This is a genomic window from Streptococcus sp. 263_SSPC (assembly GCF_001071995.1).
GTDB lineage: Bacteria > Bacillota > Bacilli > Lactobacillales > Aerococcaceae > Granulicatella.
In genome coordinates, this window is record NZ_JVNU01000046.1 from 1 (window position 1) to 49815 (window position 49815).

Annotated in this window: 48 protein-coding genes, 1 pseudogene and 1 riboswitch; of the genes and pseudogenes, 42 read left to right on the plus strand and 7 right to left on the minus strand. The window is 40.0% G+C overall.

What is annotated here, in order from left to right; translation table 11 throughout:
• A pseudogene (locus tag ADH02_RS06680) lies at positions 1 to 640 on the minus strand (transposase); the annotation flags it as partial.
• A 110-nt stretch (positions 641 to 750) separates the two neighbouring features.
• Complete coding sequence (locus ADH02_RS06685; RefSeq protein WP_048783591.1) at positions 751 to 1785, minus strand: hypothetical protein; 1035 nt, start codon at positions 1783 to 1785, stop codon at positions 751 to 753.
• A gap of 350 nt (positions 1786 to 2135) precedes the next feature.
• On the opposite strand from ADH02_RS06685, the gene ADH02_RS06690 reads away from it, so the two are divergent.
• Complete coding sequence (locus ADH02_RS06690) at positions 2136 to 3752, plus strand: peptide ABC transporter substrate-binding protein (RefSeq protein ID WP_048783593.1); 1617 nt, start codon at positions 2136 to 2138, stop codon at positions 3750 to 3752.
• Positions 3753 to 3881: 129 nt separating this feature from the next.
• On the opposite strand, the gene ADH02_RS06695 is transcribed toward ADH02_RS06690, so the two are convergent.
• Both ADH02_RS06695 and ADH02_RS06700 read right to left on the minus strand, forming a co-directional pair.
• On the minus strand, positions 3882 to 4445 hold the full coding sequence (locus ADH02_RS06695) for a GNAT family N-acetyltransferase (RefSeq protein WP_048783594.1): 564 nt from the start codon (positions 4443 to 4445) through the stop codon (positions 3882 to 3884).
• A complete protein-coding gene (locus tag ADH02_RS06700; RefSeq protein WP_048783596.1) occupies positions 4442 to 5290 on the minus strand; it encodes an AraC family transcriptional regulator in 849 nt (282 codons plus the stop codon). The genes ADH02_RS06695 and ADH02_RS06700 overlap by 4 nt, the downstream gene beginning before the upstream one ends.
• 266 nt (positions 5291 to 5556) lie before the next feature.
• Positions 5557 to 5654, plus strand: a riboswitch (THF riboswitch).
• A gap of 67 nt (positions 5655 to 5721) precedes the next feature.
• Between ADH02_RS06700 and ADH02_RS06705 the strand changes: the two genes are divergently transcribed.
• From ADH02_RS06705 to anmK, 14 genes are all read left to right on the plus strand, one after another.
• Complete coding sequence (locus ADH02_RS06705; protein WP_065427028.1) at positions 5722 to 6261, plus strand: folate family ECF transporter S component; 540 nt, start codon at positions 5722 to 5724, stop codon at positions 6259 to 6261.
• Positions 6262 to 6774: 513 nt separating this feature from the next.
• A complete protein-coding gene (locus ADH02_RS06710; RefSeq protein ID WP_005606505.1) occupies positions 6775 to 6954 on the plus strand; it encodes a 2-hydroxymuconate tautomerase in 180 nt (59 codons plus the stop codon).
• Positions 6955 to 7009: 55 nt separating this feature from the next.
• Positions 7010 to 7354 carry an immunity protein Imm33 domain-containing protein gene (locus tag ADH02_RS06715; RefSeq protein ID WP_048783599.1) on the plus strand — a complete coding sequence of 115 codons (345 nt, stop codon included), beginning with the start codon at positions 7010 to 7012 and terminating at the stop codon, positions 7352 to 7354.
• 587 nt (positions 7355 to 7941) lie between these two features.
• Positions 7942 to 8724, plus strand: a complete 783-nt coding sequence (locus ADH02_RS06720) for an alpha/beta fold hydrolase (RefSeq protein ID WP_048783602.1) — start codon at positions 7942 to 7944, stop codon at positions 8722 to 8724.
• A gap of 19 nt (positions 8725 to 8743) precedes the next feature.
• Entirely contained in the window at positions 8744 to 9637 is an 894-nt protein-coding gene (locus tag ADH02_RS06725) for an alpha/beta hydrolase (RefSeq protein WP_048783603.1), read from the plus strand.
• 151 nt (positions 9638 to 9788) lie between these two features.
• Positions 9789 to 10703: an N-acetylmuramic acid 6-phosphate etherase gene (gene murQ, locus ADH02_RS06730; protein WP_239681748.1), complete on the plus strand. Its 915-nt coding sequence runs from the start codon at positions 9789 to 9791 to the stop codon at positions 10701 to 10703.
• Positions 10703 to 11029: a PTS lactose/cellobiose transporter subunit IIA gene (locus ADH02_RS06735; RefSeq protein ID WP_005607782.1), complete on the plus strand. Its 327-nt coding sequence runs from the start codon at positions 10703 to 10705 to the stop codon at positions 11027 to 11029. The genes murQ (ADH02_RS06730) and ADH02_RS06735 overlap by 1 nt, the downstream gene beginning before the upstream one ends.
• Before the next feature lie 10 nt (positions 11030 to 11039).
• Positions 11040 to 11402: a hypothetical protein gene (locus ADH02_RS06740; RefSeq protein ID WP_048783605.1), complete on the plus strand. Its 363-nt coding sequence runs from the start codon at positions 11040 to 11042 to the stop codon at positions 11400 to 11402.
• Between the two features lie 19 nt (positions 11403 to 11421).
• Positions 11422 to 11730, plus strand: a complete 309-nt coding sequence (locus ADH02_RS06745; protein ID WP_048783607.1) for a PTS sugar transporter subunit IIB — start codon at positions 11422 to 11424, stop codon at positions 11728 to 11730.
• 21 nt (positions 11731 to 11751) lie between these two features.
• Positions 11752 to 13089 (plus strand): PTS sugar transporter subunit IIC, encoded by a 1338-nt coding sequence (locus tag ADH02_RS06750; protein ID WP_048783609.1) that lies wholly within the window; start codon positions 11752 to 11754, stop codon positions 13087 to 13089.
• 66 nt (positions 13090 to 13155) lie between these two features.
• A complete protein-coding gene (locus ADH02_RS06755) occupies positions 13156 to 14247 on the plus strand; it encodes a DUF871 domain-containing protein (RefSeq protein WP_048783610.1) in 1092 nt (363 codons plus the stop codon).
• 5 nt (positions 14248 to 14252) lie between these two features.
• Positions 14253 to 15698: a glycoside hydrolase family 1 protein gene (locus tag ADH02_RS06760; RefSeq protein ID WP_048783613.1), complete on the plus strand. Its 1446-nt coding sequence runs from the start codon at positions 14253 to 14255 to the stop codon at positions 15696 to 15698.
• A 41-nt stretch (positions 15699 to 15739) separates the two neighbouring features.
• Positions 15740 to 16582: a MurR/RpiR family transcriptional regulator gene (locus ADH02_RS06765; RefSeq protein WP_048783615.1), complete on the plus strand. Its 843-nt coding sequence runs from the start codon at positions 15740 to 15742 to the stop codon at positions 16580 to 16582.
• Positions 16582 to 17724, plus strand: coding sequence for an anhydro-N-acetylmuramic acid kinase AnmK (anmK, locus tag ADH02_RS06770; protein ID WP_048783616.1), 1143 nt, complete (start codon positions 16582 to 16584; stop codon positions 17722 to 17724). Before ADH02_RS06765 ends, anmK begins: the two co-directional genes overlap by 1 nt.
• A 46-nt stretch (positions 17725 to 17770) precedes the next feature.
• Here anmK and ADH02_RS06775 read toward each other — a convergent pair whose 3' ends face one another.
• Positions 17771 to 18622: an N-acetylglucosamine kinase gene (locus ADH02_RS06775; protein ID WP_048783618.1), complete on the minus strand. Its 852-nt coding sequence runs from the start codon at positions 18620 to 18622 to the stop codon at positions 17771 to 17773.
• Positions 18623 to 18754: 132 nt separating this feature from the next.
• Positions 18755 to 19558, minus strand: a complete 804-nt coding sequence (locus tag ADH02_RS06780) for a MurR/RpiR family transcriptional regulator (RefSeq protein WP_048783619.1) — start codon at positions 19556 to 19558, stop codon at positions 18755 to 18757.
• A 142-nt stretch (positions 19559 to 19700) separates the two neighbouring features.
• Here ADH02_RS06780 and murQ (ADH02_RS06785) point away from each other — a divergent pair, with 142 nt between their 5' ends.
• From murQ (ADH02_RS06785) to ADH02_RS06850, 14 genes are all read left to right on the plus strand, one after another.
• Entirely contained in the window at positions 19701 to 20606 is a 906-nt protein-coding gene (gene murQ, locus ADH02_RS06785) for an N-acetylmuramic acid 6-phosphate etherase (RefSeq protein ID WP_048783621.1), read from the plus strand.
• Positions 20607 to 20610: 4 nt separating this feature from the next.
• Entirely contained in the window at positions 20611 to 22038 is a 1428-nt protein-coding gene (locus ADH02_RS06790; protein ID WP_048783623.1) for a PTS transporter subunit EIIC, read from the plus strand.
• Positions 22025 to 23056: a MupG family TIM beta-alpha barrel fold protein gene (locus ADH02_RS06795; protein ID WP_239681749.1), complete on the plus strand. Its 1032-nt coding sequence runs from the start codon at positions 22025 to 22027 to the stop codon at positions 23054 to 23056. The genes ADH02_RS06790 and ADH02_RS06795 overlap by 14 nt, the downstream gene beginning before the upstream one ends.
• 129 nt (positions 23057 to 23185) lie before the next feature.
• The gene (locus ADH02_RS06800; RefSeq protein ID WP_048783626.1) at positions 23186 to 24106 is read left to right on the plus strand and encodes a peptidase U32 family protein; all 921 of its coding nucleotides are present in this window, start codon (positions 23186 to 23188) and stop codon (positions 24104 to 24106) included.
• 11 nt (positions 24107 to 24117) lie between these two features.
• Complete coding sequence (locus ADH02_RS06805; RefSeq protein WP_048783627.1) at positions 24118 to 25359, plus strand: peptidase U32 family protein; 1242 nt, start codon at positions 24118 to 24120, stop codon at positions 25357 to 25359.
• Positions 25360 to 25390: 31 nt separating this feature from the next.
• Positions 25391 to 25720 carry a zinc ribbon domain-containing protein YjdM gene (locus ADH02_RS06810; protein WP_048783628.1) on the plus strand — a complete coding sequence of 110 codons (330 nt, stop codon included), beginning with the start codon at positions 25391 to 25393 and terminating at the stop codon, positions 25718 to 25720.
• A 534-nt stretch (positions 25721 to 26254) separates the two neighbouring features.
• Positions 26255 to 27181 (plus strand): FAD:protein FMN transferase, encoded by a 927-nt coding sequence (locus tag ADH02_RS06815; RefSeq protein WP_048783657.1) that lies wholly within the window; start codon positions 26255 to 26257, stop codon positions 27179 to 27181.
• Positions 27174 to 27788 carry an NADPH-dependent FMN reductase gene (locus ADH02_RS06820; RefSeq protein WP_048783629.1) on the plus strand — a complete coding sequence of 205 codons (615 nt, stop codon included), beginning with the start codon at positions 27174 to 27176 and terminating at the stop codon, positions 27786 to 27788. The genes ADH02_RS06815 and ADH02_RS06820 overlap by 8 nt, the downstream gene beginning before the upstream one ends.
• 16 nt (positions 27789 to 27804) lie before the next feature.
• Positions 27805 to 29010 (plus strand): NAD(P)H-dependent oxidoreductase, encoded by a 1206-nt coding sequence (locus ADH02_RS06825; protein WP_048783630.1) that lies wholly within the window; start codon positions 27805 to 27807, stop codon positions 29008 to 29010.
• A gap of 201 nt (positions 29011 to 29211) precedes the next feature.
• Entirely contained in the window at positions 29212 to 31077 is a 1866-nt protein-coding gene (locus ADH02_RS06830) for an acyltransferase family protein (protein ID WP_204372760.1), read from the plus strand.
• Between the two features lie 157 nt (positions 31078 to 31234).
• A complete protein-coding gene (locus ADH02_RS06835; protein WP_048783632.1) occupies positions 31235 to 31588 on the plus strand; it encodes a GntR family transcriptional regulator in 354 nt (117 codons plus the stop codon).
• Positions 31589 to 31603: 15 nt separating this feature from the next.
• Positions 31604 to 32293, plus strand: coding sequence for an ATP-binding cassette domain-containing protein (locus ADH02_RS06840; RefSeq protein ID WP_048783633.1), 690 nt, complete (start codon positions 31604 to 31606; stop codon positions 32291 to 32293).
• The gene (locus tag ADH02_RS06845) at positions 32290 to 33093 is read left to right on the plus strand and encodes a hypothetical protein (RefSeq protein WP_048783634.1); all 804 of its coding nucleotides are present in this window, start codon (positions 32290 to 32292) and stop codon (positions 33091 to 33093) included. Before ADH02_RS06840 ends, ADH02_RS06845 begins: the two co-directional genes overlap by 4 nt.
• A gap of 12 nt (positions 33094 to 33105) precedes the next feature.
• Positions 33106 to 34296 (plus strand): hypothetical protein, encoded by a 1191-nt coding sequence (locus ADH02_RS06850; protein WP_048783635.1) that lies wholly within the window; start codon positions 33106 to 33108, stop codon positions 34294 to 34296.
• 46 nt (positions 34297 to 34342) lie between these two features.
• Here the strand turns inward: ADH02_RS06850 and ADH02_RS06855 are convergent, their stop codons facing one another.
• On the minus strand, positions 34343 to 34852 hold the full coding sequence (locus tag ADH02_RS06855) for an FUSC family protein (RefSeq protein WP_239681750.1): 510 nt from the start codon (positions 34850 to 34852) through the stop codon (positions 34343 to 34345).
• 114 nt (positions 34853 to 34966) lie between these two features.
• Between ADH02_RS06855 and ADH02_RS06860 the strand changes: the two genes are divergently transcribed.
• The 13 genes from ADH02_RS06860 to ADH02_RS06920 all read left to right on the plus strand — a co-directional run.
• A complete protein-coding gene (locus ADH02_RS06860) occupies positions 34967 to 35530 on the plus strand; it encodes a helix-turn-helix domain-containing protein (RefSeq protein ID WP_065427029.1) in 564 nt (187 codons plus the stop codon).
• Between the two features lie 106 nt (positions 35531 to 35636).
• Positions 35637 to 36311 (plus strand): glycoside hydrolase family 73 protein, encoded by a 675-nt coding sequence (locus ADH02_RS06865; protein WP_048783637.1) that lies wholly within the window; start codon positions 35637 to 35639, stop codon positions 36309 to 36311.
• A 33-nt stretch (positions 36312 to 36344) separates the two neighbouring features.
• Positions 36345 to 37469 (plus strand): ATP-grasp domain-containing protein, encoded by a 1125-nt coding sequence (locus ADH02_RS06870; RefSeq protein ID WP_048783638.1) that lies wholly within the window; start codon positions 36345 to 36347, stop codon positions 37467 to 37469.
• Positions 37470 to 37490: 21 nt separating this feature from the next.
• Positions 37491 to 39866: a DNA helicase PcrA gene (pcrA, locus tag ADH02_RS06875; RefSeq protein WP_048783639.1), complete on the plus strand. Its 2376-nt coding sequence runs from the start codon at positions 37491 to 37493 to the stop codon at positions 39864 to 39866.
• A gap of 3 nt (positions 39867 to 39869) precedes the next feature.
• A complete protein-coding gene (gene ligA, locus ADH02_RS06880) occupies positions 39870 to 41876 on the plus strand; it encodes an NAD-dependent DNA ligase LigA (protein ID WP_152903907.1) in 2007 nt (668 codons plus the stop codon).
• Between the two features lie 12 nt (positions 41877 to 41888).
• Complete coding sequence (locus tag ADH02_RS06885) at positions 41889 to 43016, plus strand: CamS family sex pheromone protein (protein ID WP_048783642.1); 1128 nt, start codon at positions 41889 to 41891, stop codon at positions 43014 to 43016.
• A gap of 65 nt (positions 43017 to 43081) precedes the next feature.
• The gene (gene gatC, locus ADH02_RS06890) at positions 43082 to 43390 is read left to right on the plus strand and encodes an Asp-tRNA(Asn)/Glu-tRNA(Gln) amidotransferase subunit GatC (protein WP_048783644.1); all 309 of its coding nucleotides are present in this window, start codon (positions 43082 to 43084) and stop codon (positions 43388 to 43390) included.
• Positions 43387 to 44844: an Asp-tRNA(Asn)/Glu-tRNA(Gln) amidotransferase subunit GatA gene (gatA, locus tag ADH02_RS06895; RefSeq protein ID WP_048783646.1), complete on the plus strand. Its 1458-nt coding sequence runs from the start codon at positions 43387 to 43389 to the stop codon at positions 44842 to 44844. The genes gatC and gatA overlap by 4 nt, the downstream gene beginning before the upstream one ends.
• 14 nt (positions 44845 to 44858) lie before the next feature.
• A complete protein-coding gene (gene gatB / locus ADH02_RS06900; RefSeq protein ID WP_048783649.1) occupies positions 44859 to 46289 on the plus strand; it encodes an Asp-tRNA(Asn)/Glu-tRNA(Gln) amidotransferase subunit GatB in 1431 nt (476 codons plus the stop codon).
• 369 nt (positions 46290 to 46658) lie between these two features.
• Positions 46659 to 47078, plus strand: a complete 420-nt coding sequence (locus ADH02_RS06905; RefSeq protein ID WP_048783650.1) for a DUF1934 domain-containing protein — start codon at positions 46659 to 46661, stop codon at positions 47076 to 47078.
• 77 nt (positions 47079 to 47155) lie between these two features.
• Positions 47156 to 47770, plus strand: a complete 615-nt coding sequence (rpoE, locus tag ADH02_RS06910) for a DNA-directed RNA polymerase subunit delta (protein ID WP_048783652.1) — start codon at positions 47156 to 47158, stop codon at positions 47768 to 47770.
• Positions 47771 to 47896: 126 nt separating this feature from the next.
• Positions 47897 to 48358 carry a GtrA family protein gene (locus ADH02_RS06915; protein WP_048783654.1) on the plus strand — a complete coding sequence of 154 codons (462 nt, stop codon included), beginning with the start codon at positions 47897 to 47899 and terminating at the stop codon, positions 48356 to 48358.
• A partial coding sequence (locus ADH02_RS06920; RefSeq protein ID WP_048783655.1) for a Cna B-type domain-containing protein occupies positions 48348 to 49815 on the plus strand: 1468 nt, incomplete at its 3' end. The genes ADH02_RS06915 and ADH02_RS06920, both read left to right, overlap by 11 nt.

The following is a 49815-nucleotide window of genomic DNA, read 5'->3' on the forward strand; positions in this document are numbered from 1 at the left end:
GTTTCTATTTCGTTTTTTACGGCCTGATTCTTATCTTCTAGGTTTAGCTGCTTTAAGTGATAGTAGTAAGTTGAACGAGCAAGTTTAATAATCTTTAGAAGAATATCTAAAGGAAACTCTGACACTAACTCTCTGACAATCTGCGTCTTTCTTCTTTCTCTTTTTCCTCCTTCAAGCGGAGTTCTCTCAACTTTTTTAGAATGGCATTCTCCGCTCTTAAATACTCATTTTCAGCCTGAAGGCGTTCTAGTTCTGTCATCTCTTCTGGTTTTTTCTTTGGCTTACGTCCCATTTCAGGTACTCTCCCTCTTGTTTTCTCAACAATAGTATACTTATTTTTCTTGTATTGTGCGAGCCAGTTATAAAGCATCGCACAACCTGGAAGACCGTATTCAAGAGAGACTCTTTCTATACTCAAACCTTCATGTAAGACTTTATCAATCATTTCTTGTTTTATTTCTGGAGGATAATAAATTTTCTTCCCTCTTTTTACTATCTCTAAACCATAACGATCAATCAATTTAATCATATAGACAAGATTTCTCGCATTTATACCGAACGTATCTGCAAGTCGTGCGTAGCTAACTCCTTGTTTTCTGAGTTCATAAATTTGAGCTTTATCCTCATAAGTTAATTTCATAAAAAAGCACCCCGAAAGTTAGATTTTCTGTCTAACTTTTGGGGTGCACTACACATGTCCATATATGGTATTTTTTTTGCTAAAAAAAATAAGGAATCCTACCGGACTCCTTATCTCTTACTTTCTTTTTTAGCCTCAATCTCAATAGCTGGGAAATCTTGACGCAATTTGTCAAAGAATGGCTGTAGATGTGCATCGGTCTCTTCGCCGATATTTTTAATTTGAATCTTTGTACTTCGAATCACGGCTTCTGGATCACTTGTTGCGAACACAAGGTACGACTTCATGAATCTGCCGCCTTCTTCAGGGTAAAATGTTTTTTCAAAGTGGTGTACGCCCTTCGTTTTGTTTAGATCATAAATTTCTAAGCCTTTTACAGTGGAGCAGAAGAAGTTTTTATAGATGTACACACCTAATTTATCATCGATATAATCGACTTTATTCAATAATGTAGATAAACGTTTGCCTTTCAACTCTGGATGACTCGCCACTAACGCTTCGGTGTTCTCATATCCTGCAAATAGACTGTTGTAGTACGTCGCAAATTTATGAAGTTTTTCAGCTGAATACACGAGTGCTAGCCCTGGGATGAAGAGGATAAGGGAGAGAATTAGGAAGAGTTTTTGTGTATCCTTTCCAGGTTTGATCGATACATAGTTTTGATAACGACGTGAAATTGGGAACTTGATGTATTTTTTCATCGCATCTTCGGTATGAGATCTATAATCCATCACTTTCTTATCGTGGAATTCTGGCTCAACAAAAGTACCCGCAACTTTTTCAGGATGATCTCTTAAGGTGTTTTTCTTATCAATTAATTGTTGTGCAGTGTCTTTATCTAGTTCCAAGCCGATGTACTGTGTCGTTTCGTTTCCATGAGAATCTTTTTCTAAATAAGAGACGATATACAGTGACCATTTACCAAAGTCCGAGTATTGAACAGGTTGCTTATCAATACCAGTGACCTTTACGATGGAATCTTCATTTTTTACGATATCATTGAGGTTAAAATATTTATTTTGTAGTTGTAATAATGGAACGTTTAGTCTTGTTAATGCAAAAACAAGGCAAAGCATAGCCGCCACGATTAAGGCCACCCCGGGATAAAAACGTTTATTATAACCACGAACGGGATTTTTGTGCATATGGAAAACTCCTTTTTCTTGTTAGTTCTATGGTAATGGAGATGGGTGGGAAAGGCAAGGGAGGAGTTGGTGTTGAGTACTCGAGTTAAAAGTCAAAACTGTAAAGAATGTATATGGCAATGTTTTATGGTATTTATACTTTTATGCAAATTGTAATGCCCACACCCAAATCCTTCGCACTGTGAAGGATTTTGCAGAACGTTTCACGTTCCTTCCGGCGTTCGAGTCCAACGTTCCATTTCTGGGCGCGATGTCTCACATCCTAGGCATTAAATTTTGGTGGTTAGGTTATCCATGCTATGATGGACCTATCGCAAAGGCGATGGATTAACCAATAAAGGAGAATTGTTATGAAAAAATCAACCAAATTATTAATGACGACACTACTTATTTCGTTAGGTTTGGCTGCATGTGGTGGCAATTCAACATCGACATCAAGTAATCAACAAAGTTTAACGATTACAACATTTGGAGAATTAGCAACATTAGATAGCGCGGACTACGATGATGTACCGAGCTCAGATATGTTAGGGCAAATTTTTGAAGGATTATATCGTGTCACTAAAGACAATAAAGTTGAATTAGGAATGGCAGCAGAAGAGCCAACTGTGAGTGCGGACGGCCTTGTATATACGTTTAAATTACGTGATGCAAAATGGTCTGACGGAACTCCTGTAACAGCAGGCGACTTCGTGTACACTTACCGTAAATTAGTAGACCCTAAAGAAGGACACGTGGCGCAATCGGCTGATGTGTTCAAAAACGCGAAGAAAATTCGTTCAGGCGAATTATCGACAGAAGAATTAGGGGTTAAAGCGATTGATGATAAAACATTAGAAATCACGCTTGAAAATCCTGCTCCATATTTACCAAAATTATTAACAGGGTCACGTTTCTTACCACAATCTGAAAAAGTGGCGAAAGAAAAAGGCGAAGGATACGGTTCTTCAGCAGATTCAATCGTGACAAACGGACCGTTCAAATTAGAAGGATGGACAGGTTCTGAACTTTCTTGGAAACTTGTGAAGAACGACGGTTACTGGGATGCAGCAAACGTTCAATTACAAAACGTTACTGTGAATGTATCGAAAGAAGTAGCGACTTCTGTTCAATTATTTGACGGAAAACAAGTCCAATACACAACAATCAGCGAACAATTCGTCGATCAATATAAAACGCAACCAACGTATCACGCTATTCCAAAAGCAACAATGGGGTACATGAATTTCAACGTAGAACGCAAAATCACAGGAAACAAACACTTCCGTCGTGCGATTGCGATGGCTTACGATAAAGCGGCTCTTGTAAACAACGTGTTAAAAGACGGCTCAATCGTTTCAAATGGTCTTGTTCCAAAGGGATTTGCTGAAAACCCAGAAACGGGGAAAGATTATGTGGAAGACCGTGGCGACTTACTCACCTACAATGTCGAAGAAGCGCAAAAAGAATTAGCTCTTGCTAAACAAGAATTAGGGATGGACACAATCGAAGTGACCTTATTAACGTCAGATGCAGGTAGTGCGAAAGTGGTTGGCGAATATTTACAAGCGCAAATCCAAAAGAACTTACCAGGCGTGACATTGAACATTAAATCAGTGCCATTGAAAAACCGTCTTGAATTACAACGTGCAGATGATTTCGACTTCTTCTTCGGAACATGGGCACCTGACTATCAAGATCCAGTAAACTTCTTAGAACAATACGTAACAGGTGGAGGAATCAACTTCGGGAACTACTCAAGCGAAGCCTACGATAAAGCAGTTGCTGAAGTGAAAACAACATACGCAACGAAGCCAGCAGAACGTTACAAACAAATGATTGCGGCTGAAAAAATCGTGATGGATGATGTGGCTATCGCTCCAATCTACCAAGCAAGCCAAAGCTACTTACTTGCTGAAAACGTAGACGGATTCGAAGTACTTCCATTCGGACGTACAATCAACCTCCGTCAAGCCTCTGTAAAATAATCATAGAAGCAAAAATAAGAGACTCGAAATTTCGAGTCTCTTTTTCGTTTTGTAAAAAAGCAAAATGTAACATATAAGTTACATTTTAACAATTCTCTCTTTGAACGATTTTGTCCAAAGTGGGATTTTTTATAAAGTTTTCGTCATATGGTAATACGGATGACCGCTTAAGATGCGTTCACTCTCAGGCGTGTAGCCTAGTTTTTCGTATAATTGATAGGCCTTCGTATTGTCCTTCTCGCAGTTGAGGGCGATTTTTGTGGCCCCTTGTTGGCGTGCTAAGTTTTCTACTTCGACCAATAATTTACGGCCGATTCCAAGACGACGATATTCGGGATAGACCGCTAATATATCGATGTACCATTCACCAGGCATCGTTTCCTTATCCTCGTAGAGCGGAATTTGATGCGGGGTATTGTAATCCTCGTACAATCGGTGGAACGGGTCGTCAATCGCGTCTTCTAAGTGTCCGTGGTAGCCAAAGATGGCCCCTGCGATTTTTCCTTCATGAATATAGACGAGGGTGTTCTTAAGTCCGTAGCGAAACTGATCGTCGAGCATGGCTTCTTCTAGCATCGCGTAGAGCATTTCCGGGCTCGTATGTTCCAAGATTGGCAGTTCCATATCTTGCATAATCAGTTCAATCAGAGGGATGATTTGTCGTCGTTCATCTCGCTTAGGTTGTCGAATCATTTCTGAACTCCTTGATATTGTTCCCGATAATCGGTTGGCGAAATCCCTGTACTCTTACGGAATTGTTTTGAAAAATACGTTGGAGTGGTAAATCCAACAATATCCGCCACTTGAGAAATCGAGTAATTCGTTGTTCGTAGTAAAATCTTGCTTTCTTTAATCCGGATGGCAATCAAATATTCCATCGGAGACATGCCGATTTCTTTCTTAAAGCTGTGTGAAATATAGAAACGGCTCAAGTGCGTCATCGAAGCGAGGTCTTCTAGCTGTATACTTTCGTGATAGTACGTTTCTAAGTAGTGCTTGATAAACGAAATATCCTTTGTCGCCTTGCTTTGTTTGCCGACTTCAAGATCGAAGTGTTGGTGACGTAAGATTTTGATTAATAAGATTTCTAATAAGTTATGACACACTAATTCGTAGCTCATCGATTGGGAAGTGGCCTCTTGTACCATCGCATTCAAATAACGCAAGATGTCTTTTTGCTCATCTCGCAAGTTGAAGAATGAAAATGGATGTCCACCTTCCGAGACGGGCGTTAAGTTTGAGAAGGAGAGCCCATTAATTCCTAGCACAATATATTCCAGCGGTTCATCTGGAGAGGATAATTCTGTATGTTCTACTTGCGGATTGATAATGACAAAGTCGTTTGGTTTTACAGGAAAACGTTGGCCTTGAATATTAAACTCGCCTTTTCCGTCTACAACGTAAAATAATTCCGTAAAAGGGTGCGTATGGAGCGTACTATGCCAGTCGCTGTCATATTTAGATTTTGTGATAGATTCCAATTGAAACGATAAGCTCTTAATATCGGATTCCATCATTAAATAACGTTCATTGCTCATTGTCTAACCTTTCTATTTGTAAAGAGAGTTAATAATATTATACACGTTGGGGAAAACGGTATCAATCTTAAACATTATATAAATTTTAAGTGAAATATTTAATAAAAGTTATGAAAATAATTGGAAGCAAGTTTTCATTCAGGTTTGGACGGTTTAAACGAAGAAAAATCATGTTTGCTTGACGCAACAAGAAAGGACAGGTATTCTAACCAAGAGTAAGAAAGGAGATTCATGGAAAGTAGGAACTAAATTTTCTAGAACCTAAAATCAGAGTAGACTTTATTGCGTTAAGTGCCCGGCGGATGGAATGTTGCCACTGGGACGAAAATGGAAACATTGCGGTAATTTAGTCGCATTCGCTGCATTTAAACAACACTAGAAATAGAAGTAGTTAAATGGAGCAACTCTTTACAAGTAAAGGAGATGCTAATATGGAAAATACAAAGAAATACAATCGAAAAAGAACACTGGATATTACAGTGATGGCGATGGTCGTAGCCATTCGTCTTGTCATGGAAATGCTGCCGACAATTAAATTCGGCCTCTACGTACAAATCGGATTTGGGTTTATCGGAGCAGCCATCGCAGGGGTGATGCTTGGACCGTGGCGTGCAGCACTTGTGGGAATTCTAGTCGATATCCTCGGAAACTTCTTCCGCGGAGAGAGTGGACAATTCTTCATCGGATACACCTTCACAGCTCTTGTCGGAGGACTCATCTACGGATACTTCTTATATAAGAGACCACTCAGATGGGAACAAATCGGACTCGCAGTATTACTCGTCACCATCTTCTGTAACCTCGGCTTGAATTCAATCTGGGTGTATATGATGACAGGGAAAGCCTTCGCAGCCTTCATGCCACTGCGAATCCTGAAAAATATGATCTCGCTCCCATTGAATACCGTCATCCTAACCGTGCTCTTTTCAAACAAAACCATGAAAACCTTAATAGAAAAATACAGGGTGTGAGGCTTCGCGCTCAGAAATGGAACGTTGGACCCGAACGACGCAAAGGAGTCGGTACGAGTCGTGCGTACGTTTGGGGAAACGCACGCCATTTCTGCGAAGCCGAACCCGACTAAAAACAGGATGTGAGGCAGAAAGACAGAAGCCAAGAATGATTTCACAGTGTGAAGTCATTCTGCTTTTATTGAATTCCAAATCTTTCACACTGTGAATGATTTCTCGCAAAGTTTATTAGACATTCTTGAATCATGAGTGATGAAAAGAATGTCAATAAACCACTGCGTCGAAGCGGTTGCGTATAAATATGGCGATGCACCCGAGCGCAAGTGACTTATGCGGCTATTCTAGGAAGCAAAACTTCACAGTGCGAAGTTTTGCAGTCCTGTGAGCCCGAGTTCAACTCCACAGGGTGTGAGTCCTTTTCAGCACCCCACCTAGCATTCCTACCCATTTAGGAGTAAAATAAAACCAAAGAACAACTATATAAACTAGTTAGAATCGAAGGGAGGCACAACCATGCCATTTATTCATGTTGAAATGATCGAAGGAAGAAGCCGTGAACAAAAAGAAGCCCTTGTCAAAGAAGTGACAGAAGTGGTTTCTAAACACACTGGTGCGCCAACAGAACACATTCACATCATTATTCAAGAAATTAAAGCAGAAAACCTTGGCCAAAACGGCAAATTAAGAGGTTAATTAACTTGTTTTTTTACATCAATGTTGTTAATCCCTAATTGAATGGAGGAGTACAATGATTAATAATAGTGATTTTGGTGGTTTTATTGTTTCGAATAATATTCTTGAGGGCAAGCCAATTCGATATACTTTTCGTGATCAATCTATAACCCCACCATTGAATGGATGGAATCTTTTATCCATTGAAGATGATGAAGAATATCTTTCAGATGCAGCCAATTTCAAAGTTCTAGGAGCTGATTCCATTTATGAGATTGCTCCAGTGATGCTAGAGATTTTCGAAGCGCCATATGGGACAGATTTATGTTGGCTATATGAAGAGGGTGTTCATGTGGGCTTTTACGATTTAGTCCAAGAGAGAGAAACTACGATAGAAGAAATTTTATCTTCAGCAAAATAAGCATCAATTAAAAGGTTCTTTATCAAATAGTGTTGATGAAGAGTTTTAGACAGGGATTAAGCAACTAATTGTTGCTTAATCTGATATGCTCCCTCTAAAGTAGATACTAAAAGGTAAACTACTTTAGAGGGGCATTTTTAAGTTGGCCAAAAAACCTACCACAATATAATTGTTTTTATATAGTGTGTCTTTTCGTGAGTTGCGTAGTGAATATGTTTAAGAACGGCACCAGCAAGATTTAATATGTATTTTTTGAATTATAAAACACATGGGCCTTCTGCATTTGAAGACCGAGATGGATTTAACGCTTATACAAATGAATTTAAAGAAAAGGTAGTTTAAGAGTTTTTAGAATCTAAAACGTATTTAATAGCCATCGCAAGAAAATACAAAATTCCTTGTGCAAAAACTGTATGAAATTGGATTATTAAGTGTACTAATGGGGAGGTCGCGAAGTGCTACTATCCTAATCCAGAGATATACACTATGAAATCTAGAAAAACTTTTGTTGAAAAGAATCATGATGTGTTTTTTGAACGCCTGGGGTACAATAGTAAAAGAAATGGTAGTGGAAAGGGAGCTTTTTGATGAGATTTCATGAAATTGGAGATAATCATAATCCTCATATTGTATTGATTCATGGTGGAGGGAATTCATGGTGGAATTATTTGCGACAAGCGCGTCTTCTATCAAATAAATACCATGTGATTTTACCAGTTTTAGATGGACACGGAGAAGAGTTCCAAAAGGAGTATGTATCCACGGAGCAATCTGCACAGGAAATTCTAGAGTATATAAAAGACCGATGTGATGGACATGTATTTGCTCTAGGTGGTGTCTCTCTTGGTGGACAAATTGTTATGGAGCTACTTTCGATAGATGCTCATATAGCTGACAAAGCCATTATTGACGGAAGTCTATGTATACCACAGCCTAAACTAGCGAAAATTAGCATCGCCTTTGTAAAATGTTTTGGGAAGTTGATGTTCGGTAAGTCTGCATGTAAAATGCAATTAAAACTCATGAGAAAGATGTATCCTAAGATGGCTTATCCGGAAGAATTAGAAAACTACTATTTGGAAGATATGCCACGGTTACCGATGAAAACATTAATAACGATTTATAACACCTATATGGCCAGTTATCAATTGAAACCAGCGATTTCAGATAGGTCAGCAGAGGTTCTCTATATTTATGGAGAAAAGGAAATGAAGTGCGTGAAGGAATCGGCAAAACTATTTCAACAAATGCATCCCAATTGTACTTTGTATGAAGCAAAGGGATATAATCATGGATATTTGTCTACTTATCTTCCCGTGGAGTGGATGGAATTAGTAACACCATTTTTAGAAAGAAACGAGAAACGTTAACAGGAAAGGAGGTTTAGCGATGTCACTTACCAGTCATATTGTCCGTACGTTATTTGCGATTGGGGACTTAAAACGAGACTTGGGTTGGGCTCCACCGACGAATGTAAAGACTGTTGAAAATATATCTTACGGATCCTGTGACAAGTGGCATTTGCTGGATCTCTATCGTTCAAAAGATGCGGAAGTCAAATTGCCAGTACTTCTGAATATCCACGGTGGTGCTTGGGTATATGGAGATAAGAAAGTATACGCTCCGTATTGTATGTATTTAGCGACTCAAGGATTTGCGGTAGTGAATGCTAGCTACCGACTTGCGCCGAAGCACACTTTCCCAGCACCTTTAGAAGATGTCGGGGCTATGGTGGAGTGGGTTGTAGACCATGCAGAAGATTATGGTTTGGATCTTTCTAACCTGTTCTTTGTGGGGGATTCTGCAGGAGCGCATTTAGCGACGGCGTATACGGCTGTTCAGTTGAACGAAGCTTATGCGAACAGTTTCCCTGGGATTAAAGTAGATGCAAAATTCGTTCCAAAAGGCTTGCTGTTAAACTGTGGCGTATTTGATATGGAAGCCGAATGGAAGAAACAAGGGCGCGCGTTGACGCCATTTTTAACGGATTTACTTGGAGCAAAACCAACTGTTGAAGCAGTGAAGCAAATGAGCCCGGCGCAGTATATAACTTCAAACTTTCCGCCTGTTCATCTAACAACGAGTAATGGAGACTTCTTACGAAAGCATTCGTATCACCTGAAGGAAGTGTTGGAGAAGAAGGGCGTGGAAGTTGTCTTTAAGGAATATGGAGAGAAAAAGAAACCACAAGGACATGTCTTCCATTTGAATCTGAAAAATAAAGTGGGGCAAGAGTGCAACGCGGACCAACTGCAGTTTGTAAAAGAAACGATGAAAAAATAAAACTCGAAGCAAATTTGCTTCGAGTTTTTGTGTTCATTGAGATTGATTAACACAAAATAATGAAATTATTTTTTAAAAATGTGAAATAAATATTAAAACCCTATTTCAATGATAGCGCTTTTATGATAAACTAATGTCAGAAGGAAGTGGGATGATGATAGATTTAATTAAGTTAGATACTGAAAAAAATAATCACCGAACCATAGATATCGATGCTGTATCAACGGAAGAGATCCTACGAAAAATTAATAATGAGGATAAGACGGTTGCTTCAATCGTTGAAGAGAGTATAGGGGACATCTCAAACCTAGTTGAGCAGATTGTAACTCGAATGAAAGTCGGTGGACGTCTGTTTTATATTGGTGCTGGAACGTCGGGAAGATTAGGAGTATTAGATGCTGCTGAATGCCCGCCAACATACGGAGTCGATAAAGGACTAGTTGTTGGGGTTATGGCTGGTGGAGATAACGCTATGTTTACCGCTCAGGAAGGGGCAGAAGACTCACTCGAACTTGCGGCGAAAGACTTGGCCTATTATCACCTGTCTGAAAAAGATACTGTCATCGGTTTAGCCGCTAGTGGTAGAACTCCTTATGTACTGGGTGGATTACGATATGCACGACAAGTTGGTGCATTGACCGGAACCATTTCTTGTGTGAAAAATGCAGAAATTTCAGAAGTTGCGGATTATCCAATTGAGGCAGTGACTGGTGCAGAGGCGATTATGGGATCGACTCGAATGAAAGCAGGAACAGCCCAAAAGTTAATACTAAATATGATTTCAACGAGTGTCATGATTAAACTTGGAAAAGTTTATCAGAATTATATGGTGGATGTGAAACCAACAAACAAAAAATTAGTGGTTCGATCCAAAAATATGATTCGTACATTGACAGGAGTCGATGAGGAAAGAGCAGAGCAACTTTATGAAGCAAGTGGCCATAATGTAAAGAAAGCACTTGTTATGGAAATCATGAACGTGGATAAAGAGACTGCTGAAGGAGCTCTTATAAATGGAGATGGACATATTAAACGCGCCATCCAATATTTAGGAGGTGATGTTTAATGCAAGATATGGAATTAATTATTTTCGAAATTATTAGTAACGGAGGAAATGCCAAAGCTTTAGTATATGAAGCGATGGAGGAATCTGAAAAAGGTAATTTTGAAGAGGCTAGAAAATTACTTGAAGAGGCAGATACATTTTTAAATAAAGCCCATCAAGTACAAACAGACTTAATTCAAAAAGAAGCTGCAGGTGAAAGAAATGAAGTTACTGTACTTTTTGTACATGCTCAAGATCACCTGATGACTTCGATAGAAGTAAGAACTCTAGCAGAAAATGTAATTCGAATGAACGAAAGACTTTGGAAGTTAGAGCATAAAGAGTAAGGAGAAAACGATGGCTAAATTTAGAAAATGGACTGTTAAGAACACGGACCAGAAAAAGCAATATAAAACAGCGATGGGAACCACAGATTATGATATTCCGATGTTTGGTTATAAAAGTGTATTGCTTATTATTGCCGCAATGGTAGTGTCAATGTTTGTGATTCCAGCAATTTGTGATTTGATTCATATCGATTTTAAATGGCCTTTTGTGATTATTGGAGGTTTTATCGCAGGTTTTTCAGTTTCATTTTCTCAATACTTTGTAAACTCTAAAAAAGGAATTACTAAAGCCTTTTGGTGGGTTGGTGGTATTTGGAGTATTGTCATCGGAATTATTTATTATTTTATCGTAATGACTGGAGTAATTTTATAAGAGACTGGAGGTGAAAGGTATGAAAATTTTATTAGTTTGTTCAGGAGGAATGTCAAGCGCAATTGTTGCCAAAGCATTACAAGAAGCAGGAACTAAGGAAGGGTTAGATATTCAGGTGGACGAATGTGGAACACAAGCTTTTGCTGAGAAAGTAAAAGAGGATTATCAAATTTCTCTTGTAGCTCCTCAGATTCGTCATCGTTATGATGTGTTAAAAGCTAGTGCAGATGAAGCAGGCGTTCCATGCTTACTCATTAAGCCACAAGGATACACTCCATTAGGAGGACCAAAATTGCTTCAACAAATCAAAGAAGAATTAAAAATTTAATAAGGAAAGTGGGGATATTTTATGTTTGATAAAATCACTGAATTTATGGATACAAAGCTGTCGACACCGATGGCAAAATTAGCAGAACAACGCCATTTAAGAGCGATTCGTGATGGTATTATTGCAACTTTACCAATTATTGTCGTTGCGTCAATGTTTTTAGTAATTGCCTTTCTTCCAAACTCAATGCCAAAAGAATGGGGAATTACTCAATTTATTCAAGCAAACCAAGCTAAAATCTTATTACCTTACCGTGTGTCAATGTACATCATGACACTTTATGCGGTATTTGGAATTGGTTTCTCTCTAGCATCTTCTTATGATCTAGATGGTTTATCAGGTGGGATCTTAGCAGAATTAGCATACTTACTAACTATCATTCCTAAAGCAATTCCAGCTGCTTCTGCAGAAGTAAAAGCTTTAGCGGATACTAGCGAACCTTTGAAAAACTACTTAGCTTCATTGCCTTCAGGTTTTGTACTCCCTATGAGTAATCTGGGGTCCGCGGGGATGTTTATTGGGATCTTATCTGCGTTCGTTGCGGTTGAAGTTTATCGCTTCACTCAAAAGAGCGGATTCAAGATTTCAATGCCACCACAAGTGCCAGCATCAGTTGCGCGTTCTTTTGAAGCTTTAACACCAACAGTAATCGTATTATTATTCGTTTCAACAATTACAATGTTCATCGGTATTGATGTTCATAAGATTGTAGGTAGTATCGTTGCTCCATTAGTACAAGCGACAGATTCAATCTTCTCTGTTATTGTAGTAATCTTCTTATCACAATTCTTCTGGTCATTTGGTATCCACGGTTGGTCAATTGTCGGATCTCTTGCACGACCATTATGGTTAGTATTGTTAGAAGAAAATACTACTGCATTTGGGAACGGTTCTGCAATCCCTAATATTGCAGCTGAACCATTCTATCAATGGTTTGTAATGATTGGTGGTTCTGGGGCTACTATCGGATTAGCTATCTTACTAATCTGGCGTTCAAAATCTGCATATGGTAAATCTCTCGGTAAGACAGCATTTATTCCAGCAGTATGTAACATCAATGAACCTTTAATTTTCGGTACACCGATTGTATTAAATCCACAATTAATCATTCCGTTTATTTTAGCACCATTAGCAAATGGGGTAGTAACTTGGATTGCAATGTCTACAGGCTTAGTAAACAAAGTGGTTGCAAGTGCGCCTTGGACACTTCCTGGACCAATTGGAGCATTCCTAGCTACAGGTAGTGACTGGAGAGCCATTGTATTAAACGTAGTATTAATTTTATTATCAATTTTAATTTACTATCCATTCTTTGCAATGTACGACAAATCATTACTAGCTCAAGAGCAAGAGCAATAAGAATGAAGTTCTAAGCCCTGTTCTAGTAACAGGGCTTTTCTGTATAAAAGAGTAAGGAGAAAATGAATGAGACGATTAGGTATATCAATTTATCCTGAAAAAAGCACTCTAGCTGAAATTAAAAGTTATCTAAAAAAAACAAGTGAGTTCGGCTTTTCTAGAATTTTTTCGTGTTTATTATCTGTGAATAAACCAGCAGAAGAAATTAAAAAAGAATTTACTGAGATTAATGAATATGCACACTCGCTTGGATTTGAAGTTATTGTAGACGTTTCGCCTCGAGTGTTTGGGGAACTGAATATTTCGTATAAAGATTTATCTTTCTTTAAAGAAATTGGAGCGGATGGAATTCGTCTAGATGCAGGTTTTTCAGGGTTAGAAGAGTCAATTATGACGTATAATCCTCAAGGGTTAATTATTGAAATCAACATGAGTAATAACGTGCATACATTAGATACGATTATGGATTACAGACCAAATAAATATAAATTGTATGGCTGCCATAATTTTTACCCACACCGCTATTCAGGTTTGAACTTAGAATTCTATAAAGAATGTACGAGACGATTTAATCAGTATGGATTAAAAACTGCAGCATTTGTTACTTGTGGCGATAAAAATGCATTTGGACCTTGGCCAACAACAGAGGGCTTGCCAACTTTAGAACTTCATCGTGAATTACCATTAGATGTACAAATTAAACACCATATTGCGATGGAATTAGTGGATGATATTCTGATTTCTAACTGCTATCCAACGGACGAAGAATTAAAATCTTTACAAGGACTTGATTTAGATTTGGTAACTTTTGATGTTGAACTCGTGGAGGGAATTCCGGAAATTGAAAAGAAAATTGTGTTAGAGGAATTCCACTTTAATAGAGGAGATCAGAATGACTACTTTATTCGTTCAACACAGAGTCGTGTGAAGTATAAAGGGCATCGTTTTGAAGTGTTTAACGCTACAGATAAGATCCGTCGAGGGGATATTATCATCGAAAGTAGTGAATACGGTCATTATGCTGGAGAATTGCAAATTGCCTTGAAGGATATGAAAAATTCAGGCAAGACAAATGTTGTCGGAAAAGTAGTGGATATTGAACACTTTATTTTAGACGAATTAAAACCATGGCAAAAATTTAAATTTAGATTAGGATAAACATAATGGATAAAAAGCAAAGAATATTATGGGGCGGAGCTACCGCTTCTAGCCAATATGAAGGTGGTTTCACAGACTCGAAAGGGTTAGATACGCAAGATTGCCGTGCGTATTTACCACGAACTTCGAACGCAACAGAAGAAACACGATTATTAACGAAAGAAAAAATTGAAGAAGCTAAACGCTTGGATAGCGGCAAGTATTATCCGTTCAGAAACGGGACAAAAGGTTTTGAACATTTGGAAGAAGATATTGAATACCTAGATGAGTTAGGGTTAGATTTATATCGGTTTTCTATTAGTTGGGCAAGACTTTTTCCAAATGGAGTAGAAGAAGTACCTTCTCCAGAAGGGGTCGCTTATTATGATCGAGTTTTTAATCTCTTAACAGAAAAGAAAATTAAAATCTTTTTGACTCTCAATCATTATGCAATGCCGATTTATTTGGTAGAGCAGTACGGTGGGTGGAAAGGAAGAGAATGTATCGAGCATTTCATGCGTTTTGCTACCTTTGTTTTTGAAAGATGGGGGAACTTAGTCGAATATTGGTTGCCATTTAACGAGATTAACGCAGGGTACTTTAGCCCATTCAATGGTGTTGGTTTGTTGAAAGGTGAAAATGGGTTTGATTTATCTGATGTATTCCAAGCTTTACACCATCAGTTTGTTGCAAGTGCAAAAACGATTAAGTTAGCTAGAGAAATGAAACTCCCCGGTCGTTTTGGATCTATGATTGCTTGTTTCTGTTATTATCCGTTAACTAGTAGACCGGAAGATAATTTAAAACTAGTTTTTGAAGAGCAAATGAACCAATGGTACTGCATGGATATTTTGTCTAAAGGAGAGTATCCATATTATGCAGAAACCTTCTTTGAAAACAAAAATATTGTTCTAAACATTACGGATGAGGACAAGAAACTATTAAAAGAGAATACTTGCGACTTTGTTTCAATTTCTTTCTATACATCATCTGTAATTACTGTGGAAGAAGCAGATAAAACAGCTGGGAATTTGGTAGTTTCTACTAAGAATCCTTATTTGAAAGCCAGTGAATGGGGATGGCAAATTGATCCGGTTGGGCTAAGAACTTCATTACATAAAGTGTACGAACGATATGGGAAGCCGGTAATCGTATCAGAAAATGGATTAGGCGCACGTGATGTACTGACTGAAAATGGAGAAGTTCATGATGAGTATAGAATTGACTATATGAAGAGTTATTATGAGCAAGCCCAATTGGCGCTAGAAGATGGAGTTCCACTTGAAGCTTATATTGCTTGGGGAATCATTGACATTGTATCTGCTGGAAGTTGTGAAATGGATAAACGCTATGGTGTTATCTACGTAGATGCAGATAATCTAGGTAATGGAAGTTATAAGCGATATAAGAAAGATAGTTTCTATTGGTATAAAGACTTCATTCAAAAGTATAAAGAACAAAATAACGGTTAAAGAAATGATGTTTTATTTAATGGTTGAAGAGAGTGTGTTATATGAGTGTGCTGTATAAAATAAAAAGCTCGATCGATGCTTTTACGGAAACAGAACGTAATATAGCTGAATTTATTTTTGAAAATAAACAAATAGTGTTAGATTCTAATGCTAAAGAATTGGGGGAGCTGACAAAAACATCAGCATCAGCTTGGGTTCGATTTTCAAAGAAAATGGGGTATAAAGGTTTACCAGCGTTTAAAGTAGAATTAGCAAAAGAAAAAGATAGTTTAGATGAAGGTGATATTGAGACCTTTTTAAACTCAAGCGATTCCTTGATGATGTTACTTCAAAAAACAGAAAATATGTTAACTCAGAATATCAAAGAAACCTTTGCCTTACTTGATTATCATGCTTTAGAGAAAGCAATTGAATCGATTAATGAAGCAAAAACAGTTTATTTATTAGGAGTTGGCGGAAGCAGTATTGTTTGTTTAGATTTCTATCATAAAATGACACGTATCCATCAAGAAATCATATACGATCGTGATTTGCATACATTAATGGCACGTGTAGCACAGCTAGAGAAAGGCGATGTTGTTATTGTCATTAGTTATAGTGGCGAGACAGAATCCGTAAATTCGATTGCCAAAGTTGCAAAAAAACTTGGAGCTAAAGTTGTAGGAGTTACAAAGTATAACTTAAAATCGACTTTATCAACATTGTCAGATATCCGATTGTTTGTTCCAGTGGAAGAAAAAGAAATTCGTCTAGGTTCTATCACTTCTCGGAATAGTTTATTAACGATTACCGATTTACTGTATTACGGAATTGCGAAGAAAGATTTTAATATTACAAAAGACTTGCTTGTTAGAACACGACAATTCATTAAGGAGGTTCAATAATGCTGGCAGTAGGGTTAATGTCTGGAACATCTTTAGATGGTGTGGATACGGTCCTTTGTGAAATTACTGGGTACGATGAATCCACACAAGTAAAACAATTAAACTTTATTACGGTAGATATTCCGGAAAGTTTACGAACAAAAATTAGAAAATGCTGTAGCAGAGAATTAATTCCTGTGGATCTGATCTGTTCTTTGAATTTTGAATTAGGCTATCTTTTCGCGGATGCAGTAAAACGTATTTGCAAAGAGTCCAATGTTCAATTAGAAGATTTGTCGTTTATCGCAAGTCATGGACAGACTATTTTCCATATTCCGAAAGCTTATGATGATTATGTCCCAAGTACATTACAAATTGGAGAAGCGGCAATCATTGCGAATGAATGTAAAACAGATGTGATTTCAAACTTCCGCGTGATGGATATGGCGGTAGGTGGGGAAGGAGCACCTTTAGTTCCTTATAGTGAGACTTTACTATATGGTGAAGATCATCAAGCAGTGGCGCTGCAGAATATCGGAGGTATTGGAAATGTGACTGTTCTTCCTAAAAAGGGAGATGAGAAAAAAGTCATTGCTTTTGATACGGGTCCAGGGAATATGATGATTGATGAAGCTGTTCGAACTTTCTATGGAGAGAAATATGATAAGGATGGATTTTATGCTCGACAAGGAAAGATGATACCGCAACTGGCAGAAGAACTAAAAGAGCATCCTTACTTTAAGATGGATCTTCCGAAAACCACGGGTAGAGAAATGTTTGGAGAACATTTTACAAGAGGGCTTCTTGAAAAGTATCGCTCTAATGATGCGAACGACATTATTCATACGTTAACGTGGTTTACGGCCTATTCGATTGCATATCATTATAAGAAACATTTGATTGGTGCATATGATTTGAAGAAGTGCATTGTTGGTGGCGGAGGTGCCTATAATTCTTATCTACTTGAGCTCATCCAAAAAGAGATGCCAGAAGTTCAAGTGATTACACAAGAAGAACATGGTTTTTCTTCTGAAGCAAAAGAAGCATTGGCATTCGTGATTTTAGGGAATCAAACGTACCATAGAAGACCATCTAATGTTCCTTCTGCCACTGGCGCAAAGAAGAGTGTCATATTAGGTCAAATTACCTATCCAACTTTATAAAAAAACAAAAATGCCTATTGTGAATTTTCACAATAGGCATTTGTTTTTATAAATAAAAGACACTTTCCGTTGCCGATTTAGAGGGAATAATATTTAAACGTTTTTGAGAAGACTCAATTGCAGAAATACAACTATTCAGTACTGTGGAATTTTTCTTAGCGACACTTCCTTCAAAAGCGACAGGAATGATAGTTTCATTGTTACAAGATAATAGTGTTCTTGCGATATCTTTTCCAGCTTGTTGAGCGAGAGTGTGTAAAAAGTAATTGGCGTCATATGTGCTGCAAAAGCTAGCAAGTTTTGCAACTTCTGTTTTTGGTTCTGAATAGACCGTTTGTACAATGGTGCTTCTGTCAGGGAAGAGTTCTTTCAGCATTGGAACTAATTCACAGAAATCTAAAGGAGATTCAGCATAATCTAGATAATCAACATATGTTTTTAAGATCTGTTTTCCAATCCAGTAGCCGCTACCTTCATCACCTAGAATGTGCCCCCAACCACCTTTCTGAATAAATTCTCCGTCTTTTCTTGAGAGAAGCGAAGACCCTGTTCCTGCGATGAATAGATTCCCATCGTTATTTTTGAATGTAGCAATATGACTCATTTTTAGGTCAGAATCAACTACGAAACGACATAAGATTTTTTTACTAAAAGCATCGGTCAATTTTTCGACAACTGTCCCTGCTCCTGCCATACCAATAGAAATACAGTTGATATCTGAATATTGGAGATTGTTATTTGAGAGTAAGTGCTCAATAACTTGTACTACATTTGATACTGCAAGCTCGAAGTTTACAATCGGATTTCCCATCTCTCCAATATATTCATCAACGATTTCATGATCTTTGTATAAAACTCCTTTTGTCTTTGTGCCTCCGCCATCAATTCCGATTCTCATAGTAAAACTCCTTTCATACATATTATTGATTAAGATAAATAGTTTCAGTTTGGATTGTCCCCTAAAAAGCTATAGAAAAACCACCCATAAAAGGGTGGAGCTCTAAGTTACAGAGAAATAGTGACTTTAATATTATTTTCTCAATTCATGCGTCAACTTGTAGCTGCTTTCTAGAATGTCGTTTTCACGACTTTCGTCTTTTTGAAGAAGACCCAAGTAGAGTAAGTCGACTAAGAAGAGTGAGTCGTTACGGCTGGTAATGGCTGCAGAACGAATCGATTTTTCATGGCGAGGAACTTTGAGACAATACGTGCTAAGAGCATCTAGATTGTTGTTTCCTTGTGCGGTAATGGATACCGTTGGAATCCCTCGTTTTTTAGCGATATCAAACGCTGCAGTGACTTCTCTTGTGTTTGCAGAGTAGCTGACCCCAATCACTAAGTCTTTTTCGGTAGCGTTACTCAAACTAGCTAATTGAATATGAGAGTCAGTGTGGTAGACGATATTTTTACCGATACGGCTAAGTTTAAAGTAAATGTCACTACAGACCATCCCTGAAGCGCCAACCCCAAAAGTGTAGATTTTACGCGCGTTCTTAAGTAAGTCAATGACGCGGTCAAGTGTGTCGTCGTCGATTAGTTCAATCGTCATTTCATAAGAACGCGTAACCGTCTTAATTAATTTGGATTGAATCGTTTTAATGGAGTCATCCTTGTCGATTTGTTCATCGATGGATTGTGAATTTTGTTGCGCCAAATTCACCTTGAAGCGAGAATAAGAACGGAACCCAATTTTTTTAATATATTTACTAATAGAAGAAGACGAAACCCCAATTTCATCTGCTAATACATGAATGCTCGAAGAAAGCACAACATCAGAGTGTTTGGCGATAAATTCTTCAATTTTTTTATCTGTTGCTGTTAAAAACTTTTTCATAGAATCCCTACCTTTTTCGAGAAATATTGTTTCCGATTTCATTATACTGTATTGAAATAAAATTTACAACGCTGTATAATAGTTTTATGAAAAACGATTTCATTATGAATTTTAGTGGAATTTTTAAGAGGAGGTGGAGAAAATGGATGACATTTCAAAATTAATGACAGAGCAAGTCAATGACAGAAGTAAGGATATCGAAACACAGTCAATTGGTGAGATTTTACGTTATATGAATGACGAAAACAGGAAAATCACTGATGCGATTGAACAGTGCATTCCAGAAATTGAAAAAGTTACAGCAGGTGTTGTACAAGCATTCGAGAAAGGAGGCCGATTGATCTATCTGGGCGCGGGGACTTCTGGTCGACTTGGTGTTCTGGACGCAAGCGAATGCCCACCAACATTCGGTGTATCACCCGAGATGGTAGTGGGAATCATTGCAGGTGGAGATTACGCTCTTCGAAACGCTATAGAAGGCGCCGAAGACGATGAAACCTTAGCCGAAGCACAGTTGAGAGACTTGGATCTTGTCAAAGAGGATGTAGTCATCGGAATTAGCGCGAGTGGACGCACTCCTTATGTCGCAGCAGGACTTGCCTATGCGAATACGGTTGGATGTTTCACAGGTGCGATTTCCAATTCTCCGAACGCTTTAATCTCTCAAGTCGCTTTAGTTGGTATCGAAGCGATTACTGGCCCAGAAGTGGTTACAGGCTCTACTCGAATGAAAGCAGGGACGGCACAAAAAATCATTCTCAATATGATAACGACGACTGCGATGATTCAAGTAGGAAAAATCTTCAAAGGATATATGGTCGATGTTCAACCGACAAATATGAAGTTGAAACAACGAGCAACCAATATTCTTGCAAAGATTACCGATCTTTCTCCAGAAGACGCAAGACGTGTTCTTGAGGACAATGATTTTGATTTAAAAGTCGCTATTATCTCTCAAATACATCATATTTCGGCAAAAGAGGCAGAAAAACTGCTTCAAGAAAATCAAATGAATATTGTAAAGGCAATGAAAAATAAGGAGGCTTAATAAAATGGATGCAAAGAAAGTAGCAAGTGAAATTTTAAGTAAAGTCGGGCAAAAAGAAAATGTAGTCAGTAACGCAACATGTATGACTCGCTTACGTCTGACAGTAGCAGATACATCTAAAGTGGATGTGGCTGGATTAAAAGATGTGGATTCAGTTTTAGGGGTTGTCGAACGTGAACAAGGAGTTCAAATCGTTTTAGGACCTGGTAAAGTGACTGAAGTTGGTCGCGAATTTGCGGAATTAACAGGAATTGAATTAGGTAGCGTGGATGAAGTCGACGCAGCTGATTTAGCAAAACAAAACAAAAAAGAAAATAAAGCAAAACATAGAGGCCCTGTTCAACGCTTCTTGGAACATATCGCTAACATTTTCGTGCCATTATTACCAGGGATTATCGCAGCTGGTTTAATTAACGGTATTTCAAACGTTATTAACGTAACAACACAAAACGCATATAACTTCGAATGGTGGTACCAAGCCATTCGTACAATGGGTTGGGGTCTATTCACCTTCTTACCTTTATATGTAGGATACAATGCCGCTCGTGAGTTCAAAGGAACACCTATTCTTGGGGCAATCGCTGGAAGTATGTCACTTGGTGTTACAACAATGCCACTTCTATTAAAAACAGACGCTGGTCAAGTGTTGATGCCATTTACTGGTAAAGCCTTCAACCCAGGTGCTGGTGGTTTATTAGCTGCATTAATGATGGGGATTGTAGTAGCTTACTTAGAACGCGCTGTTGACAAAGTGATTCCAACAATGTTGAAAACATTCTTGACTCCATTATTAACATTAATCATTGGCGCATTCTTATCAGTATTAATCATCCAACCTGCTGGCGCTGCGTTAACTCAAGGTATTTACACAGTATTAAACTTCGTATATGAACAATTAGGAATCTTTGGTGGTTACATTTTAGCGGCTGGATTCTTACCAATCGTATCTGTTGGTTTACACCAAGCCTTAACTCCAATCCACGTGCTATTAAACGATCCAAACGGACCAAGTCAAGGTATCAACTACCTATTGCCAATCTTAATGATGGCCGGTGGTGGACAAGTGGGTGCAGGTTTAGCATTATACTTGAAGACTAAGAACAAAAAATTAAAACAATTAACAAGAGACTCATTACCAGTTGGTATCTTAGGTATCGGGGAACCAATGATGTACGCTGTAACACTTCCTTTAGGTAAACCATTCTTAACAGCCTGCTTAGGATCTGGTGTCGGCGGTATGTTAGCAGTTCTATTCCACTTAGGTACTGTATCTCAAGGGGTTTCTGGGTTATTCGGTGCTTTAATTATGGTACCAGGAACTCAAGTACTCTTCTTAACTGCAATGGTTGGAGCTTACATCGGTGGATTTGTTATCACATGGTTCTTCGGTGTAGATGAAGATCGTATTAACGAAGTATATGGAAACAAATAGAGCAAACATTTCTTTTGGGCGCTCCATCTATATCAATCTTGGTGAACAAGTCGTTACACAAGTATTAGAAGAAATGAAAGCCGCGCGTCAAACCGTGGCTTTTACTTCTTTTCAGTTGCCAGAACATCCGCTTGAAATTTCGGATATGACACGTCTTGTGGAGCTTGCTCGCTCATATGAGGTAGATTTAATTCCAGACATCGCTCATAAAGATCTTACCAAAGAAAATATTTCGGTCTTGAAAAATGCAGGGCTATCGTACTTACGTCTGGACGAGTTTGGGGATGAAGCGTTTATCGAACGTTGCGGCAAGGCGTTTACGCTTGTTGTGAATGCGTCGACGTTTACAAATTGTGAATATCAATTATTGGAACGACTCGGATTTTCTAAAAAGATTATTGCCTGTCATAACTATTATCCAAAAGTGTATTCAGGAATTTCACTTGAGAAATTCACGACGATTAATCAAAAATTGCATGCGCTTGGTGTAAAAGTACTGGCGTTTATTCCAGGAGATGAGCCTTTAAGAGGACCGCTTCATGAAGGGTTGCCAACAGTTGAAACGCATCGTACGTTAGATACGCGATTGGCAATTTGCGAACTCATTAAGGCGCACACCGATATGATTTTAGTGGGAGATACGTTTATTAACGTCGCTACGCAAAAAGTCATGAAGGAATTCCAAGAAGGGTTCGTGTCGTTGAAGGCAGAAGCTCCTATCGAATTAACCGGTAAAGTGCTTCGTGACCGTATCGATGCCAGTGATTTTGTATACCGCGTACTCGGTACTCGTGGCTGGGCCTTACTTGGCGGAGAGATTTCTACAACAACCCGCACCGTTGGAGAAATCAATCAAGCAAATAGCCAGTACGGTCGTTACCAAGGTGAAATCGAAATTGCTAAAGTTGACTTGCCTTCGGACGTTCGACAAAACGTTATCGGGCACTTACTTCCATCTGAGATTGCCGTATTTACCGCTTTGCCAGAAGGATTTGGTATTCAATTAGAAGTCGAATAACAAACAACAATCCATCCTACGATTTCGGTAGGGTGGATTGTTTATTTTTCTATACAACATTAGAAAAATGAGCCGTTTTATGATACTCTAGATGAGTATAAATTTAATAGAAACAAAGGGGGCCTTTGGATGATAGAGCTGATTGCAACAGTTGAATCCATCCAACAAGCAAAAGACTTGCTTGAAGCGGGCGTGGACACGATTTATTTTGGGGAAGACCAATTTGGACTTCGCCTTCCTATGTCGTTTACACGTGAGGAACAAAAAGAATTAACGGAATTGGCGCACCAATATGGAAAGAAAGCAAGCGTTGCTGTTAACGCGATTTTCCATAATGAAGGAATTGCGCTTGTACCTGAGTATTTGAAATTTTTAAAAGAAATCGGTGTCGATAACATCGCGGTAGGAGATCCAGGTGTCGTTCAAATTATGAAGAACCCTGAGTACTCAATTCCTTACCGTTATGATGCTGCGGTTTTAGTAACAAGTAGTCGTCAAATCAACTTCTGGGGAAAACGTGGTGCCGTTGGTGCGGTGATTGCGCGTGAAATTCCTCGTGAAGAGATGAAAATCTTGGCAGCAGGTGTAGAAATTCCAATCGAAGTTTTAGTGTACGGAGCAACTTGTATCCATCATTCAAAACGCCCACTGTTAAATAACTACTTTAACTATATTGAGAAAAAAGAATCTGTTGAAAAACGCCGCGGTTTATTCGTGTCAGAACCTGCCGATGAAGATTCTCACTATTCAATCTACGAAGACATTAACGGAACGCATATTTTCGCGAATAACGACGTGTCTCTTGCGCCATATTTGTTAGAATTAGCAGAAATGGGCATTCCACAATGGAAATTAGACGGAGTTCTTGCTCCAGGTCAAGATTTCGTGGAAGTAGCGAAATTATTCGTGAATGCTCGTAATGAAATCGAAGCAGGTACATGGACTCCTGAGAAGAGTGCAAGCCTTGAATTACAAGTGCGTGCACACCATCCAAAAGTTCGTGGCCTTGAAGCAGGATTTTACTTATTAAATCCAGAAGATGTGAAATAGGAGAGAGTCAAATGGGAAGAAAGATATTGAAAAAACCTGAAGTACTTGCTCCAGCGGGTACTCTTGAAAAACTAAAAACAGCTATTTTATACGGAGCTGACGCGGTTTTCCTTGGTGGGGAAGCGTATGGACTTCGTAGCCGTGCAGGAAACTTCGACTTTGCAGAAATGAAAGAAGCGGTTGATTTTGCCCATGCACATAACGCAAAAGTATATATTGCCGCTAACATGGTGACTCACGAAGGTGACGAAAAAGGGGCGGGAGATTTCTTCCGTACGGTTCGTGACATCGGTATCGATGCAGCCATCATCAGTGACATGGCCTTAATGGATATTTGTGCGTCAGAAGCGCCAGGATTACCAATCCATTTATCAACACAATCTTCAGCAGCCAACTACGAAACGCTAAACTTCTGGAAAGACGAAGGATTAGAACGTGTCGTATTAGCGCGTGAAGTATCAATGGACGAAATTAAAGAAATGCAAGAAAAAGTAGATGTAGAAATCGAAGCCTTTATCCATGGAGCAATGTGTATTTCTTATTCAGGACGTTGCGTACTATCAAACCATATGGTGCATCGTGATGCGAACCGTGGTGGATGTGCTCAGTCTTGTCGTTGGAAATACGGTCTATTCGATATGCCGTTTGCCGGCGAAAAGAACATGGTCGGCGCGGGCGAAGAAGGCATCGAAGAGAAATTCTCAATGAGTGCCGTTGACTTATCGATGATTCAACACTTACCTGACTTAATCGAAGCAGGTGTAGATAGCTTGAAGATTGAAGGTCGTATGAAATCAATTCACTACGTTTCAACGGTTTCTAACGTTTACCGTGCAGCGGTTGATTCATACTGCGAAGATCCAGATAACTATGTATGTAAACAAGAATGGATTGACGAGTTATGGAAAGCAGCACAACGTGAATTAGCGACTGGTTTCTACTACCAAGTTCCAACCGAAGAAGAGCAATTATTTGGCCCACGTCGTCAAATTCCTCAATATGCTTTCGTTGGACAAGTACTTGAATATGATCCAGAAACGCAAATGGCAACAGTGCAACAACGTAATAACTTCAAAGTAGGAGACCATATCGAGTTCTACGGACCTGGAATGCGTCACCACGAAGAAGAACTAACACAATTATGGGATGAAAATGGCGAAGAAATCGAAGCAGCTCCTCACGCAATGATGATCTGCAAGATGAAAGTAACTGAGCCAGTGAAACCTTTAGATATGATTCGTAAACGTCGTTAAGACGAATTTTTAAAAGAAAAAAGGAATGAAAATGACATTACCAAACTGTCCTAAATGTGGTTCAGAATACACATACGAAGATGGCGTATTATTAGTATGCCCAGAATGTGCGTATGAATGGGAACCAGGTTCAGAAGTTGAAGAAGGTCCAGTAGCCATCGATGCTAACGGAAATAAATTACAAGATGGCGATACTGTAACAGTTATCAAAGACTTGAAAGTAAAAGGCGCACCAAAAGATATTAAGCAAGGTACACGCGTGAAGAATATTCGCATCGTGGAAGGCGATCATAATATCGATTGTAAGATAGATGGATTCGGCGCAATGAAACTTAAATCTGAGTTTGTTAAAAAGATTTAATTGAGGTCCCGTAGGGACTTTCAAAAAGCTCCCCCCTAGAATTTTTATAGTTGTTATAATAGCGATACCGGATTGAGCCAAGGTCTCAATCCTACCAAGCTTCAAACTGACTCTACGGGTTTCACCCTAGAGTCAGTAATTCACATTGGTTATGAACCCGCTATTATAACTACTATAAATCTAGGGGAGCTTTTTTTCGTCCCTCGACTCGGTGATCTTTACCCAACTCAGTGATAAGTTTTATTGTTTCTCATGAAGAGCAGATTCGGCTAAGAGTACATTTGTAGAAAATTTCCAAAGGGAGTCTGTAATTAAAATTTAATAAATAAGGATTATATGCATAAGAATAGTTTTCTTATGCATATTTTATTAGGGAAATAGACCTGCGTTCTTGAAATTTAATTTCCATTGTGTTACATTCAAAACAAGGAGTAGAAAACGCTTTTGTATAGGCGTTTCTGTGCTTTTTTTCACATATTTCAACTAGGAGAAGTGGCAGTTTTGGAACAGTATCATACAGGTACCATTCGATTGATGGGAACCGTCATCGAATTGAAAATTGCGCATCCAGAAGGCGAGCGATTAGTGGCTGAAGTTTTCGAGCAATTGAAGCGATATGAGCATCGTTTTAGCGCGAATGACCCAACTTCAGAGCTGATGGCCGTGAATTTGGCAGCAGGGAAACATGCAGTTAGTGTTCATCCAGAGATTTTTCATTTGGTGAAATTGGGACTGGAGAATAGTTTAGCTGCGGGGAGTCGGATGAATATCTTGATTGGCCCGGTTGTTCAAACATGGCGCGTAGGCTTTAGTGATGCACGAGTACCAACGGATGAAGAAATTAAAGCCAAACTGCAACTGACCGATGCAACGAAAGTCGAACTGGATGAAGCCAGTCAGACGATTTTTCTGTTGGAAGAAGGAATGCGAATCGACCTTGGTTGTATTGCCAAAGGGTATATTGCCGACTTGGTGATAGAGCAGCTAAAAGAGCAAGGAGTGACTTCTGCGCTCATTAACCTTGGTGGGAATATTCTTACACTAGGACCAGCTGTTCATCATGAAGATGGGAATTGGTGGATTGGTATTCAAAACCCGAAACTCCTTCGTGGAGAAAATGTGGCGCTTCTTCCGATCCAAGATGAGTCGATTGTCACATCAGGTGTCTACGAGAGGGTGCTAGAAGTGGATGGAAAGAAATACCATCATATTTTGGACCCACATACTGGATATCCAGCTGAAACAGACGTTGCCAGTCTAACGATTGTTTCCAAACAGTCCGTCGATTGTGAGATATGGACGACCAGACTCTTTGGAAAGAAAGCACATGAAATCTTATTCGAAGTGGAACAACACCCTAACATCGAAGCCGTTATGATTTTAGACGATGATCGTATTTTCTACACTTCAGGACTCGCTTCAAAGATTCAATTACTCGAAAGGAAGTACTCAAATGGTTAAATTAATCGGTTTAGTCGGAACAAACTCTAAAAAATCAACAAACCGTCAACTATTACAATACATTCAAAAACATTTTTCAGAACAGGCGGAGATTGAACTAGTCGAAATTAAAGACTTACCAATGTTCAACAAACCAACTCCAAAAGTTGTGCCACAAGAAGCACAAGCAATTGCAGAGAAAATCGCTGCAGCAGATGGAGTTATCATTAGCACACCAGAATATGATCACTCATGCCCAGCTGTATTAATGAACGCTTTAGCATGGTTATCTTATGGTATCTACCCATTATTAAACAAACCTGTCATGATTACAGGAGCATCTTACGGAACATTAGGTTCTTCACGTGCACAAAGTCAATTACGTCAAATCTTAGACGCACCAGAAATTAAAGCACGCGTTTTACCAAGTGATGAATTCTTATTAGGTCACGCCTTACAAGCATTCGACGAAGAAGGTAACTTAAAAGATGCAGCAACTGTTGAAAAATTAGAAAAGATTTTCGCAGATTACTTATTATTCATTGAAATTACAGGACAATTAGTTCGTGCAAACGAAGCTCGTGAAAAAGAAGCGAAAAACTTCTCATGGGACAGTTCTAAAAAATAAGGAGTGACAGTAGAAAATGAAAATTATTGGTATCGTAGGATCAAATGCGGAATTTTCGCATAACCGTTTATTATTACAATTTATCGAAAAGAAATTCAGTGACTTATTCGAGTTTGAAATCTTAGAAATTAAAGATATTCCAATGTTCAACCAAGACGAAGATCAATCTAAGAGTTTCCCAGTACAATACATGTACAACAAATTAATTCGTGCAGATGGTGTGATTATCGCTACACCTGAACACAACCACACAATCACAGCTGCGTTGAAGAGCACATTAGAATGGATGTCATTCAACTTACACCCATTCGAAAACAAACCTGTCATGATTATGGGAGCTTCTCACTATGATCAAGGAACTTCACGTGCGCAAGTGCATTTACGTAAAATCTTGGACGCTCCAGGGGTAAATGCATATGTATTGCCAGGGAACGAATTCTTATTAGGAAAAGCAAAAGAAGCATTTGACGAAGAAGGAAACATTAAGAGCGAAGGAACTGTAGCGTTCTTACGTTCATGCTTAGAAAACTTCGTGAAATATGTGGAGGTTGTAAAAGTGTTACGCAAACCATTACCAACACCGCCAGAAGATTTAGACTGCACAAACCCAATTGCTACAACAGTTCAAGGCGTAGATCCAGATGATCCAGAATGGGTTGAAAAAGCAAGTGAAATCGTTGGTGCAGCTCAAGGAAACGACTATGTTCGCTTAGACCACGGTTTATTAACGGTTGACCAAATCGATATGTTCTTAAAAGCATTACCATTTGAAGTAACATATGCCGATGACAACAACCAATTCTTGTACTATAACTTCAACAAACCAGCAAACAAAATGTTGGCTCCACGTGTGCCAGCTCAATCTGGTAACCGTTTAGGAACAGTTCACCCACCACGTACATTCAAAAATGTGGAATACCTCATTGCGAACTTACGTGCAGGTAACGTGGATTACTTCCGTACAATCGTTCCAAACACTCCACCAGAAATCATCAACGTACACAACTACCAAGCAATGTACTATCCTGATGGTTCTTACGCTGGAATCAACGAAATCGTATTTGACTTCAAACCATGGTTAGATTGGTACTTACAAACAACTGGCCAACGTTTAGTAAGCGCAAATGGTGCTGCACCAGCAGCTGACGCAACAAGTGGCGCTTCAAACAACGGACATGCAGCTCCAGCAGCAGATGCTACAAGCGGTGCTTCAGAACACTAAAATTTAAAGCGAGAAAGCTAGGCAGTTTTGCCTAGCTTTTTTGTGCTTTCATAGACAGTTTCATGCTATGTACACGCTTAGGAAACAACTGGAAATTATTTTTTAAAATTAACAAAAATGTAATGTTCCTAGTATCCAAGGGTAGTGGTTTTGAGCTATAATAAATAGGAGTTTAAGGAATGGAGAAAAACAGTGGGGACTATGAATTATCAAACAACACCTTCTCAAGCACCGACCCACCCACACCCTCCCAAGCAAAAAGAGAAAAAACGGAGTGCGGCATTCGATGGCTTGAAAGGTTTTTTTATACTAGCAATTATTACGTATTATTATTTTCAACATTTATTACCGGGCGGATTTTTAGCCGTTAATGGATTCTTAGTGGTCGGGGGTTACTTAACGTTCCGGAATAATATCAAAACATTCGCGGAAGATTATAAAGAGCGTTTCCCAGTGAGAAGCTTGAAGAGAATGTTCTTCCCGATGCTCTTTATGATTGTCGTGACAGTCGCGTTTTTATTCGTGGCGGCACCGCAATTACTATCCAATATCCGAGGCATGGCGCTTTCGGCATTATTCTTCGTGAATAATGATTATCAAATTTTCTCTCAACAATCATACTTCGTGCAATCGGCGAATCCAAGTCCGTTTGTGCATCTCTGGTATGTATCCCTTTATGTGCAATTATTAATCGTAGGGTATTTGCTTCGAAAACTGATGAAGAAATTGAATTTCCTCAGAATGCAGGAGTTCGCGTTACTCGCATTCTTAACGCTCGCGTCTGCAGCGGGTATGGCGGCACTCTATTGGTTTGAACAAGATCCGTCTCACGTATACTACTTAGTATCAACGCGTCTGTTCTCGTTCACATTTGGAGCGCTCTTGAGTTACATTCATGAAGGAAAATTACTACTTCCTGAGCGCGAGACAGGTTCTGTGGTTCCAAATGCATTGAGCCTCCTTTGCTTAGGAGCTTTAGGATGGATGTTTACGACTTTCAACGGAACGCAAGCAGAAGTGTATTATATGATGATGTTTATTTCATCGTTTGTGATGATGCTTCTTCTCTCTTATACGATTCGCGAGGGTGTGGGGGTTCATTACCTCTTCAGCTTCAAAGGATTTACGTTTTTCGGAAAGAGAAGTTTCTCATACTACTTATGGTTCTATCCGATTCATCTAATCGCGCCAACGTTCTTACGCGAAATTGATGAACAATGGTTATCTGTAGCAATTCAATTTGCATTGATTTTCGTGATGGCGGAAATCACGTATCAACTCTTTGAGCGAGACCGCTTCGTTCTTCCAATTGGACAAGCGCATAGTCCGTATAATTTAACGGCTTATGGAAAATCGAATCTTCCAAAAAGCATGAAGCAGTTTGGACTCGTGTTCTCACTCATGTATGTCATCTGTATCGGGCTTGCGGGTCTTGGATTTGCGCAAGAGAAGAATCAAAACTCAGCCGTGCAAGAGGTTGAAGAGAAGATTCGTCAAAACCAAGCGCTCTTACAAGAGACGACGGCAGAACCGACAACTGAAGGCACGACGACGATTAGCAATGAAGCGAAAGCCAACACGGAGCAGCAAGTGAAGCAAACGCCGATTACCTTCGTCGGAGATTCAGTGTTATTAGCGTCTGCAAACAAACTTCGCGAAGTTTTCCCGAACATTTATGTAGACGGTGAAGTAGGACGTCAGTTGTATTTCAGCACACCAATCGTTCAGAAGCTGGCGCAACAAGGCAAGCTCTCTCAAACTGTTGTATTCGTCCTCGGTTCAAACGGAGCTTTCTCTGCAGCGCAAATCGATTCTCTGATTCAAGCAACGGGGAACCGTGAAATCTTCTTAGTCACAGCTGGTTATGAAATTAAATGGGCTAAAGAAGTGAATGAGCAGTTAAAAGCAGCTGCAGAACGTTATCCAAATGTTCATTTAATCGACTGGGGAACTTACGCCAAAGGGCATACAAAACAATGGCTCTTTGAAGACGAAATCCATCCAAACGATACAGGGGCAGCAGAATTAGCGAACCTCATCTTGCAAGAAATGGTAAAATTACAATAATCGTTGAGACGACTCGATTTTGAGTCGTCTTTTTTATTTTTAAAAATATTTTTGAAAACGCTATTGACATTCAGGTGTATTAAGCGCATAATACAGTTAAAGATAAGTGTATTAACTGGTTAATACACTGATTGGGAATCAAAGAAAGGAGTTACTAATGATCGTATTTGATAAAAGAAGTCCGGTCTACGAGCAAATTATCGCCTATTTCAAAGCGGAAATTGCCTCCCACAGAATGGAAGCAGGCCAAGAGATGCCGAGTCGGCGTGAATTTGCGCAAACCATGCAAGTGAATCCCAATACGGTCCAACGTGCCTTTCATGAATTGGAGGTCATGGGGTTGATTACGACTGGTAATAATGTCATGAGTCGTGTGACAGAAGATGTAGAACGGATTGAGCAACTAAAAGATGAAATGTTAGATGAGGCGATTGGAAACTTTACAGAAGCGATTAAGCCTCTCAACTTAACTGCAGAAGATGTGATCGAACATCTCAAAAAACAATTGTAAGGAAGGAGCGGTACTATGTTAACGGTTCAAAACTTAAGCAAGAGATTTGGAAAGAAACAAGTGTTGAATGACATCTCATTTAACGCGAAAAAAGGGGAAGTGACGGCTCTTATTGGTGTCAACGGAATTGGGAAGACAACGATTATGAACTGCATTGCAGGACTACTGCCATTTGATAAAGGGAAAGTTGTTATCGATGATATGCCAGCTCGTAAAGTGTTTGCGGAAAAGGTGAGCTACATTACAGATAGCTCGATTATTTCTCCAGACCAAACGGTGGACGAGGCGATTGATTTTATGCGCACGTTCTATCCAAACTGGAATCGTCAAAAGGAAAGACATTTATTAGACTTCTTCCGTTTGAATTTAAAAGATGAAGTACGATCACTCTCGAAAGGGAATGTTGCTAAACTGAACTTGCTTCTAGGGATGGGGCTGGACACAGACTACATCTTGATGGACGAACCATTTTCAGGAATCGACGTCTTTACCCGTGAAGAAATCGCACGTGTGTTTACAAGCGACCTACTCGATGGACGTGGCGTATTGATTACAACGCATGAAATTAATGATATTGAGTATATCGTCGATAAAGCAGTGCTTTTAAACGATGGACGTGTAGTGAAGGAATTCTACCCAGAACAAGTGCGTGAAGAAGAGGGTAAATCAATTGTCGATGTGATGAGGGAGGTATACTTACCATGAAGAAAGTCATCAATTTAACGCTTTATAATATCGGCCAAGCAAAAGGATTCATCCTCGTGGTGGCCTTACTTCAAATCTTATTGCAACTAGGGTTGAAGGTGAAGACACTTGCGACGACTGGGTTACTAACCGGACAATTGCGCATTGTGAGTCCTGATATCGTGAAACAAGTCGTTTTGGACCAACTCGCAATTGGACTTCCAGTGTTCTTTGCTGGGACAGCGATTTTGGTTTACTCAGCAGTGATTTGGTCGAGAGAATGGAGCAGCAAAGGCTCATTTATTTATCGCCTACTCATGCTTCCAGGATCCCGTTTTGGAATCTACTGGGCTAAATTATTAACGATGCTTGTGATTACGTTCTTCTTACAAGCCGTTCAAGTAGTTGGGGTGTTCTTAAATTACTACCTCACAAGCTTCTTTATTCCAGAGTTTGCACAATATCACATCACACCGTGGTCGCTTGTGACGAACTCAATGGCAATGCCACTTCTAGTGCCACAATATGCGGTGCAGTTTCTTCTCATTTTGACGATGGGGATAGCCCTCATCGTGACGGTCTTCCAACTCGCGATTCTCGTCGTTGGGGTTGAGAAGAAGGGGTACGTTCGTAAGGTAACTTCGGTCGTTCTTTACGTTTTAGTCGTTGTTGTGACATTCACAGCTATCATGCGCACGCAATTTGTCGTTCGTTTAATTGGAAATGAAGCGATGGTCTTCTTAATCGGTAGCATGCTCATTTGGATTGTTCTAAATATGCTACTCAGCGATTATTTATTAAATCATAAGGTTAGTGTGTAAGGAGGGGTTATCATGAAATCAAGTAAATTTGCAACAGCAGTATTTGCCTTTAGTGGACTTGTTTTTCTAGCAACAGCTGGTCACGCAGCGTATCAAGAATTGAAGCCTGCTCCGGTATCGATTCAATTAACCGATGAGGAGAAAAAATTAGTCGACGGAGCAACCTTTGAAATGTCGTATTCTACAGATGATTTAACATCGTCTAAGGGTGCAGAGTATGCACTTTTAGATGGAGACGTAAAACGTGTTGGATTTTCCGAGAATGCCTACGACTTCCAAACGAAAAAGAGATTGGCAGACTTTTCTTTTACAGACCGTCCAAATTATGACAATCTGGTGGCGTTTAAGGGGTATGACCTTCTATACGGTTTGAGCCATAGCTTTGAAAGCACAACAGATCCAAAAGTGAATTTTAGTATCATTAACAAAGAGACGAAGAAGGTCACAACTGTTTCGGTTCCGATTACGAAAGAAGTACGCGGGGACGATAGTCATTTCATCACGGATGTCACTTTCTATAGAAAAGGCAATACGGTGTATGGAGTGGTGCCTATGCCTGAGTATGAAAATAGAGGTTCGAAAGCACCAACCTATTTCTTGGTAACATTCTCTGTGAACTTAGAAACGGGAGCAACAACACCTGCCAAACGCGTGAAATTACCAGAGGAATACGCTTCGATTGCATGGGGAGAAGCCAAGAGCTCTCGCATGTATGACCCACAAGTGCTGCTGTTTAAGAGTATGTATTCAAGAGATGAAAAATTCCGCTTAATGACTTTTGATGCTGAGACGGAGAAGTTTACAGAAATCACACCTGAACAGGGCATGAGTGCGGTACAATCGATTCTATACACAGTGGGAGACAAAGCCTATATTGCATTGGCAGATGAGGTGCCTGCATTCACTGGGTCGGATACGTATGTGAAGGCAAGTGAACGCAAAAATAACGAGACAAAATACTATGTTCTTAATGCAGGGGCGAAGAAACTAGAAGAAGCCTTTACAACAGAAACAGATGTCTATGCGCCACAAGTGTACTTGAATAAAGGGAATCTTGTGATGATCACACTTGTCGATGGCAAACCAACGCTACGTGTGCAATCAATGGAAACAAAAGACGTCCTTCTTTCTAAGACGATTGATGTGAAGGATGATGTGTTCTTTATCGATACACGTATGTACGGCATGATGCGTATGAAATAAAAAAACAGTACGAAAAAAGAGTTCTACCCCGTTGGTAGAACTCTTTTTATGATGCTTGTTTTTCTTCTTTTAAATGCGGATTTGGCAGTAAGTGGTTTACTCCAATCGCAATGAGTGCTCCGATAATTGTATCGAGAATTCGTTGAATCGCGTAGGCGGTATTTTGGCCTGCCTCTATATTGAAGAAGATGACAAGGAAAGTGGCGCATGAGTTAATCACACCGGTCTTGTTGAATCGATTACAGAATAAAATAATCATTACGATACCAGCAGGTGCCAGTAGTAAATCGGTATATTCTGGAAATGGGAGAACGGCTCTTACGTAGAATAAGATGATAGCCACGACCCCGCCGGTTGTATTTCCGATACAACGAGACAGTGCGAATTTAAACGTTTGCTGATGGTCGATGCGCAAACTGAAAATAGCAGACAAGGCTGCTAGCATTGGTGAACCACGATGTAAGATTCTAAAGAGAACCACGCAAATAAACACAGACACGGCTGTTTTAAAAGTACGAAGTCCGATATGGAATGGATTATTTGACGATTGTGGCACGCTCTCACCTCTGCTTTTTTAGATATCGCTATTATAATATATGTGTTTAAAAAATGGTAGAGTTATTGAATAATGCACCTAATAGGTGTATAATGTGTCCGAGAGGTGATGAAGATGCATGAAGCATTTGTATTAATTGTAGTGAACGCTGTTAGAGAACGTTATGTCTCAGAAAAGGCATTTTATACAGAAGAATTAGGGATTAGTGGTCAAAGTTGGACGAGATGGAAAAACGGGGAACGCGGATTGAAGGCAGAAAATCTGCAAAAAATCGCACGTCTGTTTACGGATTACGAGTGGATGCTCGCGAATAAAGTCGCCCGAAATGCCGATGTGCTTCCAGAAGTCGCTTCAGACCCAGTCGCTGAATATTTACGATTGAAGGTGGCGATTGCGAGTCGCTGGATTCGTCAAGAAAATGTTCGCGTGGATTGGAAGACAGCTGCTGTCAGCAAGGGCAAATTCAAAGAAAATGTCACGATTTTACGTGTGGCTACGACATATGGTCACTGGAGTTACCAAGACATTATCGAGATCCGCGTGGTAGGAATTACCCATAAACAAATCGGTACGAAAAAACAAGCACTTCTTGAATGGATGCATGATGAAAAAGCACAACAAAAGTATTTAGAATATAGCAAAAATGCATTTGTTCCTGAATCTAATTTAGAGAAATAGAAGTTTGCAAAATGGATGCGATACTCTCTTTGAAAACAAGGGGGTATCCATTTTTTTATAGGCCATTTTATGATAAAATTGAAAAGATAAAGAAAGTGGTGAAACTGTGGCGAAAAGAAAGAAAAGAAAAAATAAATTCGTCTTTCATCTTGTCGAGTGGTTCAAGTCATTATCGAAATTGACGGGACTTCTCATCGTAGCTGTAGCAAGCGTTCTTTTGGCCGGGACCATCACATGGTTATCTGAACATAAATCCGAGCCACAGGAAATACATGTGACACAAGATGAATTTTTAAAAGTGCTCATCCCAGCGGCGCAACAGGCGTATAAAGACTACGGCGTGTTGCCAAGCGTGAGTTTAGCGCAAGCGATTCTTGAATCGAACTGGGGAGAGAGTTTATTAGCAAGTAAATATTATAATTTATACGGCGTGAAAGGGTCAGCGTCTGAACCAAATGTCGTATTAGAAACAGCAGAATTCGTGAACAATACATGGATCACGATTAACGGACGATTTCGCGTCTATGAAAGCTGGGCAGATTCAGTTGAGGCCCATGCCCAATTATTAGCGTACGGCGTGGACTGGAATCCAACGCTTTATCACAAAGTGCTTGGGGCTAGAAACTACAAGCAAGCGGCACAGGCCTTGCAAGATGCAGGATATGCGACCGACCCGACGTATGCGCAAAAGCTTATTCAAATGATTGAAGAGCATGAATTATATAAATACGATCGATTACCAACAGAAGAAACAACCGTGTCCGTACGAAAGAGTTCGTAACGGTCAAACGGATTAGTAAAGGAGAGGATATTAATGAGTCAGTTATTACCAGGAGCCATCATCGGAATTATCGGTGGAGATGAGCAAGCCGCATCCATCGCTCGCGAATCAAGAAAAATGGGGTATGTTGTGTACTGCTACCACCAATCAAACGAGGCGGCTATTTCGATGGCTGAATATGAAATCGTCTCTTCTTACAAAGACCGTGAGGCGTTATTAGATTTCGCAGAAAAAGTAGACACGGTTTTATTATTAACAAACTTAGTGCCAGTTGATGTGTTATACGAAATCAGCAGCAAAACTCGCTATTATCAATCGTTTGAACTAGCAGAGATTTCGCAAAATCGTACGGTTGAAAAACTATTTTTAGAAACACACGCGATTAACCTAGCGCCATATAGCTTGGTGACAACGGTCGGAGAATTACCTTCGATTGTCCAAAGCATCGGACTTCCAGCATTCTTAGAAAGCAATCTTGTAAAGAATCGCGTAGAAGAAAAGTTAGAGCTCTACGATGAAGATTTCGAAGAGCGCGTTCTTGAAAAATTGGAAGAAGGTCCATGTATGTTAACGGCATTCGTACCAGCGCAACGTCATTTTACAGTGACCGTTGTACGTGACTACGAAGACCGCGTGACAGTCCTTCCGATTTCAGAAGATGTCTACATCACGGGTAAATTAAAATACAGTATCGTTTCTCGTCGACTAAATCCAGAATGGGTGCAAGAATTAAAACGTATCGCCTTCAAGATTATGGATAACTTATCTGGAACAACGATTCTTTCGATTCAAGTGAAGATGGGAAATAACGGTATTTTCTACGTGGATGGTGTCAACCAATTGCCGCTTGTGCAACAACAATTCAGCAGCGCCTTCTTAGGACATAGCTTGTCTGAAATTCTTGTGCGCGTGGCAACAGGATTACCAATCGAATACAAAGAAATCAAAGAAGAAATGATCATCGTGCCAATTTACGAATCGATGATGGAAAAAGCAAGTTTATTAACGTTATTGAAACCACAATGGGACTTCGAGTTCTTCCAATTAACACCAAAACGCCCAACTGACGTGCTTGGTGTGATTCGACTTCGCGGAGCTTCTAGTGTGGATTTACTCAGAGAAATTGAAGTGACAGACTTATTTTTCAATGTACAATAACCTTTACGAAAGGACAGAGTTGTGAAAAATTCGAGTGATTTAATTAAGGGAATGAACCCTCGCCAAAAAGAAGCGGTCATGCATACGCAAGGGCCACTTTTAGTGATGGCCGGTGCGGGGAGTGGGAAGACGCGTGTGTTAACCCACCGTATGGCCTATATTTTGGCAGAAGAAGCGGTACAACCGTGGAATATTTTAGCGATTACGTTTACGAATAAAGCGGCTAATGAGATGAAAGAGCGTGTGGCTGCGCTTGTTGGAGAACAGGCACAAGATATGTGGGTATCAACCTTCCACTCGATGTGCGTGCGTATCCTTCGTCGCGACTGTGAGCGTATCGGTTTAGCCAAGTCGTTTACGATTATCGATTCAGGCGACCAACTTTCTGCGATGAAACGAATTATGCAAAAGTTGAATATCGATACGGATCGCTACGAACCACGTGGAGCTTTAGCAACCATCAGCAATGCGAAAAATAATTTCGAAGATGCTGAAACATTTGCGAAGAACCATTTGGACTATGTGAGCCAAATTTATGCGAAATGTTATAAAGAATATCAAGCAGAAATGCGTAAAAATATGACGGTAGACTTCGATGACCTTATCATGTTGACCGTGAAATTATTCCAAGAACATCAAGATGTGTTGGATTATTACCAACAAAAATTCCACTATATCCACGTGGATGAGTATCAAGATACCAACCACGCGCAATACTTATTGGTGAAGCTCCTTGCAGATAAATTCAAAAACATCTGCGTTGTAGGGGATGCCGACCAAAGTATTTACGGATGGCGTGGAGCCGATATGGAAAATATCTTGTCATTTGAACAAGATTATCCGGATGCCAAAGTGGTCCTTCTCGAGCAAAACTACCGTTCGACAAAGACCATCTTAAAAGCAGCCAACCAAGTGATTGAAAACAATGTGAATCGTAAGCCGAAAGAATTGTGGACCGACAATGAAGCCGGTGAGAAAATCACGTATTACTGTGGACAGTCGGGATATGATGAATCTCGTTATGTCATCAGCACAATTCAAAAAATGGTGAACTTTGACGGGTATGACTATAGCGATTTTGCGGTACTTTACAGAAGTAACGCGCAGTCTCGTACTCTTGAAGAAGATTTACTAAAGGCGAATATGCCATTCAAGATGGTCGGAGGCCAACGCTTCTATGAGCGCATGGAAATCAAAGACCTTCTTGCTTACTTACGACTCTTAGTGAACCCAACGGATGACTTTAGTTTCAGACGTGTGGTCAATGCGCCAAAACGCGGTATCGGAGATAAGAGTATTGAAAAGCTTGCTCTCTTTGCCGAAATGCATAGTTTCTCGCTACTTGAAGCAGCCGGAAGTCCATTGAACGGCATTTCTGGGAAAGCAGGTAAGGGGTTAGCCGATTTTGCACAACTCATCGCCGACTTAACGAAGATGCAAGAGTTCGTCACACTAACCGATTTGATTGAAGAAGTGATGACAAAATCAGGGTATATCACAGCCCTTGAACAAGCGCGTACGATGGAAGCAGATGCGCGTATCGATAATATGCGCGAGTTCCTATCGGTAGCCAAAGAGTTCGAAGAACAACGACTCGATAGAGAGGCCGAAGAATCTCCGCTCGTCCAATTCTTAACAGACTTGTCACTAGTGACGGATATGGAAAGCGAAGAAGAAACGAGCGCTTCTCAAATCGCATTAATGACCTTGCATGCGGCAAAAGGGCTTGAGTTCCCCGTTGTGTTCCTTGTCGGAATGGAAGACGGGATTTTCCCATCAGGACGATCACTCCAAGAAGATGGCGAAGAAGAGGAACGTCGCTTGGCATATGTAGGAATTACCCGTGCCGAGAAGAAACTCTTTATGACCCGTGCGTACTCACGACTTCTTTACGGGAAGACACAAAACTATCGTGAGTCACGATTCATGCAAGAAATTGATGACAGCCTATTAGAAAAAGAAGGCGTAACGGTGAGTGATTCGTATTTCTCAAGCAGTTTCTATACGAACGATTCAAAATCTTCTTATGGAACGCGTAGCCAAACGTCGTCTTATGGCACACGTAGCACCTCTCAGTCTACGTCATCAACAGGTAGCGGAGGATTATTTGACCGCTATCGCTCAAGTAGCCAATCGTCTAGTGGCGGTGGTTATTTTCAAAAGAAACAAACGACACCAGCGCGTATTCAACGTGCAGACAAGCCGCAACAAGCAAGTTCATCTTCAGCAGATGGCTGGACTGTGGGCATGAAAGTGTCGCATAAAAAATGGGGAACAGGAACCGTTGTCCGTATTACTGGTGAAGGAGACCGTCAAGAGTTAGATGTGGCCTTTGCAGGAATGGGCATTAAACGACTCCTTGCAAGTTTTGCCCCGATCGAAAAAATCGAAGAATAGAGGATGGAGATGAGTACAACGATTCAACAAAGAATTGAAGAACTAAAAGAACAATTAAATCGTTGGAGTCATGAGTATTATGTGGAGGATAAGCCTACCGCAACCGATGCGGAGTACGACAAGGCCTATCATGAACTAGTGGCGCTTGAAGTTGAACATCCGGAATTCGTGACAGCTGATTCACCTACGCAACGTGTGGGTGGAGAAGTGCTCGACCAATTCCAGAAGGTAACGCACACGAACCCAATGCTCAGCCTTTCAAATGCTTTCTCAAAAGAAGACTTGGAAGAATTCGATGCGCGTCTTCGTAAATTAACGAACCGTGTGATTGAATATGTATGTGAATTGAAAATCGACGGACTCTCTATCGCGTTGACGTATCAAAACGGTCAGCTTGTACTTGGAGCGACTCGTGGCGACGGAACGACAGGAGAAGACGTAACGGGGAATGTCCGTACGATTAAATCTGTGCCGCTTTCTCTAAAAGAACCTTGGAATATTGAAGTTCGCGGGGAATGTTATATGCCGAAGAAATCTTTCGTGGCATTAAACGAGTCGCGTGAAGAAGAAGGACTCGAAGTCTTTGCCAACCCAAGAAATGCGGCGGCGGGAAGTCTTCGTCAGCTGGATCCAAAAATTGCAGCGAAGCGAAACTTATCGGTCTTTCTTTACAGCAGTCCAAGTGTGGAAGAATTAAACGTTTCTACCCAAGAAGAGCTGTTAGAAAAAATGGCAGAGATTGGCTTTGTCACAAATCCAGAGCGCTTAAAATGCCAAACGATTGATGAAGTATGGAATTACATCGAGACGATTGCTTCAAAACGTCCAGACTTACCGTATGAAATTGACGGTATGGTGATTAAGGTGAATGATTTTGCGGCTCAAGAAGAAATTGGATTTACGGTGAAAGCTCCACGTTGGGCGATTGCGTACAAGTTCCCAGCTGAAGAAGCACAAACCGTTGTCCGCGATATCGAGTGGACGGTTGGACGTACAGGGGTGGTGACACCGACTGCGGTGATGGATCCTGTTCAACTAGCAGGAACGACGGTGCGCCGTGCGAGCTTGCATAATATCGACTTGATTAAAGAGCGCGACATTCGCTTGGAAGATACGGTTGTGATTCATAAAGCTGGAGACATTATCCCAGAAGTTACACGCGTGATTTTGGAGAAACGTCCAGAAACGAGCAAGCCTTACGAGTTTCCAACGACTTGTCCGGTCTGTCATGAAAAATTAGAACATTTGGAAGAAGAGGTAGCGATTCGCTGCTTGAATCCAAAATGTCCTGCTCAATTGACAGAAGGGTTAAGCCACTTTGTTTCTCGTAACGCGATGAATATGAGTGGGATTGGGCCACGTGTCATCAAGCAACTTTTTGAAGAAGGGCTTGTCATGGATGTGGCAGATTTATATAAATTAACACTAGACCAGTTACTTGCTTTAGACAAGGTGCAACAAAAGAGCGCAGAAAATATCCTTGAAGCCATCGAGAAGAGTAAAGAAAACTCATTCGAGCGCCTCTTAACAGGGCTTGGGATCCGTCATGTTGGAACCAAGGCGGCGAAAGAATTAGCGCAACATTTTAAAACGATGACGGCTCTGCAAGAAGCGAGCATTGAACAATTGTTGGAAATTGATGGTTTAGGTGATATTATTGCTTATAGTGTAAAAACTTATTTTGAACAACCATCTGTTCAAGAATTAATTCAAGAATTGCAAGATAGTGGCGTGAATATGACCTATCTTGGAGTGACAAAAGACGACTCAGCTGCCTCAGGACACGTCCTCAGCGGCAAGACAGTTGTATTAACAGGGACTTTAGAACAATTAACAAGACAAGATGCAAAAGAACAACTCGAATCGCTCGGTGCGAAAGTGACCGGTTCCGTTTCTAAGAAAACGGACGTGGTGATTGCGGGTCATTCTGCCGGAAGTAAATTAACGAAGGCCAATGACCTCGGAATCGAAGTGTGGAGTGAGCAACAATTTCTCGATTCTCTTGCATAGAAAGGATGTCACATGAGAAAGAAATTACGATTGGGATTACTTGGATTAGCCAGTGTTATTTCGCTAGCTGCCTGTGCGGATGTTACAAGAGCGAATCAACAAGGCTCGAATTCTAGTAAAGATTCCAATACAAAAGTAGTACAATCAACAACAAATCAATTATCAAACAATTTTTACCGCGCGCTTATCACAAATGGTAAATACGAAGTGAGCCAAAACCGCGGTGCGACATTAAGTTTAAATACAGGGTTCAACTTAAAGAACTTCGAAACAGGCTTGATTGACCTCTCGAGAAGCGTGTTCCCTACGAACCAATACTTCTTCAGAGAAGGCCAAATCATCGACGCGGAAACAACCGCAAAATGGATTGCACGTAAGAGTGATAAAAATCCAGACGGGTTAAACCCTGCTGATAACGGAGATACGTCTCCAACAGGTCGTGCGCCAATTTATTTAGCGCAAATCCTCGAACAAGACTACATGATTCAAACAGAAAACAACTTTGAATTAGGTGGAATTAGCATCGGGATTGCCATGAATAGTGTGGATTACTACACGAACGACGGTAAAGATGCTGAAACAGAAATTTCAAATGAAGCGATGATCGAACAAGCCAAAGCCATCGCTAACACAATTCTGACAAGACTTCGTCAAAATGATGCATTGAAGGCTGTGCCAATCGTGTTCGGAGTGTTCCGTCAAACGTCTAAAGATGACATCGGCGGTGGGGTATATGTTCTTGAAGCGACTTCAGTAGAAGGAACAGAGATTACAAACTGGTCAAACGTGAATCAAAAAGTAGTCGTGCTTCCATTAGTGAACGAATCTGCGACAGAAGAGTCAACAGCGTTTGAAAACTTCAGAACAGAAGTGCAAAACTTCTTCCCGAACCTCTCAGGGGTAACGGCTCGTGTGATGTATCAAGATAATGTAGCTAAGAAGATGGTCGTGAATATCATAACGCAATTCTATGGCGAATCAGAAATTATCGCTTTAGCACAGCACGTAACGGACGTTGCAAACAAATACCTACCGAAAACAACACCGGTAGAAGTTCGAATTAGTTCAATTAATGGAATGGAAGCATTCTTACTGCAAGATATGTCACAAGGAGTCTTCACATACCATATCTTTGATTAACGTTGACGGAGGCCTAGAAGCCTTTTACAATAGTAAAGTAATGATTTTGAAAGCGAGGGAAAAACATGGCCATTGAGGAAAAAGAAGTTAGACACGTTGCCAAACTTGCAAAGCTAACTTTTGCCGATAATGAAATCCTTCATTTTACAGAACAAATGAGCGATATCATTGATATGGTGGAACAATTAAACGAAGTAGATACAACGGGTGTGCCTGTCACAACTCACGGATATCCATTAGTAAATGTGATGCGTGAAGACGTTGCTGAAAAAGGAACAGACCGCGACTTGTTAATGCGTAATGTGAAAACATGCGAAGATGGATTTATTCAAGTGCCTGCAATTATGGGCGAAAACGAGGAGGGTGAAGCATGAGTATTATTGGAAATAAAACATTAGTTGAGCTTCACGAAGGTCTTCGTAATAAAGAATTCACTTCTGTGGAATTAACAAAAGAAACATTCGAGCGTATCCATGCTTTAGAACCTAAAGTAGAAGCGTTCGTGACATTAAACGAAGAAGAAGCGTTAAAACAAGCAGCCGCTGCTGACGAAAAAGGCTACGGCGAAGAAGCGTCTCTTCAAGGTCTTCCAATCGGGATTAAAGACAATATCGTCACTCGCGACCTTTTAACAACTGCTTCAAGCCGTATGTTAGAAGACTTCAACCCAATTTACGACGCGCACGTTATGGAATTATTAAAAGCTGAAGGTGCGGTTAACGTTGGTAAATTAAATATGGACGAATTTGCCATGGGTGGTTCAACGGAAACTTCTTACTTCAAGAAAACAAAAAATCCTTGGGACTTAACAAAAGTGCCTGGTGGATCTTCAGGTGGTTCTGCCGCAGCAGTTGCTTCTGGTGAAGTACTTGCGTCTCTAGGTTCAGACACAGGTGGTTCTATCCGCCAACCTGCAAGTTTCACAGGGATTGTTGGGATGAAACCAACATATGGTCGTATTTCTCGTTACGGTTTGATTGCCTTTGCGTCAAGCTTAGACCAAATCGGACCATTTACACGTACCGTTCAAGATAACGCCTTAGTATTAAGTGCGATTTCTGGATATGACCACCGCGATTCAACAAGTGTGCCACAAGAAGTGCCAGCCTACCATAAAGGATTAACAGGCGACATCAAAGGCATGCGTATCGCGTTGCCAAAAGAATATTTTGCGGAAGGTGTGGACCCTGAAGTTCAAGCAGCTGTATTAAAAGCGGCTGACCAATACCGCGAAATGGGGGCTATCGTAGAAGAAGTGAGCCTACCTCACTCTAAATACGGTATTCCAGCGTACTATATTATCGCTTCATCTGAAGCCTCTTCTAACTTACAACGTTTTGACGGAATCCGTTACGGTCACCGTTCTACAGACGCAGAAACATTAGAAGATTTATACGTGAAGAGCCGTTCTGAAGGGTTCGGAATGGAAGTAAAACGTCGTATCATGCTTGGAACATTCAGCTTAAGTTCTGGTTACTACGATGCTTACTTCAAGAAAGCTGGACAAGTACGTACATTAATCAAACAAGACTTTGCAAAAGTATTTGAAAACTATGATTTAATCTTAGGACCTGTAACAACTTCTGCAGCATTCGGATTAGGCGCACACAGTGACGACCCAATCGCAATGTACATGGCAGACTTATTAACAGTTCCTGTGAACTTAGCTGGATTACCAGCGATTTCAGTTCCTGCCGGCTTCACAAACGAAGGCTTACCAGTCGGAATTCAATTAATCGGAAATTACTTCCAAGAAAAAACGATTTACCAAGCAGCGTATGCATTTGAACAAGCAAATGATTACTACTTACGCCGCCCACAATTATAAGGAGGAACAATCACATGAACTTTGAAACAATTATTGGTTTAGAGTGCCACGTTGAATTAAAAACTGATTCAAAAATGTTCTCTCCATCACCAGCGCATTTCGGTGCGGAACCAAATACAAATACAAACGTGATCGACTGGGGATATCCAGGGGTACTTCCTGTCGTGAATAAACGCGCGTTAGAATTCGGGATGCGTGCAGCTCTTGCGTTGAACTGTACGATTTCTCAAGATACAAAATTCGACCGTAAAAACTATTTCTACCCTGATAATCCAAAAGCGTACCAAATCTCTCAATTCGATTACCCAATCGGTCATGATGGCTGGATTGATATCGAAGTAGAAGGACAAACAAAACGTATTCGTATTGAACGTGTCCACTTAGAAGAAGATGCGGGTAAAAATACGCACGGAACAGACGGATTCTCATATGTGGACTTAAACCGTCAAGGAACTCCACTGATTGAGATCGTATCAGAAGCAGATATGCGTTCTCCTGAAGAAGCCTATGCGTACCTTGAAGCACTTCGTCAAATCATCATGTTTACGGGTGTTTCTGACGTGAAGATGGAAGAAGGTTCAATGCGTTGTGACGCGAACATTTCAATTCGTCCTTATGGTCAAGAAAAATTCGGTACAAAAACAGAGTTGAAAAACTTAAACTCATTTAACAACGTACGTAAAGGGTTAGCGTTCGAAGAAGTTCGTCAAGCGAACGTTCTACGTAATGGAGGAGAAATCCTACAAGAAACACGTCGTTTTGATGATGCGACTGGTCAAACGATTTTAATGCGTGTTAAAGAAGGTTCAAGTGACTACCGTTACTTCCCAGAACCAGACCTACCAAACTTCCATATTTCAAATGAATGGATTGAAGAAGTTCGTGCGTCAATTCCTGAAATGCCAAGCAAACGTCGTGAACGTTACGTGAGCGAATTTGGCTTACCAGAATATGATGCAATGGTATTAACATTAACAAAAGAAATGTCTGATTTCTTCGATGCAACAGTTGCGGCTGGTGCAGATCCTAAACAAGCGTCAAACTGGTTAATGGGTGACATTTCAGCGCACATGAACAGCAAGAAATTAGAATTGAAAGACTTGAAGTTAACGCCAGAAAGCTTAGCAGAAATGATTCAATTAATCGCAGACGGAACAATCAGTTCGAAATTAGCGAAGAAAGTCTTCTTGTTATTAGCAGAAGAAGGCGGAACTGCAAAAGGCGTTGTTGAAAAACACGGTATGGTTCAATTGAGTGATCCTGCTCAGTTATTACCGATTATTCAAGATGTGTTGGAGAACAATGCACAGTCTATTGAAGACTTCAAGAATGGTAAAGACCGTGCTGTTGGATTTTTAGTTGGGCAAATTATGAAGCAAACGAAAGGGAAAGCAAACCCTGGCGTTGTAAACCAACTATTACAACAAGAGTTAACGAAATACTAAAAGATATATATTTAATGGCTACGAATTTTTTCGGCTTCTTTTTGGGGTTTCGAATCCTTTCGGATTGCTGTTATAAAAACTGTTATGAGGTACCGGTTCGAGCCTAGGGTCTCTCACCTTTAAAGCCTCAAAGAGGGCGTAGGGAAAAATTTCCTTACGCCCTCTAATTCGCATTTAATACGAATTCCCATAACTGTTTTTATAACATCCGAAAGGTTCTCCCTTCCAAAAAGTTCCGAAAATTCTCCGCCATCAAAAGTATTTTTGAATTTAGAATCCTTTTTGGAATAGGGGGTTGCAATGCAGAGTTTGCTTGCCTGCTAAAAATCCAGAAAGGGAGAAGGAAAGTAAACGAGAGGGGGATGGAATGTGAAGTTAACGATTGAAACGGTATTAAGTCAAGGCGGGGAAACGATGAAGCAGCGCATGCTTGCGGATGCGACGCGTCTTCGTAAGGGTTCTGGTTTTGTGCTTAGTTATGTAGAGGATGAAACAAATACGCGTGTGAAAGTAGAAGTCGATACAACAGGAGAAGTGCCGCATGTGACACTTCATCGTCAAGGCGATGCGCGTAGTAAGATGGAGTTTAATCAAACAAAGGCGACGAAAGGAATCTATGAATTAGGTGCTGGTCGTCAAATGCATTTTGATATTCAGACAAAACAACTACACGTGGAAGAAGCAGAGGAGACGGTGCTAGTAGTTTTAGAATATCAGTTATTCCAACAAAGACAGCTGATTACAAGCTCGCTTGTGACGTTTCATTTACAAACAGGGGAAAATGCATAAAAAATCTCTCTAAAGTAGCACAATATGAAGAATCTGTGCTATACTGTTTAAGATGAACCGGAAAGGAAGTGTAACCATTGGAATTAAAGAAACTCGATGGCATTAATAAAAACGAATTATCAATGGTCGAAGTAGCGCATGCTATTTTAGAAGCTAAGAATGAAGTTTTAGATTTCAACCAATTATTAGTAGAAATTCAAGAATACATGGAATTAAGTGACGAAGCGTTAGAATCACGTATGGCTCGCTTCTATACAGACTTAAATATCGACGGAAGCTTTATCTCGCTTGGAGATAACCGTTGGGGATTACGCGCTTGGTATCCAATCGATTCTATCGATGAAGAAATTGCGACATCTATGGAAGACGAAGAAGTGAAGAAACCTCGTAAGAAACGTAAGAAAGTCAACGCGTTCGGTAGCGATGATCTTATCGATTACAACGATGATGATCCAGAAGATGAAGAGCTTATTGATGACGAAGATCTTGATAGCGATGACCTAGACGACGATATCGATGTTGAGCTTGATGACGACGTAGATGAAGAAGATGAAATTGATGCTTACCGTTCTGACTTGAACGAACTAGGTGCTGATGAAGACTTAGTAGACGAAGCAAGTGTCGAAGAAGACTTAATTATCATCGACGACGAAGATTTAGACAAAGATTTCGACGAAGAAGAGGAAGACTAAGAGTAGTCTTCGGAAATAATCAGAAAAAATAAGGGCACAACTTATGAATTTTTTGTTCGTAAGTTGTGCTTTTTGTGAAGATAGGTGTATAATGTACCCGAACAAGGTAAATTTGGAGGAAATAATTTGAAAAATAAACTGCTTAAAATTTTTGATAAGACGTTCTTAAAATTTATCGTCGTTGGAATTATAAATACATTGTTCGGAACGGCTATTATGTTTTTCTGCTTTAATATGCTGCAGATGGATTATTGGGTCTCTTCAGCGATGAACTACTTATGTGGAGGAATCCTTAGTTACTTCCTTAACAAAAAGTACACATTTGAGGTGAAGGAAACTAGTTCAAAAGCCATTATCCGATTCGCTATTAATTTGACCGTATGTTATTTATTAGCGTACGGGGTTGCGAAACCTATAGCCTTGTATCTTTTCCAAGGAGCAGGAGAAAAATTACAAGGAAATATCGCACTCGTGATTGGAATGGGCTTGTACGTACTATTAAATTACGTGGGGCAACGTTTTTGGGCGTTCAAACAAGATGAGGCTACAGAGCCAGAAAAGGGAATGGAGGAAAAAAATGAAATCTAGTTTTAAGAAGACAGTGGCATTCGTTGCGATGATTGCATGGGCTATTTTAGGACTTACTTTGATGCAACCTGTTAACGCGGCAACAGTAACACCAACTGTTTCAAACTTAAAAGCAACAACAAGCGGTCAAAAGGTAACATTTTCTTTCGACTGGGATTTAACAGGTAAAGCTGTTAAAGAAGGAGATACTTTCACAATCGATGCTCCAGAAGGTGTCAACATCACTGAAATCGCAACACAATCACTACAAGCAAACGGTGCTGAAGTGGCGACGATTTCGATGACAAACAAAAAGATTACTTTTACTTTCAAAAAAGCAATCGAATCAATGAACCACAACGTTAAAGGTGCTTTCTCATACAAAGCAGAATGGGATAGCACACCAGGAAATCCTGGAAACAAAACGGCAACTTCAAAAGTAGGTTCTGAATCAGTCGTGATCACACGTCCTGATGGCCCTGGCGTATTTGAATCTGTTTTAAATAAATACAACCTTACTGGTGACTATGTATCTAAAGAATTCAAATTAGATGCATCTGAAAACTACGCATGGATGAAAGTTGGAGATGACTACTATCTTACAAAATGGTTTATCCGTATCAATGGCGATGGTAAAAAACAAGCTATCACAAACCCAGTGGTAACAGACCGCATTCAAGCTCCAGCGGTAGATTACTCTAAAATCACTTTTGCTCCAGCTGCGAACCATGCAGCAAGTGAATTCTTTGTGGGAACTTACTTAAAACCATCATTCACATTAAGGAAAGGTGGACAAGTAGTTGCTTCAGGTTGGGATTTCTGGAAACACGTTAAATTTGATGCAGACGGAAATGGATTCACTGTGAATTTATCAGACGTAAGTGATGTGTTCAAAACAGCTACAGACGATGAATTAATCATTGAATACCAAACATTAATTCCTAAGACAACAATTCGCGTGGACAACAACGCAACATTGAAATCTGACGAAATCACAACTCCACAAGAAGATCCAGCATTCTGGAATAACACAGAATTGAAATTCTGGGTGAGCGGTGACACAACAGTTACAGTTCAAAAAGAATGGGTTGGCGATAGCGAAGCAGACCGCAAAGATATCACAGTTCAATTATTCGCTAATGGTGAAAAATTAGACGGTATGACAAAAACTTTAACAAAAGGTTCAGACTGGAAAGCAGAATTCACGAACTTACCTGGTATTAAAGACGGTAAGAAAATTGAGTACTCAGTAGAAGAAGTAAACACTCCTGATGGATATACTTCAAAAGTTGAGAAAATTGATGATTCAAACGTAATCAAAGTTGTGAATACTTCAAACAAACCAACTACAACTACTACTGAAGCGACTACAACAACTGAATCTACTACAGAATCAACAACTGCAGCTACAACAACAACAGAAGCTACGACAGTTTCAACAACTGCGGCTACAACAACAACAGAAGCAACAACAGCTT

Bases quoted from the DNA above. Each gene is read 5' to 3' on its own strand.
- ADH02_RS06700 (WP_048783596.1), bottom strand. From the start codon at position 5,290: ATGAGCAATGAACGTTATTTAATGATGGAATCCGATATTAAGAGCTTA.
- anmK (WP_048783616.1), top strand. From the start codon at position 16,582: ATGCTGGCAGTAGGGTTAATGTCTGGAACATCTTTAGATGGTGTGGAT.
- murQ (WP_048783621.1), top strand. From the start codon at position 19,701: ATGGATGACATTTCAAAATTAATGACAGAGCAAGTCAATGACAGAAGT.
- ADH02_RS06820 (WP_048783629.1), top strand. From the start codon at position 27,174: ATGGTTAAATTAATCGGTTTAGTCGGAACAAACTCTAAAAAATCAACA.
- ADH02_RS06835 (WP_048783632.1), top strand. From the start codon at position 31,235: ATGATCGTATTTGATAAAAGAAGTCCGGTCTACGAGCAAATTATCGCC.
- ADH02_RS06725 (WP_048783603.1), top strand. From the start codon at position 8,744: ATGTCACTTACCAGTCATATTGTCCGTACGTTATTTGCGATTGGGGAC.
- gatB (WP_048783649.1), top strand. From the start codon at position 44,859: ATGAACTTTGAAACAATTATTGGTTTAGAGTGCCACGTTGAATTAAAA.
- ADH02_RS06825 (WP_048783630.1), top strand. From the start codon at position 27,805: ATGAAAATTATTGGTATCGTAGGATCAAATGCGGAATTTTCGCATAAC.
- gatC (WP_048783644.1), top strand. From the start codon at position 43,082: ATGGCCATTGAGGAAAAAGAAGTTAGACACGTTGCCAAACTTGCAAAG.
- ligA (WP_152903907.1), top strand. From the start codon at position 39,870: ATGGAGATGAGTACAACGATTCAACAAAGAATTGAAGAACTAAAAGAA.
- gatA (WP_048783646.1), top strand. From the start codon at position 43,387: ATGAGTATTATTGGAAATAAAACATTAGTTGAGCTTCACGAAGGTCTT.
- ADH02_RS06720 (WP_048783602.1), top strand. From the start codon at position 7,942: ATGAGATTTCATGAAATTGGAGATAATCATAATCCTCATATTGTATTG.
- ADH02_RS06860 (WP_065427029.1), top strand. From the start codon at position 34,967: ATGCATGAAGCATTTGTATTAATTGTAGTGAACGCTGTTAGAGAACGT.
- ADH02_RS06695 (WP_048783594.1), bottom strand. From the start codon at position 4,445: ATGATTCGACAACCTAAGCGAGATGAACGACGACAAATCATCCCTCTG.
- ADH02_RS06750 (WP_048783609.1), top strand. From the start codon at position 11,752: ATGTTTGATAAAATCACTGAATTTATGGATACAAAGCTGTCGACACCG.
- ADH02_RS06790 (WP_048783623.1), top strand. From the start codon at position 20,611: ATGGATGCAAAGAAAGTAGCAAGTGAAATTTTAAGTAAAGTCGGGCAA.
- ADH02_RS06705 (WP_065427028.1), top strand. From the start codon at position 5,722: ATGGAAAATACAAAGAAATACAATCGAAAAAGAACACTGGATATTACA.
- ADH02_RS06885 (WP_048783642.1), top strand. From the start codon at position 41,889: ATGAGAAAGAAATTACGATTGGGATTACTTGGATTAGCCAGTGTTATT.
- ADH02_RS06735 (WP_005607782.1), top strand. From the start codon at position 10,703: ATGCAAGATATGGAATTAATTATTTTCGAAATTATTAGTAACGGAGGA.
- ADH02_RS06800 (WP_048783626.1), top strand. From the start codon at position 23,186: ATGATAGAGCTGATTGCAACAGTTGAATCCATCCAACAAGCAAAAGAC.
- ADH02_RS06850 (WP_048783635.1), top strand. From the start codon at position 33,106: ATGAAATCAAGTAAATTTGCAACAGCAGTATTTGCCTTTAGTGGACTT.
- ADH02_RS06755 (WP_048783610.1), top strand. From the start codon at position 13,156: ATGAGACGATTAGGTATATCAATTTATCCTGAAAAAAGCACTCTAGCT.
- ADH02_RS06715 (WP_048783599.1), top strand. From the start codon at position 7,010: ATGATTAATAATAGTGATTTTGGTGGTTTTATTGTTTCGAATAATATT.
- ADH02_RS06710 (WP_005606505.1), top strand. From the start codon at position 6,775: ATGCCATTTATTCATGTTGAAATGATCGAAGGAAGAAGCCGTGAACAA.
- ADH02_RS06765 (WP_048783615.1), top strand. From the start codon at position 15,740: ATGAGTGTGCTGTATAAAATAAAAAGCTCGATCGATGCTTTTACGGAA.
- ADH02_RS06815 (WP_048783657.1), top strand. From the start codon at position 26,255: ATGGGAACCGTCATCGAATTGAAAATTGCGCATCCAGAAGGCGAGCGA.
- ADH02_RS06830 (WP_204372760.1), top strand. From the start codon at position 29,212: ATGAATTATCAAACAACACCTTCTCAAGCACCGACCCACCCACACCCT.
- ADH02_RS06690 (WP_048783593.1), top strand. From the start codon at position 2,136: ATGAAAAAATCAACCAAATTATTAATGACGACACTACTTATTTCGTTA.
- ADH02_RS06685 (WP_048783591.1), bottom strand. From the start codon at position 1,785: ATGCACAAAAATCCCGTTCGTGGTTATAATAAACGTTTTTATCCCGGG.
- ADH02_RS06780 (WP_048783619.1), bottom strand. From the start codon at position 19,558: ATGAAAAAGTTTTTAACAGCAACAGATAAAAAAATTGAAGAATTTATC.
- ADH02_RS06775 (WP_048783618.1), bottom strand. From the start codon at position 18,622: ATGAGAATCGGAATTGATGGCGGAGGCACAAAGACAAAAGGAGTTTTA.
- ADH02_RS06840 (WP_048783633.1), top strand. From the start codon at position 31,604: ATGTTAACGGTTCAAAACTTAAGCAAGAGATTTGGAAAGAAACAAGTG.
- ADH02_RS06845 (WP_048783634.1), top strand. From the start codon at position 32,290: ATGAAGAAAGTCATCAATTTAACGCTTTATAATATCGGCCAAGCAAAA.
- ADH02_RS06795 (WP_239681749.1), top strand. From the start codon at position 22,025: ATGGAAACAAATAGAGCAAACATTTCTTTTGGGCGCTCCATCTATATC.
- ADH02_RS06810 (WP_048783628.1), top strand. From the start codon at position 25,391: ATGACATTACCAAACTGTCCTAAATGTGGTTCAGAATACACATACGAA.
- murQ (WP_239681748.1), top strand. From the start codon at position 9,789: ATGATGATAGATTTAATTAAGTTAGATACTGAAAAAAATAATCACCGA.
- ADH02_RS06740 (WP_048783605.1), top strand. From the start codon at position 11,040: ATGGCTAAATTTAGAAAATGGACTGTTAAGAACACGGACCAGAAAAAG.
- ADH02_RS06745 (WP_048783607.1), top strand. From the start codon at position 11,422: ATGAAAATTTTATTAGTTTGTTCAGGAGGAATGTCAAGCGCAATTGTT.
- ADH02_RS06760 (WP_048783613.1), top strand. From the start codon at position 14,253: ATGGATAAAAAGCAAAGAATATTATGGGGCGGAGCTACCGCTTCTAGC.
- ADH02_RS06805 (WP_048783627.1), top strand. From the start codon at position 24,118: ATGGGAAGAAAGATATTGAAAAAACCTGAAGTACTTGCTCCAGCGGGT.
- ADH02_RS06870 (WP_048783638.1), top strand. From the start codon at position 36,345: ATGAGTCAGTTATTACCAGGAGCCATCATCGGAATTATCGGTGGAGAT.